Origin of the sequence: Borreliella afzelii (genome assembly GCF_014202295.1) — a bacterium.
GTDB classification, from domain to species: Bacteria; Spirochaetota; Spirochaetia; order Borreliales; family Borreliaceae; genus Borreliella; species Borreliella afzelii.
Genome location: NZ_JACHGM010000001.1, coordinates 403,700 through 461,370, shown reverse-complemented (window position 1 = coordinate 461,370; position 57,671 = coordinate 403,700). Strand labels below are relative to the sequence as shown.

57 protein-coding genes, 6 tRNA genes, 2 rRNA genes and 1 other RNA gene (1 of these 66 cut by a window edge) are annotated in these 57,671 nt (G+C 28.7%); 46 read left to right on the top strand and 20 right to left on the bottom strand.

Annotated features, from left to right (window positions below; genetic code table 11):
• The first annotated feature begins 95 nt into the window (after positions 1–95).
• A tRNA-Ile gene (locus tag HNP63_RS02160) sits at positions 96–169 on the top strand.
• A gap of 378 nt (positions 170–547) precedes the next feature.
• Here HNP63_RS02160 and HNP63_RS02155 read toward each other — a convergent pair.
• The 5 genes from HNP63_RS02155 to rsmI all read right to left on the bottom strand — a co-directional run bounded on the left by HNP63_RS02155 (position 548) and on the right by rsmI (position 5,514).
• Positions 548–2,051 (bottom strand): 16S ribosomal RNA (locus HNP63_RS02155).
• A gap of 148 nt (positions 2,052–2,199) precedes the next feature.
• A tRNA-Ala gene (locus HNP63_RS02150) sits at positions 2,200–2,273 on the bottom strand.
• 176 nt (positions 2,274–2,449) lie between these two features.
• Positions 2,450–3,985, bottom strand: a 16S ribosomal RNA gene (locus tag HNP63_RS02145).
• 213 nt (positions 3,986–4,198) lie between these two features.
• Positions 4,199–4,747, bottom strand: a complete 549-nt coding sequence (locus HNP63_RS02140) for a nucleoside 2-deoxyribosyltransferase (RefSeq protein WP_004789885.1) — start codon at positions 4,745–4,747, stop codon at positions 4,199–4,201.
• Positions 4,748–4,836: 89 nt separating this feature from the next.
• On the bottom strand, positions 4,837–5,514 hold the full coding sequence (rsmI, locus tag HNP63_RS02135) for a 16S rRNA (cytidine(1402)-2'-O)-methyltransferase (RefSeq protein ID WP_038850618.1): 678 nt from the start codon (positions 5,512–5,514) through the stop codon (positions 4,837–4,839).
• A gap of 212 nt (positions 5,515–5,726) precedes the next feature.
• Here rsmI and HNP63_RS02130 point away from each other — a divergent pair, with 212 nt between their 5' ends.
• Positions 5,727–6,044: a hypothetical protein gene (locus HNP63_RS02130; RefSeq protein WP_011601020.1), complete on the top strand. Its 318-nt coding sequence runs from the start codon at positions 5,727–5,729 to the stop codon at positions 6,042–6,044.
• 30 nt (positions 6,045–6,074) lie between these two features.
• Here HNP63_RS02130 and HNP63_RS02125 read toward each other — a convergent pair whose 3' ends face one another.
• A complete protein-coding gene (locus tag HNP63_RS02125) occupies positions 6,075–6,464 on the bottom strand; it encodes a DUF1893 domain-containing protein (RefSeq protein WP_004789512.1) in 390 nt (129 codons plus the stop codon).
• A gap of 117 nt (positions 6,465–6,581) precedes the next feature.
• On the opposite strand from HNP63_RS02125, the gene HNP63_RS02120 reads away from it, so the two are divergent.
• From HNP63_RS02120 to HNP63_RS02110, 3 genes are all read left to right on the top strand, one after another.
• Entirely contained in the window at positions 6,582–7,187 is a 606-nt protein-coding gene (locus tag HNP63_RS02120; RefSeq protein ID WP_004789723.1) for a YigZ family protein, read from the top strand.
• Between the two features lie 108 nt (positions 7,188–7,295).
• Complete coding sequence (locus HNP63_RS02115) at positions 7,296–8,048, top strand: ParA family protein (protein ID WP_048830596.1); 753 nt, start codon at positions 7,296–7,298, stop codon at positions 8,046–8,048.
• A 2-nt stretch (positions 8,049–8,050) separates the two neighbouring features.
• Positions 8,051–8,764 carry a hypothetical protein gene (locus HNP63_RS02110; protein ID WP_183227096.1) on the top strand — a complete coding sequence of 238 codons (714 nt, stop codon included), beginning with the start codon at positions 8,051–8,053 and terminating at the stop codon, positions 8,762–8,764.
• 287 nt (positions 8,765–9,051) lie between these two features.
• On the opposite strand, the gene HNP63_RS02105 is transcribed toward HNP63_RS02110, so the two are convergent.
• From HNP63_RS02105 to gyrB, 3 genes are all read right to left on the bottom strand, one after another.
• Positions 9,052–9,834: a ParB/RepB/Spo0J family partition protein gene (locus HNP63_RS02105; RefSeq protein WP_183227094.1), complete on the bottom strand. Its 783-nt coding sequence runs from the start codon at positions 9,832–9,834 to the stop codon at positions 9,052–9,054.
• A gap of 118 nt (positions 9,835–9,952) precedes the next feature.
• Positions 9,953–12,385, bottom strand: coding sequence for a DNA topoisomerase (ATP-hydrolyzing) subunit A (gene gyrA / locus HNP63_RS02100; RefSeq protein WP_011601026.1), 2,433 nt, complete (start codon positions 12,383–12,385; stop codon positions 9,953–9,955).
• An 11-nt stretch (positions 12,386–12,396) separates the two neighbouring features.
• Positions 12,397–14,301, bottom strand: coding sequence for a DNA topoisomerase (ATP-hydrolyzing) subunit B (gene gyrB, locus HNP63_RS02095; RefSeq protein ID WP_183227092.1), 1,905 nt, complete (start codon positions 14,299–14,301; stop codon positions 12,397–12,399).
• Between the two features lie 186 nt (positions 14,302–14,487).
• Here gyrB and dnaA point away from each other — a divergent pair, with 186 nt between their 5' ends.
• The 9 genes from dnaA (at position 14,488) to fbaA (ending at position 23,037) form a co-directional block, all read left to right on the top strand.
• Positions 14,488–15,945 carry a chromosomal replication initiator protein DnaA gene (dnaA, locus tag HNP63_RS02090; RefSeq protein WP_183227090.1) on the top strand — a complete coding sequence of 486 codons (1,458 nt, stop codon included), beginning with the start codon at positions 14,488–14,490 and terminating at the stop codon, positions 15,943–15,945.
• Between the two features lie 232 nt (positions 15,946–16,177).
• On the top strand, positions 16,178–17,338 hold the full coding sequence (gene dnaN, locus HNP63_RS02085; protein WP_004789384.1) for a DNA polymerase III subunit beta: 1,161 nt from the start codon (positions 16,178–16,180) through the stop codon (positions 17,336–17,338).
• Between the two features lie 97 nt (positions 17,339–17,435).
• Positions 17,436–17,735 (top strand): DciA family protein, encoded by a 300-nt coding sequence (locus tag HNP63_RS02080; protein WP_004789623.1) that lies wholly within the window; start codon positions 17,436–17,438, stop codon positions 17,733–17,735.
• A 91-nt stretch (positions 17,736–17,826) separates the two neighbouring features.
• Complete coding sequence (rpmH, locus tag HNP63_RS02075; RefSeq protein WP_004789541.1) at positions 17,827–17,982, top strand: 50S ribosomal protein L34; 156 nt, start codon at positions 17,827–17,829, stop codon at positions 17,980–17,982.
• Positions 17,963–18,298, top strand: coding sequence for a ribonuclease P protein component (gene rnpA / locus HNP63_RS02070; RefSeq protein ID WP_183227088.1), 336 nt, complete (start codon positions 17,963–17,965; stop codon positions 18,296–18,298). Before rpmH ends, rnpA begins: the two co-directional genes overlap by 20 nt.
• Before the next feature lie 10 nt (positions 18,299–18,308).
• Positions 18,309–19,943, top strand: coding sequence for a membrane protein insertase YidC (yidC, locus tag HNP63_RS02065; RefSeq protein WP_048830600.1), 1,635 nt, complete (start codon positions 18,309–18,311; stop codon positions 19,941–19,943).
• A 13-nt stretch (positions 19,944–19,956) separates the two neighbouring features.
• Positions 19,957–20,685: an RNA-binding cell elongation regulator Jag/EloR gene (jag, locus tag HNP63_RS02060; protein WP_011601029.1), complete on the top strand. Its 729-nt coding sequence runs from the start codon at positions 19,957–19,959 to the stop codon at positions 20,683–20,685.
• Positions 20,686–20,728: 43 nt separating this feature from the next.
• Entirely contained in the window at positions 20,729–21,796 is a 1,068-nt protein-coding gene (locus HNP63_RS02055) for an NAD-dependent epimerase (protein ID WP_183227086.1), read from the top strand.
• Between the two features lie 161 nt (positions 21,797–21,957).
• Positions 21,958–23,037 (top strand): class II fructose-bisphosphate aldolase, encoded by a 1,080-nt coding sequence (fbaA, locus tag HNP63_RS02050; RefSeq protein WP_004789487.1) that lies wholly within the window; start codon positions 21,958–21,960, stop codon positions 23,035–23,037.
• A gap of 405 nt (positions 23,038–23,442) precedes the next feature.
• On the opposite strand, the gene aspS is transcribed toward fbaA, so the two are convergent.
• From aspS to HNP63_RS02015, 7 genes are read right to left on the bottom strand one after another with little or no spacing between them, the layout of a single operon-like run.
• Positions 23,443–25,203 carry an aspartate--tRNA ligase gene (aspS, locus tag HNP63_RS02045; RefSeq protein ID WP_183227084.1) on the bottom strand — a complete coding sequence of 587 codons (1,761 nt, stop codon included), beginning with the start codon at positions 25,201–25,203 and terminating at the stop codon, positions 23,443–23,445.
• Between the two features lie 3 nt (positions 25,204–25,206).
• Positions 25,207–27,312 (bottom strand): cation:proton antiporter domain-containing protein, encoded by a 2,106-nt coding sequence (locus tag HNP63_RS02040; protein WP_011601032.1) that lies wholly within the window; start codon positions 27,310–27,312, stop codon positions 25,207–25,209.
• 2 nt (positions 27,313–27,314) lie between these two features.
• The gene (locus HNP63_RS02035; RefSeq protein WP_011601033.1) at positions 27,315–27,590 is read right to left on the bottom strand and encodes an HPr family phosphocarrier protein; all 276 of its coding nucleotides are present in this window, start codon (positions 27,588–27,590) and stop codon (positions 27,315–27,317) included.
• Between the two features lie 12 nt (positions 27,591–27,602).
• Positions 27,603–27,896, bottom strand: coding sequence for an HPF/RaiA family ribosome-associated protein (locus HNP63_RS02030; protein ID WP_183227082.1), 294 nt, complete (start codon positions 27,894–27,896; stop codon positions 27,603–27,605).
• Positions 27,886–29,145 (bottom strand): RNA polymerase factor sigma-54, encoded by a 1,260-nt coding sequence (gene rpoN / locus HNP63_RS02025; protein WP_004789527.1) that lies wholly within the window; start codon positions 29,143–29,145, stop codon positions 27,886–27,888. The genes HNP63_RS02030 and rpoN overlap by 11 nt, the downstream gene beginning before the upstream one ends.
• A 2-nt stretch (positions 29,146–29,147) precedes the next feature.
• On the bottom strand, positions 29,148–29,681 hold the full coding sequence (locus HNP63_RS02020) for a chromate transporter (protein WP_004789743.1): 534 nt from the start codon (positions 29,679–29,681) through the stop codon (positions 29,148–29,150).
• The gene (locus HNP63_RS02015) at positions 29,678–30,283 is read right to left on the bottom strand and encodes a chromate transporter (protein ID WP_011601034.1); all 606 of its coding nucleotides are present in this window, start codon (positions 30,281–30,283) and stop codon (positions 29,678–29,680) included. Before HNP63_RS02015 ends, HNP63_RS02020 begins: the two co-directional genes overlap by 4 nt.
• Before the next feature lie 211 nt (positions 30,284–30,494).
• Between HNP63_RS02015 and HNP63_RS02010 the strand changes: the two genes are divergently transcribed.
• Entirely contained in the window at positions 30,495–31,337 is an 843-nt protein-coding gene (locus HNP63_RS02010; RefSeq protein WP_183227080.1) for a mechanosensitive ion channel family protein, read from the top strand.
• On the opposite strand, the gene HNP63_RS02005 is transcribed toward HNP63_RS02010, so the two are convergent.
• Positions 31,334–32,482: a lipid galactosyltransferase gene (locus HNP63_RS02005; protein ID WP_014486387.1), complete on the bottom strand. Its 1,149-nt coding sequence runs from the start codon at positions 32,480–32,482 to the stop codon at positions 31,334–31,336. The two genes, HNP63_RS02010 and HNP63_RS02005, sit on opposite strands and share 4 nt — an antisense overlap.
• A gap of 56 nt (positions 32,483–32,538) precedes the next feature.
• Here HNP63_RS02005 and holA point away from each other — a divergent pair, with 56 nt between their 5' ends.
• Both holA and HNP63_RS01995 read left to right on the top strand, forming a co-directional pair.
• Complete coding sequence (gene holA / locus HNP63_RS02000; RefSeq protein WP_183227078.1) at positions 32,539–33,528, top strand: DNA polymerase III subunit delta; 990 nt, start codon at positions 32,539–32,541, stop codon at positions 33,526–33,528.
• 3 nt (positions 33,529–33,531) lie between these two features.
• Entirely contained in the window at positions 33,532–34,170 is a 639-nt protein-coding gene (locus HNP63_RS01995) for a hypothetical protein (RefSeq protein WP_183227076.1), read from the top strand.
• 88 nt (positions 34,171–34,258) lie between these two features.
• Here HNP63_RS01995 and uvrC read toward each other — a convergent pair whose 3' ends face one another.
• Positions 34,259–36,055 (bottom strand): excinuclease ABC subunit UvrC, encoded by a 1,797-nt coding sequence (gene uvrC, locus HNP63_RS01990; protein ID WP_183227074.1) that lies wholly within the window; start codon positions 36,053–36,055, stop codon positions 34,259–34,261.
• Positions 36,056–36,176: 121 nt separating this feature from the next.
• Here uvrC and HNP63_RS01985 point away from each other — a divergent pair, with 121 nt between their 5' ends.
• The 4 genes from HNP63_RS01985 (at position 36,177) to HNP63_RS01970 (ending at position 39,294) form a co-directional block, all read left to right on the top strand.
• Positions 36,177–37,694, top strand: coding sequence for a fibronectin type III domain-containing protein (locus HNP63_RS01985; protein WP_011601040.1), 1,518 nt, complete (start codon positions 36,177–36,179; stop codon positions 37,692–37,694).
• The gene (locus HNP63_RS01980) at positions 37,687–38,997 is read left to right on the top strand and encodes a tetratricopeptide repeat protein (RefSeq protein ID WP_183227072.1); all 1,311 of its coding nucleotides are present in this window, start codon (positions 37,687–37,689) and stop codon (positions 38,995–38,997) included. Before HNP63_RS01985 ends, HNP63_RS01980 begins: the two co-directional genes overlap by 8 nt.
• A gap of 64 nt (positions 38,998–39,061) precedes the next feature.
• A tRNA-Ser gene (locus HNP63_RS01975) sits at positions 39,062–39,151 on the top strand.
• 56 nt (positions 39,152–39,207) lie between these two features.
• Positions 39,208–39,294: transfer RNA gene (locus HNP63_RS01970), tRNA-Ser, on the top strand.
• 28 nt (positions 39,295–39,322) lie between these two features.
• Here HNP63_RS01970 and HNP63_RS01965 read toward each other — a convergent pair.
• The gene (locus HNP63_RS01965) at positions 39,323–40,030 is read right to left on the bottom strand and encodes a hypothetical protein (protein ID WP_014486389.1); all 708 of its coding nucleotides are present in this window, start codon (positions 40,028–40,030) and stop codon (positions 39,323–39,325) included.
• 74 nt (positions 40,031–40,104) lie between these two features.
• Here HNP63_RS01965 and HNP63_RS01960 point away from each other — a divergent pair.
• The 16 genes from HNP63_RS01960 (at position 40,105) to HNP63_RS01890 (ending at position 51,819) form a co-directional block, all read left to right on the top strand.
• Positions 40,105–40,178, top strand: a tRNA-Arg gene (locus HNP63_RS01960).
• Between the two features lie 15 nt (positions 40,179–40,193).
• A tRNA-Ser gene (locus tag HNP63_RS01955) sits at positions 40,194–40,280 on the top strand.
• Between the two features lie 3 nt (positions 40,281–40,283).
• Positions 40,284–40,380, top strand: an RNA gene (ffs, locus tag HNP63_RS01950) — signal recognition particle sRNA small type.
• Positions 40,381–40,610: 230 nt separating this feature from the next.
• On the top strand, positions 40,611–42,311 hold the full coding sequence (dnaX, locus tag HNP63_RS01945) for a DNA polymerase III subunit gamma/tau (protein ID WP_011601043.1): 1,701 nt from the start codon (positions 40,611–40,613) through the stop codon (positions 42,309–42,311).
• Positions 42,312–42,315: 4 nt separating this feature from the next.
• Complete coding sequence (gene efbC / locus HNP63_RS01940; RefSeq protein ID WP_004789533.1) at positions 42,316–42,615, top strand: nucleoid-associated protein EbfC; 300 nt, start codon at positions 42,316–42,318, stop codon at positions 42,613–42,615.
• Between the two features lie 169 nt (positions 42,616–42,784).
• Positions 42,785–43,294, top strand: coding sequence for a nucleoside-diphosphate kinase (locus tag HNP63_RS01935; RefSeq protein WP_183227070.1), 510 nt, complete (start codon positions 42,785–42,787; stop codon positions 43,292–43,294).
• Between the two features lie 277 nt (positions 43,295–43,571).
• Positions 43,572–44,099, top strand: coding sequence for a hypothetical protein (locus HNP63_RS01930; protein ID WP_004789985.1), 528 nt, complete (start codon positions 43,572–43,574; stop codon positions 44,097–44,099).
• The gene (locus HNP63_RS01925) at positions 44,096–44,791 is read left to right on the top strand and encodes an LptA/OstA family protein (protein ID WP_004789852.1); all 696 of its coding nucleotides are present in this window, start codon (positions 44,096–44,098) and stop codon (positions 44,789–44,791) included. Before HNP63_RS01930 ends, HNP63_RS01925 begins: the two co-directional genes overlap by 4 nt.
• A complete protein-coding gene (gene lptB / locus HNP63_RS01920; protein WP_014486390.1) occupies positions 44,769–45,560 on the top strand; it encodes an LPS export ABC transporter ATP-binding protein in 792 nt (263 codons plus the stop codon). The genes HNP63_RS01925 and lptB overlap by 23 nt, the downstream gene beginning before the upstream one ends.
• Positions 45,557–46,246, top strand: a complete 690-nt coding sequence (pgeF, locus tag HNP63_RS01915) for a peptidoglycan editing factor PgeF (protein WP_004789975.1) — start codon at positions 45,557–45,559, stop codon at positions 46,244–46,246. Before lptB ends, pgeF begins: the two co-directional genes overlap by 4 nt.
• A gap of 1 nt (position 46,247) precedes the next feature.
• Positions 46,248–46,994 carry a Nif3-like dinuclear metal center hexameric protein gene (locus tag HNP63_RS01910; protein WP_011601047.1) on the top strand — a complete coding sequence of 249 codons (747 nt, stop codon included), beginning with the start codon at positions 46,248–46,250 and terminating at the stop codon, positions 46,992–46,994.
• A 10-nt stretch (positions 46,995–47,004) separates the two neighbouring features.
• Complete coding sequence (gene lspA, locus HNP63_RS01905) at positions 47,005–47,517, top strand: signal peptidase II (protein WP_004789374.1); 513 nt, start codon at positions 47,005–47,007, stop codon at positions 47,515–47,517.
• A 44-nt stretch (positions 47,518–47,561) separates the two neighbouring features.
• Complete coding sequence (locus HNP63_RS07010) at positions 47,562–47,741, top strand: hypothetical protein (protein ID WP_038850691.1); 180 nt, start codon at positions 47,562–47,564, stop codon at positions 47,739–47,741.
• Positions 47,742–47,754: 13 nt separating this feature from the next.
• Positions 47,755–48,576, top strand: a complete 822-nt coding sequence (locus HNP63_RS01900) for a TIGR00282 family metallophosphoesterase (protein ID WP_004789926.1) — start codon at positions 47,755–47,757, stop codon at positions 48,574–48,576.
• 105 nt (positions 48,577–48,681) lie between these two features.
• The gene (murA, locus tag HNP63_RS01895; RefSeq protein ID WP_004789564.1) at positions 48,682–49,965 is read left to right on the top strand and encodes a UDP-N-acetylglucosamine 1-carboxyvinyltransferase; all 1,284 of its coding nucleotides are present in this window, start codon (positions 48,682–48,684) and stop codon (positions 49,963–49,965) included.
• A gap of 489 nt (positions 49,966–50,454) precedes the next feature.
• Positions 50,455–51,819 (top strand): MATE family efflux transporter, encoded by a 1,365-nt coding sequence (locus tag HNP63_RS01890; protein ID WP_183227068.1) that lies wholly within the window; start codon positions 50,455–50,457, stop codon positions 51,817–51,819.
• 88 nt (positions 51,820–51,907) lie between these two features.
• Here the strand turns inward: HNP63_RS01890 and HNP63_RS01885 are convergent, their stop codons facing one another.
• On the bottom strand, positions 51,908–52,297 hold the full coding sequence (locus HNP63_RS01885) for a hypothetical protein (RefSeq protein WP_048830608.1): 390 nt from the start codon (positions 52,295–52,297) through the stop codon (positions 51,908–51,910).
• A gap of 490 nt (positions 52,298–52,787) precedes the next feature.
• On the opposite strand from HNP63_RS01885, the gene tuf reads away from it, so the two are divergent.
• The 9 genes in view from tuf to rpsC are tightly spaced (at most 51 nt apart) and all read left to right on the top strand, a layout consistent with a single transcriptional unit that may run on beyond the window.
• Positions 52,788–53,972 carry an elongation factor Tu gene (gene tuf / locus HNP63_RS01880; RefSeq protein ID WP_004789670.1) on the top strand — a complete coding sequence of 395 codons (1,185 nt, stop codon included), beginning with the start codon at positions 52,788–52,790 and terminating at the stop codon, positions 53,970–53,972.
• 51 nt (positions 53,973–54,023) lie between these two features.
• Complete coding sequence (rpsJ, locus tag HNP63_RS01875) at positions 54,024–54,335, top strand: 30S ribosomal protein S10 (protein ID WP_002557068.1); 312 nt, start codon at positions 54,024–54,026, stop codon at positions 54,333–54,335.
• 35 nt (positions 54,336–54,370) lie between these two features.
• Positions 54,371–54,991 carry a 50S ribosomal protein L3 gene (rplC, locus tag HNP63_RS01870; protein WP_004789410.1) on the top strand — a complete coding sequence of 207 codons (621 nt, stop codon included), beginning with the start codon at positions 54,371–54,373 and terminating at the stop codon, positions 54,989–54,991.
• Positions 54,992–55,000: 9 nt separating this feature from the next.
• Entirely contained in the window at positions 55,001–55,630 is a 630-nt protein-coding gene (gene rplD / locus HNP63_RS01865; protein WP_011601051.1) for a 50S ribosomal protein L4, read from the top strand.
• Positions 55,631–55,650: 20 nt separating this feature from the next.
• On the top strand, positions 55,651–55,947 hold the full coding sequence (rplW, locus tag HNP63_RS01860) for a 50S ribosomal protein L23 (protein ID WP_002557071.1): 297 nt from the start codon (positions 55,651–55,653) through the stop codon (positions 55,945–55,947).
• 21 nt (positions 55,948–55,968) lie between these two features.
• Positions 55,969–56,802: a 50S ribosomal protein L2 gene (rplB, locus tag HNP63_RS01855; protein WP_011601052.1), complete on the top strand. Its 834-nt coding sequence runs from the start codon at positions 55,969–55,971 to the stop codon at positions 56,800–56,802.
• Positions 56,803–56,811: 9 nt separating this feature from the next.
• Positions 56,812–57,090: a 30S ribosomal protein S19 gene (rpsS, locus tag HNP63_RS01850; RefSeq protein WP_002557073.1), complete on the top strand. Its 279-nt coding sequence runs from the start codon at positions 56,812–56,814 to the stop codon at positions 57,088–57,090.
• 7 nt (positions 57,091–57,097) lie between these two features.
• Positions 57,098–57,460 (top strand): 50S ribosomal protein L22, encoded by a 363-nt coding sequence (rplV, locus tag HNP63_RS01845; protein ID WP_004789446.1) that lies wholly within the window; start codon positions 57,098–57,100, stop codon positions 57,458–57,460.
• A 3-nt stretch (positions 57,461–57,463) separates the two neighbouring features.
• Positions 57,464–57,671, top strand: partial view of a 30S ribosomal protein S3 gene (gene rpsC / locus HNP63_RS01840; RefSeq protein ID WP_004789365.1) — the start only. 668 nt of this gene lie beyond the right edge of the window; only the first 208 of its 876 coding nucleotides appear in the window; the start codon lies at positions 57,464–57,466; its stop codon lies off the right edge, out of view.

Here is a 57,671-nt window from a genome sequence, read left to right as displayed (position 1 = left end):
CAATATGCAACATCTCTTGTATCTTTTCAAAATACAAGAGATGTTGACAAAGCTAGAAGATTTAAATAAAATTTTTAAAGAGTTGGTATAATTAAGGGATCATAGCTCAGGTGGTTAGAGCGCAGGTCTGATAAACCTGAGGTCGGATGTTCAACTCATCCTGGTCCCAATGTATTCCATTTTTCCAAGTATTATGTACTATAGTCTACTTTAACTATGATGAACAATAAAAATAAAACATTTGTCAATTTCGATGTTAGAGTATATTTACAATGCAATTTCAATTTTAAAAATTGCAATTGCCGTTCTATTAGATTTAAAATACATATTTAGCAATATAAAAAACTTTCAACTCAAAATCTAAAATTATGTTTACTATTAACAACGTTTAATTTAATATGAAACTGTATAATACTATACACTTTCTAAAGATTTATTTTTTCTAAAGGTTAAACTAAAAATTTACTTTGAATTCAAAAGCTTTTTCATCAAAATAAAAATATAGAGAAAAGTAAATAAAATTGGTTTTGATTTATCTTCCTCTTAGAAAGGATATGATCTAGCCACACTTTCCAGTACGACCACCTTGTTAAAACTTCACCCCCCCTCACTAAAAATACCCCAAACATCTTCTTTCCTTATGAGTTGAAATAGTTCTCGGACATCCTTAACTCAGGCGGTATGACGACAGGCAGTATGTATAAGGCCTGAGAACGTATTCATCGTATCATTCTAATATAGGATAGGATCACTCGATTCCAACTTCATAAAATCGAGTTTCAAACTTCAATCCGAACACCGAAACTTGCTTTGTGCGCTTTGTTTTATACAAACCATTGTAGCATGTATATAGCCCAAGAAATAGGGGTCATAATAATTTAACATAATCCTCACACTGATCCGATTTACCACCAGCAATCTCATCTGAATCCCCACCATTACAGATAATAAGGGTTGTACTCGTTGTAAAACTTAACCCAACACCCCACAACACGAGCTGACGACAACCTTACAGCACCTGTATATAGACCCCAAACGGGGAATAAATATCTCTAACTATACCTTATATATGTTAATCCTTGGCAAGGTTCCTTGCATATCATCGAATTAAACAACATACTCTATCGCTTGTGCGAGCCCCTCGCTAATTCCTTTGAGCTTCACTATTACGAACATACTCCCCAAGAGACACACTTAACACGTTAACTTCAGTACCAATTTTTAGTTACCACCAAGAATGCATCGTTTACAGAGTAGACTAACGAGGTATTTAATCCTGTTTATCCCCTACGCTTTTGTGACTCAGCATCAATCTTCACCCAGAAGTATTTTCGCCTTTGCCTCCGGCATTCTTCCTGATATCAATAGATTCCACCCTTATACAAGGAATTCTAACTTCCTATATCAGACTCTAGGTATATAGTTTCCAACATAACCCCCACAGTTAAGCCGTGGCATTTTGCATAAACCTATATATCTACCTACTCACCCTTTACACACAATAATTCAAAACAAAGCTCGCCACCACCTACACATCTTACCGAAGCTACTAGTAAGTATTAGCCGGGGCTTATTCACAAATTAACATCATCGCCTTGTCATTTCCTACAAAGCTTATTCCTCGCTTATAAAAGAATTTTACAATCTTTAGACCTTATTCATTCATGCAGCATCACTCTGTCAAACTTTCACCTATTGTAAAAGATTATTAGCTGCTACCTCCCATGGAAGTTTAGACCGCATCTCAGTTCCAGTGTGACTGTTTATAATCTCAAATCAATTACTTATTGTCGTTTTGGGGGATTTGTCCCTACCCCCAACCAACAAGACATAAACTCAACTACAAGCGAAACTTCAAAGGATATCAATTAACTAATATCCTTTGGTATTAGCTGCTATTTTAGTAATTATTCCTATCCAACAAGTAGATTGCCTATTAATTACTACTCCGTTAGTCACTAAATATACTATCACATCCAAGCTTGACTTGCATTATTTAAGATGCATTAACAGAACAGCTGACTTTAAGTCAAGATTAAGCTTTTAGTTATTCTTATTTAAAGAATCAACAAGCTTTGTTTACCCTTTCGTTTAACTTCTAACCTTATTAAACTCTCATCTAATCTTCCGATAATTATTTCAAACCTTTAACAAACTTACCCAACAACATGCTTAACATCAATCTAGGGCACATGCCTATGGAGGTTAAGGGACTCGAACCCTTGACCCTCGGCTTGCAAAGCCGATGCTCTAGCCAACTGAGCTAAACCCCCAATCAACTTAAATTTAATAAAATTCTTTAATACCAAAATAATATTAATAATAAAAAATTAAACACAAAAACCACTCTTAAATTTATAAGAGCAATGCTAGTTTTAAAAACTCCTTTATCAAAAGAAAAGAGTAGAGAAGAGTTAATGGAATTAGCCTTAATTTATCTTTCTCTTAGAAAGGAGGTGATCCAGCCGCACTTTCCAGTACGGCTACCTTGTTACGACTTCACCCCCCTCACTAAACATACCTTAAATACCTTCCTCCCTTACGGGTTAGAATAATAGCTTCGGGTATCCTCAACTCGGGTGGTGTGACGGGCGGTGTGTACAAGGCCCGAGAACGTATTCACCGTATCATTCTGATATACGATTACTAGCGATTCCAACTTCATGAAGTCGAGTTTCAGACTTCAATCCGGACTGAGACCTGCTTTGTGCGTTTTGCTTCACATCACTGTTTCGCTTCGCTTTGTACAGGCCATTGTAGCACGTGTGTAGCCCAGGACATAAGGGCCATGATGATTTGACGTCATCCTCACCTTCCTCCGACTTATCACCGGCAGTCTTATCTGAGTCCCCATCATTACATGCTGGTAACAGATAACAAGGGTTGCGCTCGTTGCGGGACTTAACCCAACACCTCACAGCACGAGCTGACGACAACCATGCAGCACCTGTATATAGACCCCAAACGGGGAATAATTATCTCTAACTATATCCTATATATGTCAAGCCCTGGTAAGGTTCCTCGCGTATCATCGAATTAAACCACATGCTCCACCGCTTGTGCGGGCCCCCGTCAATTCCTTTGAGTTTCACTCTTGCGAGCATACTCCCCAGGCGGCACACTTAACACGTTAGCTTCGGTACTAACTTTTAGTTAACACCAAGTGTGCATCGTTTACAGCGTAGACTACCAGGGTATCTAATCCTGTTTGCTCCCTACGCTTTCGTGACTCAGCGTCAGTCTTGACCCAGAAGTTCGCCTTCGCCTCCGGTATTCTTCCTGATATCAACAGATTCCACCCTTACACCAGGAATTCTAACTTCCTCTATCAGACTCTAGACATATAGTTTCCAACATAGCTCCACAGTTGAGCTGTGGTATTTTATGCATAGACTTATATATCCGCCTACTCACCCTTTACGCCCAATAATCCCGAACAACGCTCGCCCCTTACGTATTACCGCGGCTGCTGGCACGTAATTAGCCGGGGCTTATTCATAAATTAACGTCATCGCTTTGTCATTTCCTACAAAGCTTATTCCTCATTTATAAAAGAATTTTACAATCTTTCGACCTTCTTCATTCACGCAGTGTCGCTCCGTCAGGCTTTCGCCCATTGCGGAAGATTCTTAGCTGCTGCCTCCCGTAGGAGTCTGGACCGTATCTCAGTTCCAGTGTGACCGTTCACCCTCTCAGGCCGGTTACTTATCATCGTCTTGGTAGGCATTTACCCCACCAACTAACTAATAAGACGCAGACTCATCTACAAGCGAAGCTTTAAAGGCTTCCTTTCATCAATTAACAAATTAATTGACCTTATTCGGTATTAGCTACTATTTCTAGTAGTTATCCCCATCTCATAGGTAGATCATCCACGCGTTACTCACCCGTTCGCCACTAAATGTATTGCTACATTCCGTTTGACTTGCATGCTTAAGACGCACTGCCAGCGTTAGTTCTAAGCCAGGATCAAACTCTTCGTTATTCTTATTTTTTATTTAAAAAAATTAACAAGTTTTGTTTATTCTTTTGCTTGGCTTTCAACCTTACTTAACTCTTCCCTTCTCTCATCTTCCAATAGTCATTTCAACATTTAATACTTTAACAAAAGAAGAATCATATTGTCAATACCTTTGCATTATTTTATTAACATAAAACATAAAAAAATAAATTTTATTAATCAAACATGATAAAAGCATTAACAACCACATTTTTCATTAACAGGCAAAGTTGTAAGAACTTTTTTCAATTTATTCCCTAATTTAGCTTTTAAATAATCAAAGAAAGTTCTAAAATTTTCATTATCTCCTTTAAACTTAATCCACAATTCTTTGAAAGTTAAAATTCCTTCCCTAAGGTCACTATAATTCGTAAAAGATGCATTACAATCACTATACATTAAATTATAAAAATCAGAATCTTGCTTGTCCTTAAAAAAATCTATACTTGGTATCTTTTTAGCAAAGGCAAATCCTCTCTCATAGGCCGTACCCGCATCAACATAATTAACCAAAGCTAAAACAATATCGCTACTAACCAACTCTTTTAAATCTATTTCCCTTATTTTTTCTCTTATATCTCTATTTACAAACTTATAATCAACCTTTTCAAGCAATCCCATCTTTTTGACAGCATGATGCTCTGGAGAAAATACATCTAAATTGAACTCTTCAAGAAATTTCAAAACCTCATCCCTAAGCTTAATTTGCTCTTCGTTGAAAAATGGAGAAGCTAAATAAATTTTCATAAAAACCCCTATTAAAATTTAAGTATAACACAATAAATCAATTGGATAAAACCTATAATAATAAAGTTTTGACTCTAAATAGAAAACATTTATTTTGAACGACTTCTGCTGACTAAAATAGTAAATTCTCCTTTAATCTTCTCTTTACTCGATTCAAAATATTTTTTTAATTCTAAAGGCTTTCCAATTTGGTATTCTTCATAAATTTTTGTCATCTCGCGACCAATAAGAATCTTCGCATCCAAACTAACAGAAGAAATTTCAACAAGCAATTTCAAAAGTCTATGACCAGATTCAAGCAACACAAATGCATCGCCCCTTTTATATAGCTCAGCAATTCTTTTAAACCTTTTAAGACCCTTGTTAGGTAAAAATCCTTCAAAAAGCACTGATTTATCTCTAAAAGGATTAACACTTACAATCGTATTAAAAGAACTTACTCCAGGAATTGGACAAACTTTGTACCCCTCTCTAAAAGCAGCAGCAACTAACAGACTCCCCGGATCGCTAAGCCCTGGAGTGCCAGCATCACTAACAAAAGCAACAGAATTGCCTTTTGCCAAATAATCTAATAGTGAGCTTATCTTCTTATTTTCTGTTACGGCATTACAAGAAATCATTTTTTTATTAATTTTATATCGCGACAAAAGCTTACTAGTTACTCTGGTGTCTTCTGCAAAGATAACATTTACCGATTTTAAAACATCAACCGCCCTATAAGTAATATCTTCTAAATTGCCTATTGGTGTACCAATAATATACAACATAACTCCTTTTAATTCCTCCAAAAACTAAAAATCAATATATTAAAACACATCTTCCTTAATGATAAAAATCTAAAATCCTTTATTTACTAAATAATACAAGAATAAGCTTATACGCTATATTTCACACATCTATCAAAATACTTGCTTTTGTATTACACTTAGTTATATCATTAAGTATTAATGATTAAAAAGTTAAAAGAAAGGGAAAATTTATGTTTGCATTAATTAGAAAAATATTTATAATTTATTTTCTATGCATTACTCTTGCAGGCTTTGCCATGATTTTTATTGACAGTAAATTCACCGAGCAACCTGATTCCAAAGAGAATCAAAACAAAATTAATCAACATACAATCGAACCTAATTTAATTATGTTTACATCTTCTATAGGAGGATTTTTAGGTGTTTATGCTGGAATTTGGATCTTCAACTATGATAAAAACAATTTTTACTTAAATTGGGGAAATTTAATTATATTAATATATAATATAGCCCTAATTATAACTGTATACTCAAAGTCACGTAGTTAGCCAAAATACAACTTAATTAATTTTCATAATTTATAAGTTATTAACTATAATACCTCTTTTAATCATATATTTATAAACCTCTTCGGGATTTTCCAAACTTTCAATCAAGTTTTCTGCCCTGTCGTTTATTTTTTCCACCAATTTTTTATAAGCTACTTTTATTCCTCTACTTTCTAAAAAATCCTTTGCGGGTTGAGAAACAACCCCAGCTTGAACATTTTGAAGCCCTATATTATAAATAATAATAGCCGCTGCCTTGCCCACAACTTTATCATAAATCTCAAGTCCTTCTTTATTCTGAATATACTTATTAATAAAATTATCTACTTCTAAAAGAGGTTTTAATCCCCTTTCCATATTAGAATAAAGTATTTTATGATCTTTAAATAACCTTAATGTTGGATTCAAGCCTGATATCATTTAAAACCCCTTTTTTAACCATACTTTATAATAATTAATAATAAAAACAAACACTATTAATAATATACATAAACAATAAATACTGCAATATCTAAAAAGATAGTATACTTATGCTATATGATATTCGTGCCAAAAAACAACAGTAATTCTAAAATTGAAATAAAAAAATCTATCTTTGTTTCATACATTTTTAATATTGAAAAAAAAGAAGAGATAAATAAAACTATTAAAAAATATAAAACAAAATTTAAAAATGCTACCCATGTAGTTTATGGATTTAGAATTGGAAATAAGAACTCATTTCTAAATGGAATGAGTGATGACAGAGAGCCTAATTTAACAGCTGGAAAACCCACATTGGATGCCATAATACACAACAACTTAACCGATACTTTAATAATTACATTGCGATATTTTGGGGGCACTTTGCTTGGCAGAGGGGGATTAATCAAAGCATATTACAAGTCTGCCAAAGAAGTTATTAAAAATACATCTATAATGGAAAAAGAGGAATTAGAAATTTTAAGCTTAAATTTAAATTACAACCAATACAATTCACTGTTAAAAATGAAAAATAAACTTGAAATAGAAATAACGGATTCAAACTTTTCAAACAAAATAAACACTTCAATTAAATTTAAAACAAAAAATAAACAAAAAATATCGGAATTTTTAATAGAAAACGGCTTAAATCAAGAAATTTTAAAGCTTCAAAAAGAATAATATACATGTCAAATAATCAAATATTTAAAACTACTTTAAAGTATTATTATTTTTACCATTTATGTTTTAAAATATAAAAACAAAACCAAATAAAAAGAGAAAATTTATATGAAAATAATATCTGTAATCAATCAAAAAGGGGGTGTAGGAAAGACTACAAGCGCCATTAATATTTCCTATTCAATGACCCTGCTCAATAAAAAAATTCTTCTAATAGATATTGATTCACAAGGAAACTCTACTAGCGGCACAAACACCTCAAAACGCATAACTGAAAACTCAAGTTATGAACTTATCAATAAAAAAATAAAGGTCAAACCTTTAAATCATTTTAAATTAGACATAATTCCATCTAGTATTAAATTAGCCTTACTAGAAAAAGAATTAATAAATGAACTTTCAAGAGAAAATTTTTTAAAAAATGCACTAGCACTGTATGAAAAAGATAAATATGATTTTATTATTATCGACTGCCCCCCTACACTTTCAATATTAACTATAAATGCCCTTATTGCAAGCAATTACCTATTAATACCAATTGAAACAGAATTTTTTGCATTTGAAGGCATAAATCAATTAATAGATACAATAAATACCGTAAAACAAATAAATAAAACTCTAGAGATTGCGGGTATTTTTATAAATAAATACGATATAAGAAACAAAACTAAAGAAAAATATGTAAGCTCATTAAAAAAAGTTTTTAAAGAAAAACTTTTGAATACAAAAATAAGGAAAAATATAACCATTTCAAAATCTCAAGAAGCAAAAATGCCTGTATATGAATATGACAAAGAAAGTAATGCTGCAAAAGATTTCTTAGAACTCTCAAAAGAGATAATAAATATAATCAAGGAATAACTATGTCTGATAATCTAGAAACTTTAATGTTTCTAATGGGTAAAAAATTAGAAACATCTTCAAGCAATTTAGAAAATATCGAAAAAAAAGAAATTATTTCAATTGAAAGAAAAAACTTTGACTACAATAAGCTAGACAAAGATATTTCTGATTTTTTGAAAACAAAACAATATGAAATTTTTAACATTTTTAATAATACTTATACAAAAATTGGGAAAATACTTAAAGAGACTCAAGACAAATTAAAAGGAAACAATCAATATAACGGACTTTTTTATCAGTGGTTTAAAAGTATGGGATTTAAAAAAGATAAGGTTTACGCTTTAATATCAAGATATAAGCTGCTTGTCGAAAATTCCGACAAGCAGCTTACTATAGAAAAACTACCATTATCATTATCATATGAAATATCTAAAAAATCTTGCCCCTCCATTTTAAAAACCGAAGTTCTAAATGGTAAAATAAATTCTTTAAAAGAATTTAAAATTGTTTATAAAAAAAATTTTGATTTAAAAGATACACATAAATCATCGCTTAAAAAAGATGAAAAATATGAAAACGATATAAAAGAAGCGTTGGATTTCATATTAAAAACTATAAAAGAATTTAAAAATATTGAACTTAATAAATTAGATCAAGAAAACTTAAAATTATTTTTTCATTCTATTTCTGAAATAAAGAAAAAAATAAAATATATTAAAAATAATTTAATCTAAATCAACAGCTGCACCAATAAAAATATAAATTTTATTTATATTTTTATTATTTGTTTTACAAATATTAGATTGGCTTTATTTACTTTTAAATTTAAAAATAAATAATTGAATACAAATAACAAAATATAAATTTTGCACTTCATTTAAAGCTTAAGATTTCTTTATAAAAACTAAATAATTTAAAAACAAACTTAAAAAGTTATTCATTGTGACAAATGCCTAAAAATCAAAACTCCCATAAAAATTAAGAAAAGACATTTTGCAATCTTTAAATTATAAAAACAAATTTAGTTGATATGGCCAAAAAAGGAAACAATTCTTCTTAAATCGCTTGCTGTAAAATACTCTATTTCTATTTTCCCTTTATCTTGATTCCCTTTAATATCTATTTTTGTTTGAATTTTATCAAATAAAAATTCTTTTATGTTACTTAAAAAAGGATCTTGTTCGACTTCTTTTTTTTTTGTTATAGATTTATAAAAATTTTTAACATATTTTTCTGCGTCTCTTACAGAAAATTTTTTTTTCAGTATAATTAAATAAAGATTATACCTATCTTGTTTGTCTTTTAAGGATAAAATAACTTTAGCATGCCCAAAAGAAATTTCTTTTCTATGCACTGCATTTAATATTTCTTGTTCAAGGTCTAAAATCCTAACTATATTTGAAATATAGGTTCTACTTTTGCCAATTTTTTCAGACAAATCCTTTTGAGTTAAAGAATATTTATTCATTACATTTTTATAGGCATAAGCTTCCTCAACAGGCGTAAAATTTTCTCTTTGTATATTTTCAACCAAAGGCATAAAATCTCTACAAGATTCTTTTATATTAACTTCAATAACAGGAATATTTGTCATCTGAATAAGTTTGGCAGCCCTAAATCTTCTTTCTCCTACTATTATTTTATACCTCTCATTTACTTTACAAACAATTATGGGTTGCAAAATTCCATTTTCCTTTATAGAAATACTCAACTCTTCTAATTCAACAAGACTAACAGATTTCCTTGGCTGATCATTATCAATATCTAAAAGTTGAATATCTATCATTTTAAAAACCCTGTCCATATTATCAAAACCTCCTACAACACAAAATTTTATCAGGTTATAATATTGAATTACAATTTAAGAATAAAAAAAAAGAATGTTCCACGTGGAACATTCTTAAATAAAAAAAACCAATTCTTTATTTAATAAATTTTGAAACAGAAATCAAGCTGTCATTATCAAGAAATAATACTTGAATTCCTCTAGCATCTTTGCCTTGTTCAGACACTTTTCCAGCTACTGTTCTTAAAGCTTTTGAACGTTTACTTACAAGCAAAATTTCATCATCTTCTGAAACTGCTATAGCATCAACAACACTACCCGCTTTTTTATCAGATTTTTTATAACTAGTATAACCAGTGGCTCCTCTTTTAAGCTCAGATATTTTAGAAACACTCAATCTTTTTCCATACCCATTCTCAGAAATAATCAAAAGATAAGGATTTTCTCTAACCGCCAAAACTTTAACAAACAAATCCCCTTCTTTTAATTTCATTCCACAAACACCTTGGGTACCTCTATTAGTAAGCCTAACATCCCTTGAATTAAATATAAACGCACTACCCTTTTTAGAAAGACAAATTACTTTTTCATCCTTAAAAACAATCTCTGCACTTGTAACAAAATCTTTATCATTAAGTTTAATAACAATAACACCTCGTGACTTTACTGTTTTAAAATCTGTAGATTCGAATCTAGCTATCTTTCCACTTGCAGTTGTAAGCAATAAATAAGAATCATCAGTAAAATCCTTACTATTCTTAATAGTTAATATTTCTTCCTGAGCTCCTAAATTAATAAGCTCACTAATATTTTGACCTTTTGAAGCTCTTGAAGAATCTTTTATTTCATAAGCATTGATTAAATAAAGCTTTCCTTCATTTGAAATCATAAACAAATAATCATGAGAATTGACACACAAAGCAATAGCAATCTCATCTCCATCATTAAGATCAAAAGAGCTGAGACCTTTTCCTCCCGTACCTTGCAATTTATACTCATTTTGTGAAAGTCTTTTAAGGAAACCTTTCTTTGTAAGCATAACAACAATATTTTCTTTTTGCATTAAATCCGACATACTAGTTTTTAAAACCTCCTCATCATAAATTATTTTAGTTCGACGTTCATCGCCAAATTTCAAACCTAAATTTATAGTTTCTTCTCTTATGATATTAATAATCCTTACTGGATTCAAGAGAATATCTTCATAATCTTTTATTAAGCTTAAAAGCACATTAAGCTCTTCTTCAAGCTTAAAAATCTCAAGAGCTGTAAGTTTTTGCAACTTCATATCAAGGACTGAATTGGCCTGAATCTCTGAAAGACCAAAATTTGCAACAAGTCTCTCCTTTGCATCTTTTGCTAATTTAGATGATTTAATAATCTTAATAACCTCATCTATATTATTTAAAGCAATATTTAATCCCTCAAGAACATGTGCTTTCTCTTTTGCCTTTCTCAAGTCAAATTCAATACGTCTTTCGATAATATTTTTTCTATGCTCAATAAATTCAAATAATAATTCTTCCAAATTCAACTGTTTAGGAATACCATCAACAAGAGCTAAATTATTTATACTAAAATGCTTTTTAAATTCAGTATATTCATAAAGCAAATTCATAATAACATGAGGATCAAATCCTCTTTTAACTTCAAGAACTATTCTAATGCCTTCTCGATCAGACTCATCTCTTATATCTAAAAGTCCTTCTAGCTTTTCTTCTTTTGCCAAAAACGCAACTTTCATAAGAAGTGCAGATTTATTTACTGTATAAGGTATTTCTGTAACAATTATAGCATTTCTATCTTCTGTTCTTTCTTCAATATGATATCTTGCTCTAATAACAACACTTCCCTTACCAGTTTTGTATGCTTTAACTAAATTATCATTATAAACAATCTCTCCAAAAGTTGGAAAATCGGGACCTTTAACTATCTTGAGCAAATCAAATATAGAGGCATTCTCATTATCCAACATATAAACAATAGCATCACAAATTTCCCTTAAATTATGAGGCGCCATGTTGGTAGCCATTCCAACAGCGATTCCACTAGAGCCATTTACCAAAAGAAATGGAAATGATGAAGGCATAATCTCAGGCTCACTTAAAGAATCGTCATAATTAGACTTAAAATTAACAGTCTCTTTGTCTATATCCTTAACAATATATTCAGCTATTCTTGCCATTTTAGCTTCAGTGTATCGCATAGCAGCAGGAGGATCTCCATCAATAGATCCAAAATTTCCCTGCCCCCGTATTACAGGATATCTAAGTGAAAAATCTTGAGCAAGTCTTACAAGAGCATCGTAAATTGATTGATCTCCATGGGGATGATATTTCCCAAGAACATCCCCTACTATTCTTCCAGCTTTTTTAAAAGCTTTATCAGAACGCAGTCCCATCTCATACATAGAATAAAGTATTCTCCTGTGAACTGGCTTAAGACCATCTCTTACATCTGGAAGAGCTCTGGAAACAATAACTGACATTGCATAATTCAAATAAGAAGTTTTTATTTCATCCTCTATCTTAACATTTAATATTTGTTCTTTATTTTCTCCAACTGCCATTAACGCTCCAATTACACATCAAGATTAATTACATTAAGTGCATTCTGTTCAATAAATTCTTTTCTAGGCTCAACTAAATCCCCCATAAGAGTAACAAAAATTTTTTCAGCCTCAACAGCGTCATCTATATTCATCAATCTCATTTTTCTTCTAGCAGGATCCATAGTCGTTTCCCAAAGCTGAGTTGGATTCATCTCCCCAAGTCCTTTATATCTTTGCAAAAGGATACTATTGCGACTTTTAGTCTCAATAGAATTTAAAAATTTTTCTTTTTCTTTCTCGTCATAAAAATAATAAATACGATTGTCATACTTTATTTTATAAAGAGGAGGCATGGCTATATATATATAGCCATTTTCAATTAATTCTCTCATATATCTAAAGAAAAAAGCTAAAAGCAAAGTTCTAATATGAGACCCATCAACATCAGCATCTGCCATAATAATGATCTTGTGATAACGAAGTTTTGTAATATCAAAAGTTTTGCCAACTCCTGCACCAAGAGATGCAATTATAGGAATAAGCTTATCATTGGTAATTACCTTATCTTCTCTTGTTTTCTCAACATTAAGCATTTTGCCCCATAATGGCAAAATAGCTTGAAAAAATCTATTTCTGCCCATTTTAGCGCTTCCTCCAGCAGAATCACCTTCTACAATATAAATCTCTCTTTCCAAGGGATTTTTAGAAGTACAATCAGCCAATTTCCCGGGCAATGCTAAGCTTTCAAATGCATTTTTTTTTCTTTCTGATTCTCTTGCTTTTCTTGCAGCCTCACGAGCACGCGCAGCTTTTATTGCTTTTCCAAGAATAAGGTCTATCTCTAAAGGATTTAAATTAATAATTTTCAATAAATGCTCGTATACAATAATCTCAACTATTTTTTTTATCTCAGAATTACCAAGCTTACTCTTTGTTTGACCTTCAAATTGAGGTTCTGGAACTTTAACAGAAATAACAGCTGTAAGCCCTTCTTTAAAATCATCCCCTGTAAGATTTGGAACATCTTTTTTACTTATTTTTGAATTTTTAAAAGCTTCGTTCATAGCCTTAGTAAGGCCACTTCTAAAACCCATAACATGGGTCCCCCCTTCTCTTGTATTAATATTATTAACAAAAGAAAGAATATTGTCAGAATAGCTCTCAGTCCATTTAAGTCCTACATTAACAATAACATCATTCATTAAACCATCAATATAATAAGATTCTGATTGATAAGCTTTACTGTCATTGGTTAAATAATCTACAAAAGATTTTATACCACCTTCAAAATAAAATTTTGAAGATTTTTCTTTACCAAATCTTTTATCTTCAATTGAAATGCATATTTTATCGTTTAAAAAAGCAAGCTCTTTAAGCCTTTTTTCAAGAACATCAAAATTATAATCTAAAGTTTCAAAAATTTCAGAATCTGCTAAAAAAGTAACCTTAGTGCCCGTAATAGAAGATTCTCCCACAACTTCTACTTTAGAAGTTGGAATACCTTTTGAAAAGGTTTGCCTAAAAATTTTTCCATCCCTATTAATATAAACTTCTAAAAACGAAGACAAAGCATTTACAACCGAAATTCCAACACCATGTAATCCCCCAGAAACTTTATAAGTGCCTTTATTAAACTTACCACCAGAATGTAGCTTTGTTAAAACAAGTTCAAGAGCACTAATTCCCTCTTCTTCATGAATATCCGTAGGAATCCCTCTCCCATTATCAATTACAGTTATGGTATTATCTAAATTAATAATAACATCTATTCTATCGCAAAACCCAGCTAAAGCCTCATCAATACTATTGTCAATCACCTCATAAACCAAATGATGCAACCCATTAACAGAAACAGAGCCTATATACATGCCAGGCCTTTTCCTAACAGCCTCAAGTCCTTTTAAAACCTGAATGTTACTAGCAACATAATTCATAAACCTTCCATTCATTTAATTAAAATCTAGACACAGATAAATTCTACATTAAAAAAAAAATAATATCTATTACATACAAAATAACAAAAATTTTAAAAATTTTACAAACAATTTAAATAGAATCCTAATTTAACATTATACTATATAATGTTAAAAGTATAGTACTAAAACCAACAAGGACAAAAAATGGAAAAATCAAAAAATATATGGAGCTTGATTTTAACAGAAATAAAAAAAGAACTATCAGAAGAAGAGTTTTATGTTTGGTTTGAAAATTTGTGCTTTTTAGAATCCGTAGGTGACAATATTAAAATATCTACTCCAAATTTATTCCACAAAAATCAAATAGAAAAAAGATTTACAAAAAAAATCAAAGAAATACTCACAAACAATGGCTACGATAACGTGGCCATTGTATTTACAAATCAATCACCTAAAACCTATTCTAGCAAAGAAGAAAGCGAAAAAACAACTTTTAACGAAACTTTCCCAACATTAGACAAACTTAAAGGAACCACACTCTCTAAAGAGTCGCTTCAAAGTATTAAAGATCGTATAAAAATGTATATCAAAAAAGAAGAAGAACCTAAAAATTTCAAAAATCCCTTTCTTAAAAAAAGATATACATTTGAAAATTTCATCATAGGGCCAAATAATAAACTCGCATACAACGCTAGCTTGTCAATCTCAAAAAATCCTGGGACAAAATATAATCCCTGTTTAATTTACGGTGGAGTTGGACTTGGAAAAACACATTTACTTCAAAGCATAGGAAACAAAACAGAAGAATTGCATAATAACCTCAAGATACTATACGTTACTGCTGAAAATTTTTTAAATGAGTTTGTAGAAAGCATAAAAACACACGAAACAAAAAAATTTAAAAAAAAATATAGATATTTAGACATGCTGCTTATAGACGATATCCACGACTTACAAAAAAAAGAAGGCATACAAGAAGAGCTTTTTCACACATTTAATGCCCTTTATGAAGACAATAAACAATTAGTATTCACGTGTGACCGGCCTCCTTCTGAACTTACAAATTTTACAGATCGACTAAAAAGCAGGTTTACAAGAGGATTAAATGTTGATATATCAAAACCCAATTTTGAACTCAGAGTAGCTATTATTGAAAAAAAAGCAGAAGAGGATGGCATAAAAGTTCCTAAAAATATACTAAATCTGGTTGCTCAAAAAGTTACAACAAATGTCAGAGACCTTGAAGCTGCTGTAACAAAACTAAAAGCATATATAGATTTAGACAATATAGAAATTGACATTGACATTGTTGAAAAAATAATAAAAGAAATAATAATTTACGAAAAAGAAACAACCAATGAACCAAGCAATAAAATCAATATTGAAAATATAAAAAAAATACTCTTAAGGGAGCTAAAAATTGCACATAAAGATATTGAGGGACATAGTAAAAAACCAGAAATAACAAAAGCTAGGCATATTTATGCATACCTTTTGAGGAATTTTACAGAGCTATCAACAATTGAAATTGGGAAAATTATTGGAGGCAAAACCCATTCAACAGTGCTTTATTCGATAAATAAAATAGATAGGGATAGAAATAAGGACAAAGAAATCAACAATTTAATCACAGAACTTATGAACAAAATAAAAAAAAATTAAACCTAATTGAAAAATTAATAATTCTTTTAAACAATTAAAACAAATAATTTATCAGAAATACAACAAAAAACAACCTATAATTCAACAAGATATTTCTTTATTAAATATGACATTAAACACAATTAAACAATTAAACAGAAGCCTATTACTATTACTACTATATATATATGCAAAAACTAAAAATATAAAAACTTAAAAAGATAAAATGTAATAAAATATATAAGGAGGCATCATGCTAAATAACACATTTTTTATTTGCGACACAAATCAAATTACAAGTGAAATAGAAAAAGCAAAGGGAATAATATTAAACAGAAATATGAATGACATTTGGAGTGCATTGTTAATCGAAGTAAAAAACTCTAATCTCATAATTAAATCAACAGATAGGAATATTTTTTTTGAAAGCACAATCCCAATTGTTTCAGAGACAGATTTTAAGGTATTAATTAATGCCTCAAATTTTTATGACGCAGTAAAAGCATTTAGTTTTTACAAAAAAATTAAAATAGCTTTTAATGAGAATAACAGCAAATTGGAAATTATGGGAGAATCAAAGGATGAAAAAGAAGAAGAATATGAAGATCATTTAAAAGAACCTACCTTTTCATACGAAGAAATAGAAAATTACAATTATGATATGGTTAATGAAGATTACACCTTTGAAATTGAAATAAAACAAAAGTCTTTTAAAAAAATAATAAACAGAATAGCTTTTTCAGCGCATCTTGATGAATCCAAAAATGTATTAAATGGTGTGTATTTTACAAAAGATGAAGATTCCAAATTATTGTTTGTTTCTACAAATGGTCACAGAATGTCTATTTGTAAAACAGAGGTTACAGTTGAAGAAGATGTAAATTTTATAGTTCCTGTAAAAATATTTAATTTTTTAAAACATCTTATGTCAGGAGAAGGTTTGGTTAAAATAAAATCCTCGGATAAAAAATTTTATGTTGAATTTGATAATTATAAAATAGCTTGCAGTTTGATTAGTGGCAATTATCCTGATTATAAGAGCATTATACCTAAAGAACAAAAAAATAAATCTTTAGTTTCGCTAAGCATTTTGAAAGATAGACTTGCTAGAGTTAATTTATATGTTGATAAGTCAAGAAAGTTAGTTTTAACTTTTTCTGAGCTTCAGCTGAAACTTCTTGGAGAAGATTTGATTACTGGAAGAAAAGGTGAATTTTTTATTAAAAATTCGAACTATCTGTATGATGGTTCAGATGAGGTTATGGCTATTAATATTTCGTATTTTATTGAAGCTATTAGTGTTTTTGAAACTTCAAAGATAGAAATACAATTCAATTCGGGGAATGTATTAAAATTGAGTGAGCCTGAAGATTTGAATTTTATGCACTTGATAATGCCGATGTCTTTGGGTTAAAGTGAATTATTAATGTGATTTTGAATATTAAAATAAAAATAAGCTTTTTTAAAGTTTATTTAATATTGTTTTTTGCATTGTGGTATTAAAAATTTTTATGAATGATTCTGCTTTTAAAAAAATAGACAATGTTCTTAAAAATTATTTAGAATCTGATTTACTTGTTAATAAAAAAATAAGTTCAAAATTAACGATTGCTGGTAAATGGAATCAAATTTTTAAAGCTTTGTCAGATGATGTGAAATTTTTAGATTTTAAAAATGAGCAGGTTCTTTTTCTTGAGGTAAGCAATTCAAGTATTTTATATAGCATATCAATCAATAAGTCAAAAATAATAAAATCAATAGAAGAATTAACGGGTATTAAAGTAATAGATATAAAGGTTTTAGTAAAGTAATTATTATTGACAATCGTATTTATATACTATACCATGGTAGTGTTCAATTTGCAGCTTACTAGCAGAAAATTGTTTTTAATGGAGGAGCGTTTTGAAAAGGACTTATCAGCCTAGTCGTGTTAAAAGAAATAGAAAATTTGGGTTTAGAGCTAGAATGAAAACTAAAGGTGGAAGACTTATTCTTTCAAGACGAAGGGCAAAAGGAAGAATAAAATTAACTGTTTCTGATGAAAAAAAGAAATATTAGTCTAAAATCAAAAATAGAAATTCAAAAAATTTTCAAAGAAGGTAACCTGATTAGATTTAGCAATCTTAATCTTAAAATGTTTTGCAAATCAAATCATCTGATTTATTCTAGGCTTCTTGTTACCTTTTCTAAAAGTTTTAGGGGATCTGTTAAAAGGAATCGCGTTAGGAGACTTTTTAAAGAAGCTTTTAGAAAAAGATTAGAATTGTTAGAAGGTAGGGCTATAGATGTTATTTTTGTAGTTTATTATGACAGGTTGGATTTGACATATTTTAGTATTGAATCTCTTATGAAAAGTTTAGTTTTAATGGTGTGAAGGGGCATAAGTGAATCAAAGTAAAAGAATTTTAAGAACCGTTTATTTGTCTTTATTTTTAATAGGTCTTTTTATGCTTATTAATGATATTTTTTCTTCCTGGATGTTAGGCTCTAAGTCTTCTGACAAGGAATTGCAGTTTGATTTAAACAAAAGTTTTGATGATAATAAAATGCTTTTAAGTAAAAGCAATAACTTTAATTTGATTGATAAGGCCCAAGATATTGTTGTAGAAACAGGGATATATTTTGCTACTTTTTCAACATTTAGAGGAAATTTGGTTTCATTAAAGCTTAAAAATCATTTAAATTTAGAAAAAGATCCTACAGACTTGATTAATGTTGATTATAAAAATGAACCTTTTTTTGATGTTAGTTTTGACTATTTAGTAGAGGATTTGTTTTTGTATAAAAAAATAGATGATTTTAATCATGAATTTAAAGCTTATTTTAAGAATAATGGTAAAACTTATGAATATGTAAAGAAGTATACATTTTCTAAAAAGAATGAATACTTAATGAGATTTGAAGTTATTGTAAATGGTCTTGAAGATTATAACTTATTGGATATTGATTCTTATAAAATTACTTTTAGTTCTCAGATTGAAAGGCTTAGTGATAAAGCTAAGCTGCAATATAATAATTATTTATCTCAAATAATTTATTATGATAATAAGCTTAAATATGGTAAAGATGATCTAAGGATTAACAATCCTAAATGGATTGGTTCTAGTACCAAGTATTTTGAGGTGTTGGTTTCTAAAGAAAATATGGAGGTTGAGTTTAAGAAGGAAAAAGGAATTCTTAAATCGTTTATTGTCAATAATGTTATAAATAAAAAAAACATTAGTGATAAGTTTTTTATTTATGCTGGGCCTAAAGACAACAGATATCTAGACATTTTTGACAAGAATAGTGATAATACCTTTGGTTTATCTGATATTGCTTTTGGAATGTCAGTAGAAAAGAGTTTGTGGTATTTAATTCAAGTTCCTATGCAAATGGTAATGCAAGTTTTTTATGATGTTATACCTAATTGGGGGCTTTCAATTATTTTTTTGACAATTGTTGTTAGAATACTTATATTTCCTTTGACATTTAAGGGATTTAGAGCTACTGCTGAGCTTTCCAAACTTCAACCTAAAATGAAAGAACTTCAAGTGAAGTTTAAGCATGATCCCAAGAAGTTGAATGAAGAGATGGGAAGGCTTTATAAAGAAGAAGGAGTTAATCCTCTTGGAGGGTGTTTCCCCATAATTTTGCAGCTTCCTATATTTTTTGCCCTTTATTCACTTGTAAATAATTTATTTTTATTAAGAGGAGCTAATTTTATTCCAGGATGGATTGATGATTTATCTATCGGTGACAGCGTATATCATTTTGGATATAAGCTTTATTTTGTTTCTTGGACTGATATTAGAATTTTGCCTTTTATTATGATGTTTACTCAATTAGGGTCTACAATTGTTAGTTCTAATATTGATTTAAAAAATCTAGGAGCGCAGCAGAAGTTTTTATATTTTGGAATGCCTATTATGTTTTTTTTCATACTTTACAATATGCCATCAGGGCTTTTAATATATTGGATTACAACAAATATTTTTACTATTTTACAGCAATACTATATAAAGATGCATTTGTCTTAAAAGGGGGAATAATATGAGCTATGAATTTTACGGAAAAACCGAACAAGAAGCAATAAAGAAAGCAATGAGAGATCTAGAATTAAAAGAGGGTGAGTTTGATGTAGAAATTTTAGACAAAGAAAGGGTTGGATTTTTATTTAAGAAAGAAATGATTAAAATAAGGGTTTCTCCTCATGTAAAGGAAGTTAAAAAAGGTAGTTTTGAAATTCAAATTGGGGATGAAATTTGTGATAAAATCTTAGAATTTGTAAAAGAAATGCTAATTAAAATGGGATATACTGTAAACTTAACAATAGAACTTAAAGAAGAAGGGTATGTTAAGATTTCTATTGAGACAGATAGTCCAAATATTTTGATTGGACGAGAGGGTAAAAATTTAGATTCTTTACAGCTTTTGACAAATGTTTATACCTCTAGGCTTATTGGTGAAACTGGTGCCTTTAATAGGGTTATATTGGATATTGGAGATTATAGAGAGCGATTTAAATCCAGGTTTATTAATTTAGCAATAAATTCTTTTCATAAAGTCAAAAGAACCAGGCGTTCTATTTTGTTGCCATCAATGAATCCTTTTGAAAGAAGAATTATTCATACAACTTTAAATCGTTATAGTGATATAAAAACTGAAAGCGAGGGTGATGGAAATATAAAAAGAATAAGGGTTTCTTATGTCAGAAATAATAGATTTGGCAGCAATAACTTTCGAAGTTATCAAAAAAGAGATCTTGGGTTTAAAAAATAGATTGATAGTGTTAGTTTGTATTGAGTTTTAAAGGAATAATAATATGAAGATTTTTTTAACTGGAATTGCAGGGTTTATTGGATTTCATGTAGCCAAAAAACTTGTAGAAAAAGGGCATGAAGTTTTAGGTATAGATATATTAAATGATTATTATGATCTCAAATTTAAGCATGAAAGATTAGAGGCTTTGGGTTTTTGTTCTAAGGATGTTAAAACCGATAAGATTATTAAGAGTGAAAAATATAATAATTTATCTTTTGCTTATCTTGATATATTAAATAAAGATAAACTACTAGAACTTTTTAAAGAGTATAAGTTTACACATGTTTGTCATTTAGCTGCTCAAGCGGGCATTAGGGATAGTCTTGAAAATCCTGATAACTATGTTTCAATAAATATTGTTGGGTTTTTTAACGTTTTAGATGTGTGTAGAGTTTACAAAGAAAATATCAAGCATTTTGTTTATGCTTCAACGTCATCGGTTTATGGCATAAATGAGAATATTCCGTCTAATGAAGATTCTAGTACGGATCACCCTTTAAATTTATATGCAGCTAGCAAAAAATCTAATGAGATGATAGCTCATGCTTATAGTGCATCTTTTAATATTCCTACAACAGGGCTTAGGTTTTTTACAGTTTATGGAACCTATGGAAGACCCGATATGGCTTTATATTTATTTTCAGATGGAATTAAAAACGGTGAGTCCATTAATATTTTTAACAATGGAAATATGGCTAGAGATTTTACATATGTAAGTGATATTGCAAACGGTGTTTACAAAGTGTTAAAAAATCCGGCTAGAAGCGATTGTAATTTTGACGTTAAAAATCCAAATTCGTCAACGTCTTCTTTCCCTTATAGAATATATAATATAGGAACTGGACATGCAACTAAATTGTTGGATTTCATTGAAGAGCTTGAGGCAAATTTTGATAAAAAGGCTTTAAAAAATTATATGCCTATGCAAAAAGCAGATGTTGTGGAAAGTTGTTGTGATATTTTAAAGCTTAAAAATGATGTGGGCTATGAGGCTAAAATTTCTATTAAAGAAGGAATAAAAGAATTTTCACAGTGGTATAAAATGTTAGAGACTACTAAGAAAGTTTGATTTTAAATTTTTTTATTCAAAATGATAGATTTTTAATAAATTTATGTTTGCTTTGGTTCAATAATTATTGATTGATTTAAATTCAATTCCACTTCTTAGGTGTATAATTTATTGTAGGCATTTGATAAAAGAAAAAATAAAATTAGAAAGGAGTGCTATAAATGGGCGTTTTAGACAAGATTAAACCAGGTGTAGTTTATGGAAAAGAACTGCATTCTTTATATGAAATATGTAAAAATGAAGGATTTGCTATTCCTTCTATTAATTGTATAGGAACAAATTCTATTAATGCAGTTTTGGAGGCAGCAAAGGAAATTAATTCTCCTATTATGATACAATTTTCCAATAGTGGTTCTGCTTTTATTTGTGGGAAAGGATTGAAGATGGAAAAACCACAAGGAGTTTCAATAGCTGGAGCTATTTCTGGTGCTATGCATGTGCATTTGATGGCAGAGCATTATGGTGTTCCTGTTGTTCTTCATACTGATCATTGTGCTAAAAATTTGCTTCCTTGGGTTGAAGGACTTTTAGAGTATGGTGAAAAATACTATAGTCAGCACAAAAGGCCATTATTTTCTTCACATATGTTAGATTTGTCAGAAGAGCCTATTAAAGAAAATATTGAAATTTCTAAAAAATTCTTAGAAAGAATGGCAAAAATTGAAATGTTTTTAGAAATAGAGCTTGGAATTACAGGTGGAGAAGAAGATGGAGTTGATAATTCGGATAGAGCTTCGCATGAACTATTTTCGACTCCAGAGGATATTTATTATGGATATTCAGAGCTTTTAAAGATTAGTCCAAATTTTCAGATTGCAGCAGCTTTTGGAAATGTTCATGGAGTATATAAACCGGGGAATGTTAAGCTTACCCCAAGAGTGTTAAAGGATGGCCAAGATTATGTTATATCAAAAACAGGAGTAAATATTAGCAAGCCAGTTTCTTATGTTTTTCATGGGGGTTCTGGGTCTACAATTGATGAGATTAATGAGGCACTTTCTTATGGGGTTGTAAAGATGAATATTGATACAGATACACAGTGGGCTGCTTGGGAAGGTGTTTTAAATTATTACAAAAAAAATGAAAATCGTTTGCAAGGTCAATTAGGAGATGGCAAGAATATTGATATTCCAAATAAGAAATTTTACGATCCAAGAGTTTGGTTAAGAGAAGCTGAAGTTTCCATGAAAGATCGTGTGAAGATTGCATGCAAAAATCTTAATAATATTAATAGGAATTAAATAAAAATTCATTAATTTTTATTTACAAGCTGCTTTTTGAGCGGCTTTTTTATTATTTGTTATGTTTAAGATATTGAATTGTAAAATTATTGATTAATTTGATATCTTTTTAAGAATTTGAATAAAATCCAAATTTATTTTTAAATGATTTTTAAATGCTATGTTTATGAGGCTGTTTTGATTGAATAAGGAGGTAATTAAGATTTTTTCTAAATTTTAAAAAAAAGCATTTTTCTTTGAATTGACTTTATGTGTTTTTTATAGCGTTTATTGTTTGTGAAAATTAAACTTTAGCTTTGAGATTTAATTCTTTAAAAGAGGATATACTATTGAAAAATCCTAAGGAATATGAGATTAACTAATTTTTATAATTTCAAAGGCGTGCAGTATAGTTATATTGTGAATTTAAGTATCATCTGCAGCAATATTGATTCCCAGTTCTTTGAGTTGTTCATTTGAGATTTTAGAAGGGGAGTTGTCAAGAGGACTTGCTGCAAAAGAATTTTTGGGAAATAGTATTACATCTTTTATTGAAGTTGATTTTGTCATTAGCATTATTAGTCTATCAATACCAATTGCAATGCCGCCATGATTGGGAGCTCCATATTCTAATGCTTTTAGAAAAAATCCAAATCTATCTTCTGATTTTTCTTTTTGAAATCCTATTATGTTAAAAATTCTTTGTTGAAGTTCTTTGTTATGTATTCTAATTGAACCTGAACCAAGTTCTACGCCATTTAAAACAAGATCGTAAATTTCTCCTATAGCTTTGTTTGGATTTTTTTCTAAATTAGAAATATATCGCTTTTTGGGAATCGAGAACATGTGGTGAGCTGGTATATAAGTTTTTGTATTTTCATCATATTCAAATAGTGGAAAGTCGTAGACCCATAGAAATTCAAATTTATTTTCATCTATTAGTCCAAGATCGTTTGCAATTTTTATTCTAATTTGACCCATTGCTTTGCAAGCAATTTCCCATTTGTTATTAGCTATAAAGAAAATTATGTCATTATTTTCTAGAGAATAGGCTTTTATTAATTGCTGTTCTTCTGTTTTTAAAAATTTTGCAATTCCTCCAGAAAATTTATTGTTTTCAATTTTTGTGAAATAAAGTCCTTGTGTTTTGTAAAGCTTTGCAATTTCTTCTAAATTATTTATTTTTGCTCTTGAAAACGTATCAGCTTTATCTTTTACTATCAAAGTTTTAATTGAACCTTTATTGTTTAGAATATCTTTAAATACATTGAATTCTGAATTTTTTAGATTGTGACTTATATCTTGTAATGTAAGTTCAAATCTAGTATCTGGTTTATCGCTTCCATATTTGTTCATTGCCGTTTTGTATGTTATTTTTTTGAATTTTTTAGATAATTTAATATTAAGGCAATTTTTAAATATTGAAAAAAGCATATTTTCTATTAATTTAAAAATATTTTCTTTTTTGACAAAACTCATTTCGAGATCGAGCTGAGTGAATTCCGGCTGTCTATCTCCTCTTGAATCTTCATCTCTATAGCAACGGGCTATTTGAAAGTATTTATCAAATCCTGCTATCATTATAAGTTGTTTATAAAGTTGTGGAGATTGGGGTAAAGCATAAAAAGATCCTTTATGAATCCTTGATGGGATTACAAAGTCTCTTGCGCCTTCTGGTGTTGATTTTACAAAAGTTGGAGTTTCTAGTTCTAAAAATTTTCTTTTTACTAAAAAATTTCTAATTAGATGAGTAGCTTGGCATCTTAAAATGATTTTATTTTTCAATGAATCTCTTCTTAAATCTAAGTATCTATATTTAAGTTTTGAGTTTTCACTTGCATTATTGTCATCTTCTATCATAAATGGCAATTCATTACACTTTGAGATAATTTCAATATTTTTTGCCAATATTTCAAAATATCCTGTTGTCATATTTGCATTTATCATGTTGGAAGGCCTTTTAATCAATAATCCTTGAATTTTAATGCAATATTCAAGTTTTATTTTTTCTACTATCTTTAGAAGGTGTTCTTCAGTTATCAGAACTTGAGCTTTTTCATATCTGTCTCTTATGTCTAGAAAGGTAAATTTTCCGTGGTGTCTAATTTTTTTTACCCAAGCATTTATTTCAACTTTTTTGTTTATCAATTTTTCATTTAATTCATTACATTTAATAACTTTAAACATAATTCAACTCACTATTATATTATAAATTTCTTTATCTGTTTTTGCATTTAAAATTTCTTTTTTATATAGATCAACTTTGCCTACAACAGATGCTAAAATTCTGGGGTAGCTAACATAATCTTTTGCTGGGCACAATATTAATATAAAAACATGGCTTAAATTCTTGTCAAGAGCATTAAAGTCAATCCCTTCATGGCTTATTCCTATTGCAATATGTATTTTTGAGATTAAATTTGTTTTTAAATGAGGAATAGCAAAACCTTCTTTTAGTGCGGTAGTAATTAATTTTTCTCTTTCCATTAAATCTTGGAATATTCTTTCTTTGTCAATTTCAATGTTTATTACGCTTAAAAGTTCTCTTAGAACATCCGCCTTATTGCTTGCTTTTAATTCTAGAATAATATTTTCCTTTTTTATTCTTTTATTTAGCTTGATATTACTAAGGATTTTATCATAATTTATTGAGTAATCTAGTTTTTTTGTTCTTAAAGAGATTGTTTCAACTTCTTTGGTTATTTTTTCTAGGTTTAAGATTGTTTCTCTAAAAAGGTCTTGCATTATAATTAAGTGATTATTTGGGCATTCGAATGTGATTTTACTGCCTTCTCTTTTTATTGAAAAGGATATATTATTTTTTCTTGCATTAATATATTGTGAAGAATCATTTTTAATCTGTTGTGTGAAAAATCCTTCTTTTCTTAACTCGTTTTTCAAGTCCCACACAAGAATTTTGGCTAAATTGTCATATTCAAATGATACGCATATGTGTGTATTTTGATCTATTGGGAGTTCTTTTTTAAGTCCGCTTTTATTTATTTTGAATAAAAAGTTTATTATGGGTGTTGCAACTATTGTTGGTAAAAATACCATTATTATTATGATTCCAAATATTTTTTGGCTAATAAATCCTGAAGATAATGCTACATTTGCCATAATAAGTGAAACTTCTCCTCTTGGGACCATTCCTACTGCAATTTTTAAGGCTCCAAGTTTATTAAATCCCAAAAAGAGTGCTGGAATAAAGCAAAATATGCTTTTAGTAAGTATTGCTATTGCGCTAATTGCCAATCCTAAAATGAGAACTTCTTTTGAGAGTATTTCGTTAATATCTGACATAAGTCCAATTGATGTAAAAAAGATTGGGATAAAAAATCTTTCAAAGATTGTTAGTTTGTCTTGAATTACATATACAATATCTGTTTTTGACATAGCAAGTCCAAATACATAAGCTCCAACAACAAAAGACATTCCTAGATTTTGAAAAATACTTGAAATAGTAAGGGCTAGAGAGAGTGTTATTACGGTTGCCAATGTAACGCTGTTTAATTTTTTCAACAGTCTTGAGAGTGTCTCTGATATATATATTAAAAAGAAAGTTAAGCATAGCCAAATTACTATGTTTTGAATTATGCTTTTAATTGAGCTTGCTATATCAAGATCTGATATAGATCTTGATATAGTTATTACACTTGTAAGCATAAGCATTGAAAGCACATCATCAATAATCGAAGTTGAGATTATTGTTACTCCCTCTGAAGTGCTCATTTTTTTCTTTGCAGAGAGTATACTTGCTGCGATTCCTGCTGATGTTGGAGTTCCAATTATTCCAATAAAAAGCGAGGTTGGACTTATCAGAGGCACATTAAAAATTATGCTGGCCATTAATACAAAACTTGTGAAGGTGCCAATAACTTCTGTTATTCCAATAATTCCTCCGCGTGGCAAAAATTTGATAAACAATTTTAAGTCAGTTTCAAGTCCTGCCGTGAAAAGTAATATTATTGAAGCTATGGTAGAGATTGCAAATATTTTTTCATTTATTAAATAATTTTCTCCAATTTGAGTTATTCCTAATGGGAATAATAAAGGTATTTGAATTTTTCCAAAGGCATTTGGACTTAGAATGATTCCCGCTGTTATTTGTCCTATTACTTTTGGAATCCCTATTTTTGCTACTAGATTGCCTAGCGAAATAGATGAGATTACAATGATTGCCAGACTCATAACAAAAGATGACATTGTTGTCTCAATGTCATCTTTTGTTGAGTATGAAAATAGAATATTAGGTAAGTGCAGCAATATTGTTATGTAAAAAATTTTTTTGTTCATTTTTAAAGCTCTTTTAAAAAATTATATTTTAGTAAGTTTAACAAATTTTTAATTGTCAGTTTTTCTTTTTTCCCGATGACAGTTATTTTTACTTTTTCTTTGTATACTATTCCTAATATGATAATTTCGATTGTAGACTTTGCGTCAGCTTTTCTACCATCTTTTGTTGTTATTTTTATATCACACGAAGAGTGTTTATTTGCGAATTCAGAAATGATGTTTGCTGATCTTGAATGTATCCCATCTTTATTTATTATCTCAATTTCTACTTCTTGCATTTTTTACTTATCTTATTTGTTGTTTTTCTTTTCTTTTTCTTTAGTTGCTGTTTTGTAAAGTGTTCCTATTGCGCTATCAATAAGGGTGAGAAGTATTTTTCCAGCTTCTCTTATATGTATTCTTTTCCCCCAATTAAAGTGAATATGTGCGTCGAATTCAAAAAGTTCATGTTCTTTTTTGATTGTAATTTTTAAATTTTCTACATGTTTTTTGATATGAGTATCAAATTTTTCTAGCTTTTTGAGAATAAAAATTTTTTCACTCTCATTTAAGTTATAATTAACTGCTTGAATTTTAGGTTCCATAATATATTCTTCCTTTCTCAGATTTCAATTCATTTCTATACTTGTTTACTGTTCTTCTAGAAATAGAGATTCCTTTGGATTTTAGTATAGCAGAAATTGCTTTATCTGACATCTTTTTATTTACTTCTAGCAACTTTTTTACCGTTATTTTAATGCTTAATTTTGAAAATTCATTTGTTTTTGCTCCACCAACAGAGCTAAAGAGCTCTTTGATTAATATGGTACCCCATTCGCATTTTAAATATTTATTTTTTATTGCTCTTGATATTGTTGATTTTGATACATTGATTTTTTCTGACAAAATGCTCAAGTTCATTGGTCTTAAGCTTTTAAAACCTCTTCTTAAAAATTCTTTTTGCAATGTGTATATAGCTATTCCTATTTTTGCAAGTATTTCGTCTCTATATCTCAATGATTCGATTAACCATTTTGCTTTTTTTTGTTTTTGAGGATTTTCATTTGTTCTTTTAAGTTCTTTTTTAAAGATGTTAACTTCTTTGATTTTAATCTTAAATTTGTTATTGTGGTTTATTATTAATATATCTGGATCAACATAAAAATTAGTGTCTTCTGGGTCTTTAAATTCGAATGTTGGGTTGGGATTGAGCTTTTGTCTTATAATTTCTAAAGCTGTGTTAAATTCTTTACTTCTTATTTTGAGCTCTTCTTTTAACTTTTCTTGAGTTTTTTCAAGAAGTTCTGCTTTTTCAAGAATTTTAATAATATTACTTTCTAATTTATGATGCTTTGCTTGTAAAATTAACGATTCTATTATATTGGGGACACAAATTCCTATTGGATCAAATTTTTGAATAAGTTCAATTATTTTTTTTACTTTTTCTTTTTCTTCCTTTTTAAAAAGATCGTAAGGGTTTATTATATGAAAGCCTTTGTTGTTTAGATTGTTTATTAATATTTCACCTATTTTAAGTTCATCTTCGTTTATTCTTTGAATTCTTAATTGTAGCAAAAGGTGTTCTTTTAAAGAAATGTTTGTTTGTGTTTTTTCAAGCGCTATGTCGTGTTGATTTTTTATCATATTATCTTCTTTATAAAAAACCTTTTTAAATCTATATGTTTTTAATGTTTCAAAAAATATTTTATTTGAGTCTATTTTTAGGCATTCGTTATTTTCGATTTCTTCTAATATAAGCTGTGTTAATTCTTTTTTATTAAGACTTAATAATTTTATTGTTTGTATTTGAATTGAGTTTAAATTTTGAGATAATTTTAATTTTTGTTTAATCATATTTATATTAATGTATAAAAAAAACCGCTAAGTATAATTATTAATGCTGGGCCTATTTTATTATAAAAAAATAAAATAAAAAAATTAATTCCCACAATAGTCAATGTTCTTAAAAACTCTGTTTTGTCGTTTTCTATCTTTAAATATGTGTTTTCGAGCAAAATGATTATTGTAATTATCCACAGTGCAACAATAATAGGTTTTAGATTTTCTAGACAATAACTTAAAAAGCCGATTTTGTGTAGCATTAGGAGGATTATAACCATTATTATTATTGGAGCTGTTATTAATGCTACAGTAGCAATTATTGCCCCCGCAATTCCTGCAGTTTTCATTCCAACGTATGTTGCTATGTTTGTGGCAATAGGTCCGGGGGTTATTCTTGATATTGTAATCATATTGACAAATTCTTCTTTTGTTATCCAGTGTTTATTATTAATTATTTCATTGTTTATTATTGCTGCAATTCCATTGCCACCTCCGAAATTTAATAATCCGATTTTTAAAAATGTAATTAATAAATTTATTAAAATCAACTTCTATCCTTTTTCTGTTTAGTTAATATTTTTTTTATTGTTATATATTTTAATGTGTATATTAAAAAGAATATTAGCAGAATATATGATATTCTTATTTTTAATTTAAAAATTGCAAAAATTACAAGAAAACATATTGTCCATTTTATTATAGAATTATTTAACATTTTTTTTGAAAATTTTAAAACAACTGTTAACATTATGATAATTGAAGATATTTTTGCACCTTCTAGAAATTTTTTAACATATATGCTATCTGGCATTAATTCCAGGTAAAGGAAAACCATTATTATTGCAATAATGGAAGGTAAAATTCCGGCAACAACGAGTAAAAGTGCGCATGGGAAACCCCCAAATTTTCTTCCTATTAGAAACACAAAATTAACTGCTGTAACCCCAGGAATAACATTTGATGTTGCTAATATTTTGTTAAAATCGTCTTCTGATATTATTTTTCTTTTTTTAACAAGTATTTTTTTAAGCTCAGATATAATTATTAATCCTCCGCCAATTGTAAGAGTTGTTGTTTTAAAGACAAGTAAAAACAAGTCCAGAATTTCATATATTTTTTTTTGCTTCTTTTTATGCATTTGTTTTGTCAAATTTAGTAAAAATCTTTAGCATACTAATTTTACCACAAATGTTCTTGTAATGTGTATTTTGTTGTTGAACAGTGATGATGAAAACATGCTTTATTGTAGCTTTAAAACATTGATATATTGTTTTAACTAGAGGTTTTCTATTGGAAAGGTTTGTTTTGTTTTTGTGATATAATTCAATTAATTTATGTAAAGCTTAGAAGGAAAGTTTAGTTTGTTTAAGGAGTTTTTCATATTTAAAGATTATTTTAATCATATTCTTGAGAGTATGATAGGTTATGGCTTGAAAGTTTCGATTGCTATAGCGCTGTGGTATTTTTTAAAGTTAATAGTTAAGAAAATTGGAAAAATCTTATTTAAGACTTTGGAAAAGTCTAAATTAGAGGAGAAGTTAGAGGCTACAGTTTTCAATTTTTTAAAATCTTTTTTCAAAATATTTACAGATTTTGTTATTGTTTTAATAATATTGCCATATCTTGGGGTGCCTACAACATCTATTATTGCTGTATTTGGATCATTAGGGCTTGCTATTGGGCTTGCTGCTCAAGGCATTTTATCTAATTTTGTTAGTGGATTTATTGTTTTGAATTCTAAGTTTTTTAAGTGTGGAGATCATATTAAATGTGGCGATGTTGAAGGCTTGGTTGAGAATGTCCAAATCTTTTTTACTACACTTAAAACATTTAACGAAGCAATTGTTAAAATTCCAAACAGTAAGCTTACATCCAATTTTGTTGTTAATTTTTCAGCAAATCCTAGAAGAAGAGTTGTGTTTTCTTTTCAAGTCCCCCATGATACAAATATTGGTTTATTAAAAGATAAAATAGAGGATTTAATGATTTTCAATAATGAGAAATTTAATGTTGAGGCTTGTTTTCCTACTCTTATTGTTGAAAAATATACCCCTTGTTATATAATCGTGCAGGTTCGATTTTTTGTCAATACAGAGGCTTTTTGGGATTTTAAATATTTTATTGGTGAGTCTATTCAAAGTGTTTTATTAGATATGAAAATTAAGTTTCCAATTTGTTTTATACCTTTTGATAAATTATATTAATGATTTTTTCTTGCAATAATTTCTGAGTAATAATTTTCAATTTTTTTTGTAAAAAAATGACTTGAAAATTTAGTAGAGTATTTTTTCGCATTTTGTTTAAATATTTTTAGTGTTTTATCATCTTTTATTACTTTGTCTATGTACTGAGATAAGTTTTCGTACTTTTTTATTAAGAATCCATTTATCCCTTCTTTTATTACGTCTTTATATATAAAATCATTTATTAAAATAGCAGGTATCCCAGCGGTTAATGCTTCTATTACTGTCATTGGATATACTTCGCTTCTTGATAGACTAGCAAAGATATCAGAAATTTTATAGTAATAGCATATTTCTTCCCACGGAATTGTTCCTATTAGCAATATTTGTTTTTCAAGTCCATGTTTGATGCTAAAATTTTTTATTTCCTTTTCTTCACTTCCTTTGCCAATAATGATAAGTTTATAATTTTTATTTTGTATTAAAAGGTCTTTTAAATGTATTACTAATAAATTTATGTTTTTTTCTTTATTTATTCTTCCAACAAATATGATTATTTTGTCTGTTTGCTTTATATTATGCTTTTTTAAAATTTCATCTTTTTTTTCTTTGCTTAGAGTTTTTATGAAAAGCTTTCTATCAACGCCATTTGGAATTATTCTATAGTTAGAATTATTTGATAGTTGAAAATATCTCTCTTTTGCTTTGCTTGATGGGTAAATAAAATGTTTTATTTTATTATAATGTTTTTGCATCATTTTGTCGGGTTTAATAAAGTATTTAAAAATTCCTAAGTAATGCAAATAATAATCCCACATTGTATGGCTTGTGTGAACTATTGGTATGTTTTGTTTTAATGCAATTTGTTTTCCAATTTTTCCCATAGAAAACTCGGAGTGAGTATGAATGATGTCTGGTTTATAGCTTTGTATTATTTTAAATATTTTTCTTTTGTTGGGAAAAGCTATTACAGCATCTAGTTTTTTATTTATTTGAATAGATGAGCATCTGTAAACGTTTTTTTCGTTTAAAGATTTTTTGGATTTTGGACAAAATATGTACACTTCATAACCATTTTTTTCAAATCCTTCTTTAATTTGCTTTATTGACGTTGCTACTCCATTTTTTTCTGGGATATACGTATCTGTAAATATTGCAACTTTCATATTCTCCTCCTAGCTTAAGTATAATATATTTGGTACTTGGATTATAATTTACTTTGATGCAAGTGGTTTATTTATTGTTAGGCAGTGAGCAAGGTTTAAAAGAAGCTTATTTGAAAGAGCTTTTAATCAAGATGGATGCTTTTAAATCAAAAGTTTCAGTTACTAAAATTTTTTTGTCAGAAATCTCAGTTGTGGGATTTGTTGAAAAACTGTTTTCTAGGTCTTTTTTTTCAGAAAAAGAAATTTTTATTGTTTATGAGTCTGAACTTTTAAAAGCAGGAAAAGATTTAGAACTAGTATGTAATGCAATTTTAAAGTCTAGCAATAAAACTGTTATTTTTGTTTCTAATAGTAATACATGTAATATTGATTTTAAAAATAAGCTTAAGTTTATAAAAAAAGTTTTTTATGAAATTTCTGATGATGACAAATTTACATTTGTAAAAAGAAATTTTTCTAATCTTAATATTAAAATTACAGATTCTGCAATAAATTTAATGCTTTTAATGTTAAATTCAGATACTAAAATTTTGAAATTTTATATAGATTCTTTTGCGCTTTTTGCCAAGAATAACATTATTGATGAGGAAGATATAACTTCTTGGATTAGTTTTGTTCGTTTTGAAAACACTTTTTCTTTATTTAATTCAATTTTAAGAAAAGATATGGCTCATTCTTTGATAAAGATTAAGTCTATTTTGGATCAGGGAGAAGATTTGCTTAATGTTTTGATGAGTCTTATTTGGCAATTTAAAAGATTATTAAAGGTGCAAATAGATTATAATGTATTTGGAAGCTTGCAGAGTGCATTGAATAAAAATAAAATCTTTTTTTCATTAAATAAAATTTATAGAGTAGGGGTTAAAAATTATTCAATTTCAGAAATAAAAATTGTTTTGAAAATTTTATATAAGTTTGATTTATATTTGAGAATTTATTCTAAAAATATTCATCAAAATTTGTCATATTTTTTAATATTTTCAATCTTAAAGCTTAATAATAATTTTTTAATGCATTGCTTCTCGGAATCAAAATTTAATTTTTAATGTATGAGGCAAAAATTAAGTTGGATTGTATTGTTTTGTTTTTTATCTTGTAGGTCTGAATCTAGATTAGCGGAAATTGTTTTAATAGAGTTTCTTGATTCTATTAAAAATTTTCAAAGTAGTCCTGAAATATTTTTTGACCATTTAAATATTCCAAGTGATGATGATCTAAGAGCAAAGATTTTTGGGTTAAAATCTCAAGCAAAAGACGATTTTATTTTTTATCCTTTGTTTTTTAATAATCTAAGATATGAAATAGTAGATAAAAAAAATATTTCTAAGGGCTTTGAATTTAAAGTTATTATTAAAAATATTAACTTTCAAAACGGGATAGAAAAATTTTTTGCTAAATTAAATAAAATTGAAGGAAGATCTTCAAAGATTAAAAATTTAGAAAAAAAAGAGCGTAAAAAAATATTTGATAATTTAATAAATAAAGTTATTGGAGAGTTGAGCAATTGTGATTACACCGAGGTTGTTCATTTTTTTAAAGTAGTCAAGAATTCTTCTAAAGGATATAAAATAGAACTTTTGGGGGATGTTTCAAATATTCAAGTTAGAAACAAGCTTATTAATGATCTTTTTTTAGTTTTATCGCCTGGAATTTCAAATAGTGTTTATATTTTAAAAAATATAAATTAATAATAATCCAGTTTAAAATTTTGTAATCTTATCGTTAATTTAGAAGTTATATAAAATTTCAATTGAATTTAAAATTTATTTGTCGTGATTATGTTTTTATTGAGGTTTCTTTTATTGCAAATTCTTTTATTCTTTTTGCAAGCCGAATATTTACTTTGATTTTTTCTGAAATTTCATTTTCACTTAAAGGTAATATATCTTTATAGGTTCCAATTGATTTTAATATTTTTTGGGCTGTTTTTTCTCCAATTCCATTTATTTTTGTATACAATAGGGTTATTTTTTCTCTTCTTTTTTTGTTAAATCCGTTAGCTTTTCTGTGTGCTTCATCTCTTACATTTTGCAGTATCCTGAGAGCAGGATGTCCTTGAGGTAGATTTATTCCTTTTTTGTTGGTTGTCAAGAATATTGTTTCGTGTTTTTTTGCCAGCGAACAGACTTTGACTTTGTTTTCTATTTTTAAGCCTTTTAAGATAGAAAAAGCAGCATTTAATTGTCCTTTCCCCCCATCAATTAAAATTAAATTTGGTAGTTCTAAATTTTTATTGATTATTTCTGAATATCTTCTTAAGATTACTTCTTTTATTGCTTTAACGTCGTCAATTTCTCCTTTTAATAGTGAGTTTAGCTTGTAAAGCTTGTAGTTCTCTTTAAAGGGTATTCCCATTTTAAAAGTAACCATAGAGGCTACCGTTTCTTGACCTTTAAGATGGGCAATGTCAAACCCCTCAATTATTTTGGGAAGTTTATCCATTTCTAAAAAAATTTTCAAACTCTCAAGCGCTTTGTTGTTTTTATTTTCATATTCTCTTAAAGATAATTCAGCATTAGATATGGCCATTTCCATTATTTTTAAAATTTCTTCTGTTTCTTTGTAAATAATTTCTGTTTTTGTATTTTTAATCTCATTTATTAGCTTTTCAGCATTTTTAGTGTCGATATCTTTGAGAAAGATATGAATTTTGTCGGGTACTATCATATTAATAGATGTGTAGTATTGAATTAAAAATTGTAAAATCAACTCATTTTTTTTGCATATGCTCTCATCAAAGTTTGCATCTCTTTCAACTAATTTTCCATTTCTATATTTTAATACTATTATTGTATTTACATTTTCTCCTGGATGAACATATACATAGTCTGTGTTTAAATTATTGGTTTTTGTAACGATTTGGATTTGATTAATCTCTATTAAAGAACTTTTAATTTCTTTTAATTTAATGGCGTTTTCAAAATCTTCTTTTTGTACGGCAAGTTTTAATTTAATGTCAATTTGGCTTAATATTTCGGATATATTTCCGTTTAGTATGGATTTTGCTTTATCTAGTTCTTCTTGATATTCTTTTTCAAGGTTTTCTTTAAAGCATACTCCAAGGCACTGTCCCATATGGTAATATAGACAAGGAGTATTGGATTTTTTTTTACATTTTCTAATCTTAAATGTTTTGTTAATAAAATCTAGTACTTGGTCTAATTTTTTCACATTGGTAAATGGTCCAAAATATTCGCTTTGGTCGTTAATTATTTTTCTAGTTTTGAAAATCCTTGGATATTTTTCATGAGTTATCCTTACCATGGGATAACCTTTCCCGTCTTTTAATTTTACATTGTAATCAGGTTTGTGAGTTTTGATTAGATTGCATTCTAAAAGCAATGCTTCGTATTCGCTGTTTGTTGTAATAACTTCTATTGATTTTACATTTTTCATTAATATTTTGATTTTGTGACTTTTTTTTTCTAAAAAATAACTTTTTATTCTTGATCTTAGATTTTTTGCTTTTCCAATATAGAGTATTTTTTTATTTTCATTTAGCATTTTATAGCAACCGCTTGTGGTTGGTAATTTTATTACTTTTTCGAATAAACTTGTTAGGTTTTCTTTCATACTGTTAGGTAGTTTTTAGATTTTAGAAATCATCTTATGATATAATATTGTAACATAAGACAGTTTGTTTTATGTTTTGAGGTATTTAAAAATATAAATAATAACAAATAAAAGGTCAAAAATGAGATTAATTTTAATGCTCTTGCTATTTTTTTTGTGCTTTTCTAGTCTTTTATCTCAAGAATTAAAGTTGATACTTGATTCAAAAAAAAATTTTAAATTTATTCAAGATTCTAGCAATATTACTTTTGAAAGGGATGTGAGGGGTTTGCTTGGTATTTATTTAGATAGATACAAAGCTGTTTTAGATTTAAATAATATTGATTTACGCTTAGAAATAGGAAGGGATAATAAATTAAAAGATACATCTTCAAACTATTTAGTTAGTGCAAAAAGTTTGAGAGTTTCAAATGAATTTCGTAATGTCTCTAACGGCTCTTTAATTTTTTATTCAAATCAAAATTCTGTTAAGTTTAAACCATTAACAAAAAAAGCATTCTTTTTCTCAGGTAATACTGTTTCTGATTTTACTATTAAGTTTTGGGTGTATCGAACGACTTCTGTTACAGGAGAAATTATTTTTAGTTGGGATGGTTATAAAAATATTAATAATTTGTGGGTAGATCAGTCTATTAGATTAGAAAGTGATGAGGGAAATTTTGTTTGGGTTTTAAACAATGTATTTTTAAAAGATAATAAAAATCCTATCAAAATTAGAATGAAAAGTAATGACGATTTTATTCCAAAGAAATGGCATTTACATACTTTAAGATATAGGCAAAGGGACGGCATACTTGAATATTTGATAGACTCTAAACCTCAAGCAATAGAGTATGTAACAGATGACAAGAAGGAAGGATCAGGATATTTATTAAGTATTGGCAATTTTATTGATTTTACCCTAGGAACTTATTTTACCGGTGCTGTTGAGAATTTGGAAATACATAAAAGCTTTGAAGAAGTTAGTAATGCTTTTTTTTCAAAGAATATGGGATACATTATTACAGAGCCTATCAAGCTTTCTAAATATTATTCTCAAATATTGTCTTTTGATGTTGATTCTAATGTTCCTAAGGATACAGAGATTGTTTATTATTATAGATTAGATAATAAGGTATTTTATGATACAGATAGCTATGGGAATATTAAGAAAAATTTAACTGGGGCTTGGATTCATTTTGATCCTAAAAAAGATTTTCCAGATTCAAAGATATCAAAATATATTCAAATAAAAGTTGAATTTTATCCTAGTGGGGATTCTGTAAGCAGTCCTTCTCTTTATAGTATGTCGATCACTTATGTTCCCGAAGCAGCTCCATTTCCTCCTGTGATAACAAAAGTTATTCCAGGCTCTAGAGAAGTTTTTATTGAGTGGATTCCTGTTGTTAATAGTAGTGTTGAAGGATATTATATTTATATCGGTGTTGCTTCTGGCAATTATCATGGAAAAACCAGTGGTGTTTTAACTTCTCCTATTGATGTTGGAAATCAAACTTCTTTCAAGATTACAGGACTTGAAGATGGAAGGCTTTATTATATTAGTATTGCTGCTTACAATTTAGACAAAAGCGTTAATAAGACTTCTTTCTCAAAGGAAATTTCTGTAAGGCCCATGGAGATTTTTAAAAAATATGAATAACTTTAGTTTTGAGAAAGCTTTAAATTTTTATAAAAATGGTGACTTTAAAAATTCTCTTGATAATTTAGATGTTTTTGATGAAAATTTTGATTCTCTTGCACTTAAAGCACTTATTTATTTTAAGAAAAAGGATTATAAGGCTCTTTTATATGTGTTAAATACTTATCCTGTTATTTTGAGTGAATACAATTTTTTAGTTAAGCTTATGGATTATGGGAAAGTTGAAAAAAATAAAGATGATCTAGGCCCTTTTGAGAATTATAATTTGGGTGTTTTTTATTTCAATTTAAGAGAATATAAACTTGCGTTAAGCTGTTTTTTAAAGGCTAGAGAGCAAAAATCTGATTTTATACAAGCTTTAAACAATAGTGCTGTCTTATTTGAAATGTTAGGGAATAAAGACAAGGCCTCGAAATTATTTTTCGAGGCTAGAGATTTGGATCAAAACAATTCTCTAGTTAAGCTTAATATTTGGATTTTAAAAAATAGCGAATCTCTTGAAACAGCAAGCTTTTTAAAAGCAGACAAAATTTTTTTTGATGCCAATCTTGCTCTTGTTGTTAATTATTTAATGTATTATTTTTATTCTATTGGGGAAATAAGCAGGGCAATTAGGCTTTCTGAAAAATTTTTAACTGATTCTCATTATTCTAAGTATATTTGGCACAATAGGGCAACTATTTTTCATAAAATAGGCAACATGACTCAAGCCACAATGTCTTACGTTAAAGCCATTTTGAATTTTTCAAATATTTATACAATTTATAATATGCACATTGCAACAATTGAGCTTTTAAAATTTTCTCCCAAAAAGGCTATTGAGAGAATTATTAATGATTATTCTAACCTAGATTTGGTGTATTTTTATGCAACCTTATTTTTTCTTAGAAATCGTGATCTTGAGGATGCCTATTTTTATATGAAAAAACTTTGTGAGCTTAATCCAGAGCCTTATTTAAAATTTTTAAAATTACTTGAGTCTAGCGAGGATATGTTGATTGAAAATCTGCTTGAAGAATTTGCAGTCTCTTTAAGAACCAATTGGTATTTGGAGTATTTATTTTTTATTGATAATTCTTTAAATTTGAGAGATCCTATTTTTGTTTTTGATCACAATATAAGAGTAAATACATATATTTGGAGAATTAAAGATGAGTGTATTGAGTTAAAATTCAGCAATAATGAGGAAAAAATGATTCAAGAGCTCTTGCATGAAGAATTGATTTGTTCTGAAGTTGACATTTCTATTAGAGATTTTCAAAACTTGATAGAAGCTTACAAAGAGTTTAGAATAAATTACTAATATTTATAATTTATTTAGTTGACAATAATAATATCTCTATAAGATAATATGTATTAATACTGTAGGAGAGATGCCAGAGTGGCCGAATGGGGCTTCCTGCTAAGAAGTTGTCCTTTTAAAAAGGGGACCATGGGTTCGAATCCCATTCTCTCCGTAATTATTTAAATCTTGACAGTGCGTATTTTATTTATTAAAATTTGTTTTAACTCTGGAGAGGTGGCAGAGTGGTTTAATGCTACGGTCTTGAAAACCGTTGTAGGTGTAAGCCTACCGTGAGTTCGAATCTCACCCTCTCCGTAATTGTTTATTTGATTTAAGCATAAGATTAAGAGCGCGGGGTTTTATTGGGCCGATATCCATTTTCTGTGTTTTCGTGCAAAGGGAATTGAAATTCAATTTTATCGCATTCATTACAATCAATTAAGAATGGACTGTAAAAAATTATAATTTGGTTATTTTTAAAGTAATATTTATATCTTGGAAAGATTGTTGTGAATTTTTTTTCCAATTCGTTTAGATTGTATTTATCTTTGACGTTAAAATCTATAATCTTACTTTTTACCTGTTCTTTTAATACGTTTATTAGAGAGTCTAGTTGATCTTTTGATATTATTTCTGAAATTTCTATTTTTTTGTTTCCTTTTAGGTTTAAAGAGTAATATTTTAAAAAAGTGTTAGATTCATTTTCTTTTAAGGATTCTTTATATAAAATGGATGTAATTCCAATATTTTCATTTTTAAATATTGTAAAGCTGGAAAAATAAAAATATTCATTGTTTGTATTTTCGGGTTTTGATATTTTATTTTCGATGTCTTTTTTCCATTTTTTTATAAAATTTTCAAATTCAAAGTTTGCATTTTTCATAAAAGGAATTTTTGCATCTATGTGGAGAATATTCTTGTTTTTTAGTATTTCTTTTGCTTTGATATTTTTAGTTTTAATTATGAATTCAGAATTAACTTCATTTGAGACTGATTTAGAGCATGATAATATAGATAATATTAAAAGAAAAATGATTATTTTAGTTTTCACAACTTCTCCATTTTCCATTGAATGTTTTTATTGTAATAAATAGTAATTTTTATTACAATAAAAATTAATTATTTGTGTCCATAGCTCAGTTGGATAGAGCGTTAGATTGCGATTCTTAAGGTCGGAGGTTCAAGTCCTCTTGGACACGGAATTATATTGATTTGGAGAGATGGCCGAGTGGCTTAAGGCGCACGCTTGGAAAGCGTGTATACGGTAAAATGTATCATGGGTTCGAATCCCATTCTCTCCGATTCCTAGGACCCGTACTATCAAGTGTTGCCAAACCCCGTCAGGACTGGAAGGTAGCAGCGGTAGGCGATTTTTTTGGTGAGTACGCAAGTCTTAGGTTTAATTTTGAGCCAAAATGCAATGCTTTACTTTATGTTAAGATATGGATTTATCTTTTTAAAACTTTCAACCTTGTTATATTTTATTAGGAAGCTTTTTTTGTTAGATATTTTTTATGCTTTATAAAATTCTTTGGTACTTTTTTTAAAGTAATAGTTTTGAGATATAAATATGTTGTATAGTATATATTTATAGCATTTTACTTATTAAGGCATTGGGAGGTAAAAAGTTGATGGCATCTTCAAGAGGTACTGCTCTTAAAAAACGTCCCAGAGATTTCAACTCTCTTGAAGGGCAGGATTTTGTTGTTGAAACCCTAAAGCATTCTATAGAGAAAAATAAAATAGCAAATGCTTATATTTTTTCAGGTCCAAGAGGTGTTGGAAAGACTTCATCAGCCAGAGCTTTTGCGAGATGCTTAAATTGTAAGAATGGTCCGACAGTTATGCCTTGTGGGGAGTGTAGCAATTGTAAATCTATTGAGAGTGATAGCAGTCTTGATGTTATTGAAATTGATGGTGCTTCAAATACTTCGGTTCAGGATATTAGACAAATTAAAGAAGAAATAATGTTTCCTCCTGCAATTTCCAAATATAGAATATATATTATTGACGAAGTTCATATGCTTTCCAATTCTGCTTTTAATGCTCTTTTAAAGACAATTGAAGAGCCCCCAAATTATATTGTTTTTATTTTTGCTACTACAGAGTCACATAAGCTTCCAGAGACAATAAAAAGCAGATGTCAGCATTTTAGTTTTAAACTTTTGTCGTTAGAAAAGATTTATAATATGCTTAAGAAGGTTTGTTTTGAAGATCATATTAAGTATGAAGATGAGGCTTTAAAATGGATTGCATATAAAAGTAGTGGTAGCGTAAGAGATGCTTACACTCTTTTTGATCAGGTAGTTTCTTTTACTAATTCTGACATTAAATTAGATCAAATAAGATCTAAGATGGGCTTCACTAATGATGAATTTTTGGAGAAGTTGTCAGTTAGCATTCTTAGTGAAGATGTAAAAGAGTTAATTTGTATTCTTGATTCTATATTTTTAGCAGGAGTCTCTTATGAGCAATTTTTGTTAGATTCAATTGAATTTTTTCGAGAGGCATTATTTTTAAAGATAGGCATTAAAAATTTTGAGTTTATTGGAATTAAATCTGAGGATTTGAGAAAGAAATTAATTGAGTTTGATTTGAATTATCTTGAGAGAATTATTGTTGTTTTGCTTGAAACTTACAGGGATTTGCAATTTTCGATTAATCCAAGATATGAGCTTGAGATTAATTTTATTAAAATTTTAAGACTTAAAAACTATATTCCAAATCATGTTTTGATAAAACAAATTCAAAATATTGAGGACAATTTGTTAGAAGATATGGCTTTAGACTCAAGCAATTTTGATGCTTTAGCAAATAAGAAGAGTGAAGATGATTTAGCTTTTATTCCAACAAAACTCAATTTAGAATATGAATTTCCCAAAATCAAATCTTTAGAAAAAGAGGAGACCGGTTGTGATGAAAATTTGTCAACAAAAATTGATGAAAATCTTTTAAAGCCCAATAGTATTGATAAGATTGATAAGATTGATGAGATTGATGAGATTTTTATTGAGGATGATAATTCAAGTAAAGCAAATGATTTTATTGATATAAGAGATAAATTTATTTATATTGTTTCAAGATATATTCAAACTTTAGTTCATTCAGGAGAAGTTGTTATTGATGAGAATGTTCTTTATTATAAGGTGTTTAGTGAGTTTGAATATAATGAGCTTCAAAATTATAAGGGTGAGATAAGGTCTGAGTTTTATAAAGAATTTCCCAATTTAAGCATTGTGTTTCAGAAAAATTTCAAAAGCCTTGAAAAGGATTTTGAAAAATTAGAAACTGTAAAAAATATTTTTGGAGCAAGTGAAGTTCTGGAGGAATAAAAATATGGCAGTAAATCCGTTAGATTTTTTGAAAAATATGTCTAGTGTTAAGAGCAATATTGACAATATTAAAAAGGAAATGTCTAAAATTACGGTTTGTGGTAAAGCGGGTAGCAATATTGTTACTATTGAGATGGATGGTGAATTTAATGTTAAAAAAGTTTCAATTAATAAGGAATTTTTTGATGATTTAGATAATGATGCTTTTGAACAAATGGTTAAATCTGCTTTAAATGATGCTGTTTCTAAGGTTAAGGAAGAGATAAAATTAAAAACCATGGGAGTTCTTCCTTTTGGAATGTAGTTGTTGATTTTGTAAAAGTTATATTTTGATTTTTCAATATGATGTTAAGCGCTTTATAACTTATAGTATTCCATATAAATTTAATTAATCAGATATAATTTTGGTATTAAGTAAGTATTTTGATTTATTTAATTTTTTTAATACATGTTCTGAATTTTAGGAGGATTTTATGTCAATGTTGTTACAAAAGACTTTATGTATTATTAAGCCAGATGGAGTTAGAAGGGGTTTGATTGGCGATATAGTTGCTAGATTTGAAAGGGTGGGTTTAAAAATGGTGGCTGCTAAAATGCTTATTGTTGATGAGAATCTAGCAAAAAAACATTATTTGTATGATGATGTTGCCCTTAGGCATAGTGAGGCGGTTTGGAGGTCTTTAGTTAAATTTATTTCAAATTCTCCTGTTTTTGTATTTGTTGTTGAAGGAGTTGAAAGCATTGAGGTTGTTAGAAAGCTTTGCGGTGCTACTGAGCCAAAATTAGCCATTCCTGGAACAATACGAGGAGATTTCTCTTATCACAGTCTTAAATATTCAAATGAAAAAGGCTTTTCAATCTATAATGTGATTCATGCATCTGCAAATGAGGTAGATGCGATTCGCGAAATATCAATTTGGTTTAAAGATAATGAAATTTTAAACTACAAAAGAGATGATGAATGTGAGCATTATTATTGTTAATTTTTATAATCTATTTCTTTGAAGGGATAAATTTTAAATTGCTAATTTAATACCAATCTAAAATAGAAACACTTTTTGTATTTTTGTTTTAATTTCTTACATTCTTAGGAGAAATTTTATACAAAAAACTGTTCTTGAAAGTGGTGTATTTATTTTACTCTTAAGTTTTACATTATAATTGGTTATGTAAATAAATTTTGTTTGATAAAGTTTTTAATGTTATGTTTAATATATTGTTAATTGAAATAAAAAATTTCTAGTTTTGTGAAAAATATTTATGAGAATACTTAGGCTTTATTTGTTATTTTTGTTTTTTGCTTGCACTTTCGATTATGATGAATATTCTAATAGATCTGATGAGGCAAAAAAGTTTCCTTCAATACAGATATTAGGAATCAATTATTATGATGTTGCATACAATAAAGAGCAAACTGTTTTAGAATCCTTAAGTTTTAGCTATTTTAATGATTATAAAATTTATAAGGTAGAGAATGGAAGGTTTTTATATCATTCGCTAGATAATGAAATTTCAGGGAAATTTAATAATTTGGAAGGTTCTTATATTACAAAGGATTTGGATATGAGAGATTCTGTAGAATTTAAGATAGAGGATAAGAATAATTATTATTTGCTTAATTCAAATAGGCTTTTATGGAAGAATAAAGACAAGAAGTTGCAATCTCCTCCAAATGAGCTAGTATTAATTAGATTTAATGATAGCAAAATAAAAGGAAAGGGATTTTCTTATTTTTTAAATAGCAATGTTTTTTATTTTGATTCTGGGGTTGAAGGAATCATGAATTGAGGGATTTAATTTTAATATGGATTTTTATTATTTTTGTTAATAATATTCAAGCAGCACAAGAAGAATCTAGCCTTAAATCTGAAGGGGTTAAGGGAAATGAAGAGAAAAATACTAATTTTACCTTTAAGTCAGATTTTGCACAAGGAATAGTGTCTTCTTTTTATAAAAAAATTGTTTTAAAAGGGAATTCAGAGGTTATTTCGTCAGATTTTAAGCTTAGGGCAGATGAAATTGAAATTTATGGAGAAAATGGCTCTTATCTTGAAGCTCGAGGCAATGTTTTTTATGAAGATTATAAGAATAAGATGCATGTTAAGGCTCAGTTTTTGTTTTTTAATAAAAAATTGGATAATTTTTATCTTCAAAAAGGGGTTGAGCTTGAAGACTTAGAAAACAATATGCTTATTAAAGCAGAAAGAGTTGAGGGGAGTAATAAATCTAATGTTTATATTATGCAATATTCTGTTAAAATATATAAGGATGATACTTTTGCAAGAGCTGAGAATGGAACTTATAATAAAGAAGAGAAAGAAATGGTTCTTGAGGGGGTCCCAGTAATTTACCAGAAAGATAATTATTATTCTGCTTCAAGAATAATTTTCAATACAAAAACTAATAGGTATAAACTTGAGGGAAGTGTTGAAGGAGAGTTTACTCAAGTTGAAAATGATGCTTCTGAAGAAAAAAAATAAAATAAAGGAGATTAAGGAAAGTCTTAATCTTAATTCCGTTAATAATGTTGTCTTAAAAGCAGATAACATTATTAAAAAATATGGTGAAAAGTTTGCTGTTAATGGTATTACGATTAACATTCATAAAGGCGAAGTTGTGGGGCTTCTTGGTCCAAATGGAGCTGGAAAAACAACAACATTTTATACTATTGTAGGATTCATTAAGCCCAATGCGGGTAAAGTTTTAATAAATGATTATAACATTTCAGCTCTTAATATGTATGAGCGTGCACGGATAGGAATTGTGTATCTTCCTCAAGATGCTTCAATTTTCAGAGAACTTACAGTTGAAGAGAATATTATGGTTGCTTTAGAGAGAAGAGAGGATCTATCCAAGGCTGAGCGTAAGATAGAGCTTGTGAATTTACTTAAAGAATTTGAAATAAAAAGAATACAAAGTCAAAAAGCTTATACTCTTTCTGGTGGAGAGAGAAGGCGTGTAGAGATAGCAAGAGCTTTAGCTGTAAATCCCTATTTTTTACTCTTGGATGAACCTTTTGCAGGTATTGATCCTATTGCAATCGGAGATATCAAGAATATAATAAAAATTTTAAAAGAAAGAAACATTGGAGTTCTTATTACCGATCATAATGTAAGAGATGCTTTTGATATAATTGATAGAGCTTATATTGTTTATCAGGGGCAAGTGCTTGATGAGGGTGATGTTGATTATATAGTAAGCAGCGAAAAAGCCAAAAAGCTTTATTTAGGAGAAGAATTTAGATTGTGAAAACAATAGATCATGAACTTTATTATGAATTTAGGATAGCGGATGATGTTAAAATGATTTATACTAAAAAACCTTTTCATCTAAATTTAAAAGAACTTAGTAATGATAATTTAAACTTTGTTCCTAAGTCAAAGAAAATAAAATATTTAAAACAATTACACACAGATATTATTTATGAAGTTAAAGATGATTTTATAAATTTTCAAGAAGGAGATGGTCTTATATCTAGTTCTTTAGATGTAGCTCTTGTTACTTACTTTGCAGATTGTCTTCCAATTTACTTTTATGACTCAGTAAAAAAAATTATAGGACTTATTCACAGTGGATATAAAGGAAGCTTTAGCTTGATTATTTTAAAAATGTTGTTTATGTTTGAAAAAATGGGATCATCTTTTAAAGATTTAAAAATTGTTTTTGGACCTTATAACAGATCTTGTTGTTATGAAGTTTCTGAAATTTTCTTGAAAGAAGTAAGTAATAAATTTAGCAAAAGTTTATTAAATACGGCTTTTTCCATAAGAGATAATAAAATATACTTTGATAATGCTAGTTTTAATTTTAATTTACTTTCTAGTTTTAATTTAAATATTTATAGTTCAAAACTTTGTACGTATTGCTCTAAGAATCTTTATTCTTATAGAAGATTAAGAGAGGGGCAAAGTTATGCTTTAATTTGGAGAATTTAACTTGAATGTAAGAGATTTGTTTTTTAAACTTAATTCAATTTTTGATATAAAAAAGTATGAGCATGTTGATAAAAATTTAAACGGTCTTCAAGTAGGAGATCTTAGTGCTGAGGTTAACAAGGTTGCCTTTGCAGTTGATGCTAGCTATTCAACTTTAAAAGAAGCAAAAGGAAATGATTTTTTAATTACCCATCACGGTATTTTTTGGTCAAAAAAAGAGCGCATTATTTCTAATATGTATAATAAAGTGAAGTTCTTGATTGAAAATAATTTGGCTCTTTATTCAGTGCACTTGCCTATGGATGCCCATTCTGTTTATTCGCACAGCAAAGTGTTCTCAGATTTTTTAGGATTAACAAATCCTTTTGCTTTCGCAAATTATGAAGGATTTAATCTAGGAATTATTGCTGATTCTGCTTTTAGTTTTTCTGAAATTTTAGAAAAAATCAAAAAGAAAAATAAACATATTCTTTTTTCGAAAAAGTTTAAAGAAAAGGTGAATAAGGTCGCAATTGTTAGTGGTTCTGGATATTCTTTTTTTGAAGAGGCTTTACATTATGATATAGATTTGTTTATAACCGGAGATACTTCTCATCAAATATACTCTTTAGCAGAAGAATGTGGTGTAAGCTTGATTTTTGCGGGACATTATTTTACTGAAACTTTTGGTTTAATTAAATTAATGGAAGATTTTAAAATTCAAGAAGATTTAGAGGTTAAATTTATTTGTAAAGATACTAATTTATAAGGATTTTTGTATGAGCGTTAAAAGTAAACAATATTTCAATATTTTTATATTTATTATTAGTTTAATTTTTTTTGATCAACTTTCTAAGTATTTGGTTGTGAAGTATGTCAAATTGGGTTCAGTATATTTTTCTTTTTTTGAGAATTTTTTTAGGATAATACATGTAAGAAATACAGGTATTTTGTTTTCTATAGGTTCGAATATTAATTATAGTTTGAAAAAAATTTTTTTTCTTGCAATGCCTATTTTTATTTTGATATTTATTTTTTCTCTTTCTTTGAAAGAAAAAAATCGTATTGCCAGGATTTCACTTTTATTAATTTTTTCAGGAGGAGTGGGCAATGTTATTGATAGATTATTTAGACCTTCTGGAGTTGTAGATTTTTTGGATTTCAAATTTTATGGAATTTTTGGACTTGATAGATGGCCTACTTTTAATTTTGCAGATAGCTATGTTGTTATAGGAATGATTTTATTTTTGGTTTATGATTTTTTTATAAAAAGAAAAGCGTTTAATACATGAAGATTTTGGGTTTTATTTTATGCGTGTTAATGAACTTATTTTTAATGTTTTTAGTTTTCTTTTTAGAGTTTCTTTTAGTTATTAAATTTAGTATTATCGTAAAGCCTTATTTGCAATTTATATTAATTTTTATGATGATTGTTTTTGCTGTTTTGGTGGGGTATTTTGTGTCAATTTTTATTGTACGAAGTTTACTTATTAAATTATTTGAATTAGATCAATAAAAAGAGAGGCTTTATGTCTTTAAGAGTTTTAATTGCTGGCGAGGTTATAGGTAAAGCTGGGATTATTGCGATAAAATCTTTTTTATCATCTTTTAAGGTTAGAAAAGGGATTGATTTTGTAATATCTGGTAATAATTTTACTACGGGTTTAAGAGGTCTTGGTAAGAAGCATGCCTTTTTGTTGAAAAAGTATGGAGTTGATGTGTTAACCTTAGGTGAAAATGCTTTTGCAAGGTACGATTTATTTAATGAACTTGATAAGTATAATTTTATTTTAAAACCCTTAAATTGTCCTGCAAAGTTAAAAGGATATTCTTATTTTATTTATAATATTAATGGCAAGAAGTTGGCTGTGATGAGAATTGTAGGTCAAACAGGAATAACTAAGTATAATTTTAATCATCCTTTTTATAGTTTTGATTTTTTTTATAAAAGAATCAAAACACAAACAAATAATATTATTGTTCTTTTTGATTCAAATACTACGGCCGAAGTGAATGCTTTGTTTTTTTATCTAAAATCAAGAGTTAGTGCTTGTCTTGGAACTGGAAAAAGAATTTTAACAGCTGATTTGAGAATTTTAGATAATACTGCTATTATAACTGATTTAGGCAGAGTTGGGAGTTTGGATAGTGTTTTTGGATATGTTCCCAATTTAGAGGTAGATAAATTTTTGAAAGGATTTTTAAATCAGAAATTCGATGAATCTTGGGAAGGCCTTGGCTTTAACGGTGTTTTAATTGATATTGATGAGAATGGACATCCTTTTTCTGTAGAGTCTATCAGAGAATATATCGATTATAAATCAAGTTTAAAAGATATGGGTATTGTTTGATATTTAATTTTTCAGCTATCCTTTAAATTTAATTGATCTTATCTGTGTGATTTAATTTTATTAGTTTTCTTGTGTATATGTAGTATATGTATAGGAGGGTGGGTTATGCATAGTTATATTGTAGAAGGCGGTTTTAAGATAGGTGGTCAAATTACAGCTAGTGGTAATAAGAATTCTGCCTTGCCTTGTATTTTGGCTGCTTTGCTTACCGATGAAGATGTTATTTTAGAAAATATTCCTAATATTAATGATGTGAAAGTTGTTTTAGATATTTTAAGTGATATAGGAGCAGATATTGTAAGAGAGGGTAATACTTTAAAAATAAAAGTTTTAGATATTGTAAAAACCGAAATAGATTCCTCTTTTACAGATTTAATTAGGGCTTCCATCCTTTTATTAGGACCTTTTGTTTCTAGATTTGGAAAAATAGATATGGCGCTTCCAGGAGGAGATGTGATTGGAAAGAGGCGGCTTGATACTCATTTTTACGGTCTTTGTAAGCTGGGGGCTAAGTTAAGTATAAAAGATGAAAGGATTGTTTTAAAGGCCAACAAGCTTGTTGGAGCTGAAATGTTTTTAGATGAAGCTTCTGTTACAGCCACAGAAAATATCATTATGGCTGCGGTTCTTGCTGAAGGGAATACTGTTATTATGAACGCTGCTTGTGAGCCACATGTTCAAGATTTATGTAATATGCTAAATTCAATGGGTGCTAATATTTTGGGGATTGGTTCAAATGTTTTAGAAATAAAGGGTGTAAAAAAATTAAGTGGAACCATATTTAGAATAGGAGCCGATTTTATGCAAGTTGGTTCTTTAATTAGCCTTGCTGCATTAACAGGAGGCGAGCTGGAAATTAAAAAAGCAGATCCCCAGCATTTCAGATTAATTAGGCATATATATTCAAAACTTGGTATTAATTTTGAATATGATAGGGAAAATGTATATGTAAGAGATAAACAAGAATTAAAAGTCAAATTAGATTTTGGTGGACAAATTCCAAAAATTGATGATGGTCCGTGGCCAGCCTTTCCAACAGACCTTATGAGTATTATTATAGTTACTGCAACTCAAGTAGAAGGCACGGTTCTTGTTTTTGAGAAGATGTTTGAATCTAGGATGTTTTTTGTAGATAAGTTAATAAAAATGGGGGCTAGAATTGTACTTTGTGATCCACACCGTGTAGTAGTTACAGGTAAAGCTCCACTTAAAGGTAGCGTTTTATCTTCTCCGGATGTAAGGGCAGGAATGGCTCTTCTTATTGCTGCTTTTGTTGCTGAAGGTCGCAGTGAGATCCAAAATGTTTATCAAATTGAAAGGGGATACGAAGATGTAGCTAGCAAATTAATTAATTTGGGTGCAAAAATCAAGAGAGTTAAAAGTCAATAGCTTCTTAGTATTAGGCTTTATTATATTATATGTGATTTATGGAAAATGTTTTTAAGAGAATAAAGATAAGGTATTAAGAGGTTGAATTATGAATGAAATTATATTAAATTAATTTTTATTGTGGGGATTTTTTATCTAATATTATTTATTATTTTAAATAAATGTTTATTACTCTGCTTTAATTTGTGAGAATGTTTTTAATTTTATTAATTGCTGCTTATTTATGATTAAAACAGTATTATTGAATTTTTATTATATCTGGTTTTAATTTTTCTGTTTTTAGATATGATTTTTTTGGTGTAGCAGGTTAATAGATTTTATTTGTATCTTGACTATTGTAATGCATAACACGTTAACTGCTAATTGTTTTGACATTATATATTGATTTTTAATTTCAAAAATTATAAATCAAATGCTTTTTTATTATTGATGAATAAATTTGAGTTTAGATTTTTTATAAAGAAATATTTTAGATAAGGATGAAATTTTATGTCTACAAATAAGAGCAAGACTAGGGAATTAATATTAAATGGCAACCTATATAAGGTTCTTTTTTTAATAAGTTTTCCTATTGTTATAACCAATATTATTCAAGCTTTTTATGATCTTACTGATATGTTTTATGTTGGTAAACTTGGAGCCATGCCTTTGTCAGCGCTTTCACTTGCTGGTCCTGTAAATTTTTTTATTATGGCTATTGCTATGGGTATGGCTACAGGAAGCATTTCTTTGATGTCCAAATGTATAGGAGAGGGAAATTTTTCTCGTTTTTCAAGGTATGCAGGGCAACTTATTGTTTTAAACTTTGTTTTGTCCCTATTTGTTGCTATTTGTGCTTTTTTTTTTATTGAGCATCTTTTAGATTTATTAGGTGTAAAAGGCGACCTTAAAGAACTTTCAAGAGCTTATTTTTATGTGACAATTTTTGGAATACCTATTATGTTTTTAAGCATTTCAATTACATATATTTTAAATGCTCAAGGAGAAACCATCCTTTCAATGATAATAGTTTTATTTGCTAATATTGTTAATTTTATTCTTGATCCAATTTTAATATTTAGTTTTAATATGGGCATTACCGGGGCCGCTTGGGCTACTTTATTTTCAAAATTGTTAACCGTTGCTTTTTATTTATGTTTAACTTACAGACTAAATCGTGGATTGAAAATTTATCCGAAAGACTTGGCGCTAGACGTAAGATCTATTAAAGAAATTGTTAATTTAGGATTGCCTTCAACTTTTGGGCAAATAATGGTTTCATTGTCTTTTTTTATTTTTAATTATATTGTTATTGAGATTAGTCCGAAATTTTTAGCGGCGTATGGACTTACAAACACCATTATTTCTTTTTTATTTCTTCCTGCTATGGGAATTGGTACTGGAATTATTTCAATTGTTGGCCAAAATCTTGGTGCTAAGAAAATCAATAGGGTGGAAGAAGTTTTAAAAAAGGGATTTTTTATTTCTTTGATTATTTTATTAATAATAAATTCGATTGTTATTATTAATAAACATTTTATATTAGGGTTGTTTACGAATGATTTAGAAGTTTTAAATTATGCTAATAATTATTTATTGTTAACAACCATTGGTACTTTTGGATATGGATTACAACAAGTATTTTTTGGAGGACTTATTGGGTCTGGTAGAACAAAAATTGCAATGATTATTATTTTTATTAGATTATGGCTTATTCGTCTCCCAGTAGTGTTTATTTTTCAGCATTTTGGCATAATTGAAAATTCTTTGGGTTATGCTTTCATAATTTCAAATTATTTAGCAATTATAATTTTAGTTGTTTTTACTTGTACTCGTTATTGGACTAAACCCATTTTAATTAAAAAATACAAATAGTAATTAAGATTTATTTATACTTGCATTTTAATAAAAGAAATAGTTGATTTATTTTTAATAATTTTGGTTTTAAATTGTTTTTCTTTGGTTATTGTTTTTCAAAAATATATAATATGTTTTTTCTTTTAGTATTGATTTTAGTTTTCAAATGAAAAGTTTTTGTCTCAAGTCCATTAAGTTTTTCTCTAATTAATTCACCCGTTTTGCTACCTTCTTTAAAAATTGCTAATGAATTTGCATTTATATTTTCTTTACTTTTGTTTTTAAGAGTAATTATTAGATTGTTTTTGCTGTCGGATTTATAGTTTACTATTTCTACTTTTTTGTTAGTTTTTATAGTGCTAATAAGATAGGTAATTTCTTTTGCATTTTCTTTTGATTTTATTGTGCTTGTCTTCATGCAAGATATAAAAACAATTGAAATGCTAGAAATTGTAAGTATTGGTATTAATTTAAACTTAAATTTTTGAGTTTTCATTATTTTTATTATATTTTTTTATTGGGTTAGTGTTAATCTTTTTGACAATATAAAGATGTTTGATCAATTTAAAATGGTGACTTAATTTCAAAAATTATTTACTATTGTTTTGAATTTCATGTTTTTAAATGTATCAGTTGAATATTTCTTATTTTAAGTAGTTGTTTTAAAGTTTTATTCTATAGTATTTTGTGCTTTTCTTTAATTAATATAGAGCTCGTGTTAATTTTTAATGTCATTGTATGTAGGATTAATTGAGTCTAAAAGTTTAAGCATATTGACTATATTTTATAAAATGTGTAGAATTTTAAAGCTATTAAAATTTTTTAGAAAAACACGCAGTGCGGGTCAATTTCTAAAAATTGATTTTTTTATTTTTTTGATTATTTGTAGCTATTTTTTATTTTGATAAGAATAAATTTGTTTAAAATTTTTTTAAAGAGATTAAATGTAAGTAGCTATTTAGAATGTGGAATTTAGGAGGTTAATCATGGCAAAAGAAGTTTTTCAAAGAACAAAACCGCATATGAATGTTGGAACAATAGGTCATGTTGATCATGGCAAAACAACATTAACAGCGGCTATTAGTATTTATTGTTCAAAATTAAATAAAGATGCAAAAGCATTAAAGTATGAAGATATTGATAATGCACCCGAAGAGAAAGCAAGGGGAATAACAATTAATGCTAGGCATATTGAGTACGAAACAGCCAATAGGCATTATGCTCATGTGGATTGTCCAGGCCATGCTGATTATATAAAAAATATGATTACAGGAGCAGCTCAAATGGATGCAGCGATACTTTTAGTTGCTGCTGATAGTGGTGCTGAGCCCCAAACAAAAGAACATTTGCTTCTTGCCCAAAGAATGGGAATAAAGAAAATAATAGTTTTTTTAAATAAATTAGACTTAGCAGATCCTGAACTTGTTGAACTTGTTGAGGTTGAAGTTTTAGAGCTTGTTGAAAAATATGGCTTTTCAGCTAATACACCAATAATTAAGGGTTCTGCTTTTGGAGCTATGTCAAATCCAGAAGATCCTGAGGCTACAAAATGCGTTAAAGAACTTCTTGAATCTATGGATAATTATTTTGATCTTCCAGAAAGAGATATTGACAAACCATTTTTGCTTGCTGTTGAAGATGTATTTTCTATTTCAGGAAGAGGTACTGTTGCTACTGGGCGTATTGAAAGAGGTGTTATTAAGGTTGGTCAAGAAGTTGAAATAGTTGGTATTAAAGAAACCAGAAAAACCACTGTTACTGGTGTTGAAATGTTCCAAAAAATTCTTGAGCAAGGTCAAGCAGGGGATAATGTTGGTCTTCTTCTAAGGGGCGTTGATAAAAAAGATATTGAGAGGGGACAAGTTTTGTCAGCTCCAGGTACAATTACTCCGCACAAAAAGTTTAAAGCTTCAATCTATTGTTTGACTAAAGAAGAGGGCGGTAGACACAAGCCATTTTTCCCAGGATATAGACCACAATTCTTTTTTAGAACAACCGATGTTACTGGCGTTGTTGCTTTAGAAGGCAAAGAAATGGTTATGCCTGGTGACAATGTTGATATTGTTGTTGAGCTGATCTCTTCAATAGCCATGGATAAAAATGTGGAATTTGCTGTTAGAGAAGGTGGGAGAACTGTTGCTTCAGGAAGAATTCTTGAGATATTGGAATAGTTTAAGACTTTAGGGATATATTTAATACTCTCTAAAGTTTAGGAGAATAAATTGATTGCTAAAGATAAGATACGCGTAAGATTATTTAGTTTTGATGTTAAAATATTAGATCAGAGTGCCGAATCTATTGTTAAAGCTGTTCAGAAGGCCAAGGCTCAAATTAAGGGTCCAATTCCTTTGCCGACAAAAATAAAAAAATATACTGTTTTACGTTCTCCTCATGTCAATAAAAAGTCAAGAGAGCAATTTGAGATGAGAACTCATAAAAGGCTTATTGATATTTTAGAGCCCACTTCTGCTTTAATGGACTCTTTAATGAAATTAGAGCTTCCAGCAGGTGTTGAAGTAGATATTAAACAGTAAATGATATTTTAAGTATATGAATTTGAGGTGTTTTAATGTTGGGATTGATTGGAAAAAAAGTTGGCATGACTCAGATATTTCAGAAAAATGGCATTGTGGTTCCTGTTACTGTTATAGAGTTTCAGCCCAATTATATTATAGGGAAGAAAACAGTTGATAGAGATGGTTATAGTGCTCTTATAGCAGGTTCTGTTGATCTTAAGGGTTCTAAAGTTTCAAAGCCTATAAAAGGTCAATATAAAAGTTTAAAAGATATTGAGCCTAAAAAATATGTAATAGAGCTTAAGGGACTTGATGGATATGATGCTGGGGATGAGATTAAAGTCGATGTTTTTAAGTCAGTTAAGTATGTAGATGTTACAGGAACTACTAAAGGTAAAGGTTTTCAAGGGGCTATGAAAAGGCATAATTTTAGCGGTGGGCCATCTTCTCATGGATCAAAATTTCATAGACATCTTGGTGGTACAGGACAAGCTACTACTCCCGCAAGAACATTTAAAGGGACCAAAATGGCTGGTAGAATGGGTGGAAATCAACAAACTATTCAAAATCTTGAAGTTGTTTTAATTGATGAAGAAAAGAGAGCTATTCTAGTAAAAGGAGCTGTTCCTGGTGCTAAGGGTTCTTTTGTTGTTGTTAAGAAATCTAAAAAGTAGGTATTTAGTATGGAAAGAAAAGTTTTTTCTAAAGATGGGAAAGAGATTAGGACTATAAATTTGGATGATAGAGTTTTTAATATAGAAATTAGTCATGGGTCTATTTATAATGCTATAAAAAATGAGTTATCTAATCTTAGGGTTGGTACATCTTCAACTAAAACCAGATCAGAGGTTAGGGGTAGTTCTAAAAAGCCTTGGAAGCAAAAAGGAACCGGCAGGGCTAGAGTGGGCACAAGGCGAAATCCAGTGTGGATTGGTGGAGGTATAGCATTAGGGCCAAAACCCAGAGATTATAGTTATAGATTGCCTAAAAAGGTAAAAAGGCTTGCATTTAAGTCTGTATTAAGTTTACGCGCTTCTGATGAAAATAATTTTAAGGTTATTGAGAATTTTAATATTGAATCAGGAAAAACAAAAGATCTTGCTTTAATAATAAAAAATTTTGCAAGTTTTAATGGTAAAGTGGTTATTCTTTTGGGCAATGATGATCAGATGATTAAAAGGGCTGGTAAAAATATAAGAGATTTAAAGATTTTGTCTTTTGATAAACTTAGAGTTGTTGATTTGTTTTACGCTAAGAATTTAATAGCCCTAGAATCTGCTGTTAACAAGCTTAATGAGTTTTACGTCAAATAAAAAAGATGTTGAGGATAAGTATGAAAGCTTATGATATAATAGTTTCACCTATGCTTACTGAAAAAACTAATACTCAAAGAGAAAGTATTAATGTTTATGTTTTTAAGGTTAATAAAAGAGCAAATAAAAAAGAGGTTGGTGCAGCAATAAAAGAACTTTTTAATGTTACTCCAGTATCGTGTAATTTGCTTAATATTAAAAGTAAAGCCAAGGTTGTGGTGTCTCGAAAAGGATATCCTATAGGTAAGGGGAAAACTTCTTCATGGAAGAAGGCATATGTTTATCTCAAAAAGGAAGATAAAATAGATATTTTTTAGTGGTTTTGGAGAAAAATAAATATGGGTATTAAGACTTATAAGCCAAAAACTTCTTCTTTGCGCTATAAGACGACTTTATCTTTTGATGATTTGAGCAAAGGTAATGATCCTTTGAAATCTTTAACAAAAGGTAAAAAATTTAAATCGGGCAGAGATTCTTCTGGTAGGATTAGTATTAGAAGAAGAGGTGGTGGGCATAAGAGAAAGTATAGGTTGATTGATTTTAATCGAAGAGATAAATTTAGCATTCCCGCTCGAGTTGCTTCTATTGAATATGATCCTAATAGAAGTGCTAATATAGCTTTGCTTGTTTATAAAGATGGAGAAAAAAGGTATATTATTTCTCCTAAAGACATTAAAGTTGGAGATGTTTTGGAAAGTGGTCCAAATGCCCCAATTAAAATTGGTAATGCCTTGCCCCTTGAAAACATTCCTATTGGAAGAACTGTTCACAATATCGAACTTAATGTAGGAAAGGGTGGGCAGCTTGTAAGAAGTGCTGGGGGGTATGCTATGATACTTGCTTCTGATGGGAATTATGTTACTGTAAAATTGTCATCTGGTGAGGTGAGGTTAATTTTCAAAAAATGCATTGCAACAATTGGTGAAATTGGAAATGAAGATTATGTCAATGTTTCTATAGGAAAAGCTGGTAAAAGTAGGTGGCTTGGTAGAAGACCTAAGGTTAGAGGTGTTGCCATGAATCCTGTTGACCATCCGCATGGTGGTGGTGAAGGAAAAACTTCTGGAGGTCGCCATCCCGTGTCTCCTTGGGGACAGCCTACCAAAGGCTATAAGACTCGCAAGAAGAAGAGATATTCAGATAAGTTTATTATTAAAAGAAGAAATAAATAGGAGAGTATAGTGGCAAGATCTATTAAAAAGGGACCTTTTATAGAAAAGAGTCTTTATCAAAAAGTTTTATCATCTTTTGGAAGTGAGAAGAGAGTTGTTATTAAAACCTATTCCAGATCTTCAACAATAATTCCCGAAATGGTAAGTCTTACTATATCTGTTTATAACGGCAAGACTTTTATACCTATTTATATTACTGAAGATCTTGTGGGGCATAAGCTTGGCGAGTTTTCACCTACAAGAATTTTTAGAGGGCATGCTAAGTCAGATAAAAAGGGAAGGAAGTAAAGCAATTATGTTGGTAAATAGAAGATATACAGCAAAGGGTAAAAATTTACCCGCTTCTCCAAAAAAAGTTAGGCCAATAGCTGACAATATACGAGGGAAGTCTTATGTTAAGGCTATTGCAGTGCTTTGTTCTATGCCTAATAAAGGAGCCAAGCTTTTAGAAAAAGTTGTTAAATCAGCAGCATCAAATGCGATGTATCACAATAAAAATCTTTCCGAGGATATGATATTTATTAAAATGGTTATGGTTGATGATGGGCGTCGTCGTAAAAAGATTTGGCCTAGAGCTAGGGGTAGAGCTGATAGGCTTGTTAATAGAAATTGTCATATTTTTGTTGAAGTTGATGAAAAAAAAGATATTAAAGGATAAAGCATGGGCCAAAAAGTACATCCATATAGCTTAAGAGTGAAAATTAATAAGGATTGGAAATCAAAATGGTATTTTGATAAAAAATTGTATTCTACAATTCTTCATGAAGACTTTTTAATAAGGCTAGAAATTATGAAGTTTCTTAAAGGGATTAAATTTGATATTTCTGATATAGAAATTATTAGAAATAATCCTCAAAAAGTAACAGTAG

Coding starts and splice junctions, on each gene's coding strand:
- HNP63_RS01935 (WP_183227070.1), top strand. CDS start 42,785: ATGTCAATGTTGTTACAAAAGACTTTATGTATTATTAAGCCAGATGGA.
- tuf (WP_004789670.1), top strand. CDS start 52,788: ATGGCAAAAGAAGTTTTTCAAAGAACAAAACCGCATATGAATGTTGGA.
- HNP63_RS01885 (WP_048830608.1), bottom strand. CDS start 52,297: ATGAAAACTCAAAAATTTAAGTTTAAATTAATACCAATACTTACAATT.
- HNP63_RS02115 (WP_048830596.1), top strand. CDS start 7,296: ATGAAAATAATATCTGTAATCAATCAAAAAGGGGGTGTAGGAAAGACT.
- HNP63_RS02035 (WP_011601033.1), bottom strand. CDS start 27,590: ATGCAAGAAGTAGAAATTGAGATAATAAATAAAGATGGGATACATTCA.
- gyrA (WP_011601026.1), bottom strand. CDS start 12,385: ATGGCAGTTGGAGAAAATAAAGAACAAATATTAAATGTTAAGATAGAG.
- HNP63_RS02125 (WP_004789512.1), bottom strand. CDS start 6,464: ATGATATCAGGCTTGAATCCAACATTAAGGTTATTTAAAGATCATAAA.
- uvrC (WP_183227074.1), bottom strand. CDS start 36,055: ATGAAAGAAAACCTAACAAGTTTATTCGAAAAAGTAATAAAATTACCA.
- rpoN (WP_004789527.1), bottom strand. CDS start 29,145: ATGATTAAACAAAAATTAAAATTATCTCAAAATTTAAACTCAATTCAA.
- HNP63_RS02130 (WP_011601020.1), top strand. CDS start 5,727: ATGTTTGCATTAATTAGAAAAATATTTATAATTTATTTTCTATGCATT.
- gyrB (WP_183227092.1), bottom strand. CDS start 14,301: ATGAATTATGTTGCTAGTAACATTCAGGTTTTAAAAGGACTTGAGGCT.
- lptB (WP_014486390.1), top strand. CDS start 44,769: ATGCTTCTGAAGAAAAAAAATAAAATAAAGGAGATTAAGGAAAGTCTT.
- rplC (WP_004789410.1), top strand. CDS start 54,371: ATGTTGGGATTGATTGGAAAAAAAGTTGGCATGACTCAGATATTTCAG.
- aspS (WP_183227084.1), bottom strand. CDS start 25,203: ATGTTTAAAGTTATTAAATGTAATGAATTAAATGAAAAATTGATAAAC.
- HNP63_RS01985 (WP_011601040.1), top strand. CDS start 36,177: ATGAGATTAATTTTAATGCTCTTGCTATTTTTTTTGTGCTTTTCTAGT.
- rplV (WP_004789446.1), top strand. CDS start 57,098: ATGTTGGTAAATAGAAGATATACAGCAAAGGGTAAAAATTTACCCGCT.
- HNP63_RS02040 (WP_011601032.1), bottom strand. CDS start 27,312: ATGAACAAAAAAATTTTTTACATAACAATATTGCTGCACTTACCTAAT.
- efbC (WP_004789533.1), top strand. CDS start 42,316: ATGGCAGTAAATCCGTTAGATTTTTTGAAAAATATGTCTAGTGTTAAG.
- rnpA (WP_183227088.1), top strand. CDS start 17,963: ATGAAAAAAAGAAATATTAGTCTAAAATCAAAAATAGAAATTCAAAAA.
- HNP63_RS02140 (WP_004789885.1), bottom strand. CDS start 4,747: ATGAAAATTTATTTAGCTTCTCCATTTTTCAACGAAGAGCAAATTAAG.
- HNP63_RS07010 (WP_038850691.1), top strand. CDS start 47,562: ATGTTTTTAGTTTTCTTTTTAGAGTTTCTTTTAGTTATTAAATTTAGT.
- dnaN (WP_004789384.1), top strand. CDS start 16,178: ATGCTAAATAACACATTTTTTATTTGCGACACAAATCAAATTACAAGT.
- dnaA (WP_183227090.1), top strand. CDS start 14,488: ATGGAAAAATCAAAAAATATATGGAGCTTGATTTTAACAGAAATAAAA.
- HNP63_RS02055 (WP_183227086.1), top strand. CDS start 20,729: ATGAAGATTTTTTTAACTGGAATTGCAGGGTTTATTGGATTTCATGTA.
- HNP63_RS02030 (WP_183227082.1), bottom strand. CDS start 27,896: ATGGAACCTAAAATTCAAGCAGTTAATTATAACTTAAATGAGAGTGAA.
- rplW (WP_002557071.1), top strand. CDS start 55,651: ATGAAAGCTTATGATATAATAGTTTCACCTATGCTTACTGAAAAAACT.
- holA (WP_183227078.1), top strand. CDS start 32,539: ATGCAAGTGGTTTATTTATTGTTAGGCAGTGAGCAAGGTTTAAAAGAA.
- HNP63_RS01980 (WP_183227072.1), top strand. CDS start 37,687: ATGAATAACTTTAGTTTTGAGAAAGCTTTAAATTTTTATAAAAATGGT.
- HNP63_RS02120 (WP_004789723.1), top strand. CDS start 6,582: ATGATATTCGTGCCAAAAAACAACAGTAATTCTAAAATTGAAATAAAA.
- fbaA (WP_004789487.1), top strand. CDS start 21,958: ATGGGCGTTTTAGACAAGATTAAACCAGGTGTAGTTTATGGAAAAGAA.
- HNP63_RS01995 (WP_183227076.1), top strand. CDS start 33,532: ATGAGGCAAAAATTAAGTTGGATTGTATTGTTTTGTTTTTTATCTTGT.
- HNP63_RS02110 (WP_183227096.1), top strand. CDS start 8,051: ATGTCTGATAATCTAGAAACTTTAATGTTTCTAATGGGTAAAAAATTA.
- murA (WP_004789564.1), top strand. CDS start 48,682: ATGCATAGTTATATTGTAGAAGGCGGTTTTAAGATAGGTGGTCAAATT.
- dnaX (WP_011601043.1), top strand. CDS start 40,611: ATGGCATCTTCAAGAGGTACTGCTCTTAAAAAACGTCCCAGAGATTTC.
- HNP63_RS01900 (WP_004789926.1), top strand. CDS start 47,755: ATGTCTTTAAGAGTTTTAATTGCTGGCGAGGTTATAGGTAAAGCTGGG.
- jag (WP_011601029.1), top strand. CDS start 19,957: ATGAGCTATGAATTTTACGGAAAAACCGAACAAGAAGCAATAAAGAAA.
- HNP63_RS02005 (WP_014486387.1), bottom strand. CDS start 32,482: ATGAAAGTTGCAATATTTACAGATACGTATATCCCAGAAAAAAATGGA.
- HNP63_RS02105 (WP_183227094.1), bottom strand. CDS start 9,834: ATGGACAGGGTTTTTAAAATGATAGATATTCAACTTTTAGATATTGAT.
- rplB (WP_011601052.1), top strand. CDS start 55,969: ATGGGTATTAAGACTTATAAGCCAAAAACTTCTTCTTTGCGCTATAAG.
- HNP63_RS02080 (WP_004789623.1), top strand. CDS start 17,436: ATGAATGATTCTGCTTTTAAAAAAATAGACAATGTTCTTAAAAATTAT.
- lspA (WP_004789374.1), top strand. CDS start 47,005: ATGAGCGTTAAAAGTAAACAATATTTCAATATTTTTATATTTATTATT.
- HNP63_RS01890 (WP_183227068.1), top strand. CDS start 50,455: ATGTCTACAAATAAGAGCAAGACTAGGGAATTAATATTAAATGGCAAC.
- rplD (WP_011601051.1), top strand. CDS start 55,001: ATGGAAAGAAAAGTTTTTTCTAAAGATGGGAAAGAGATTAGGACTATA.
- HNP63_RS01930 (WP_004789985.1), top strand. CDS start 43,572: ATGAGAATACTTAGGCTTTATTTGTTATTTTTGTTTTTTGCTTGCACT.
- rsmI (WP_038850618.1), bottom strand. CDS start 5,514: ATGTTGTATATTATTGGTACACCAATAGGCAATTTAGAAGATATTACT.